Raw genomic sequence first — 51,343 nt, 5'->3', positions numbered from 1 at the left:
ACAACCCCACACCGTTCACCTGGACCAAGTCCGCCGACGAGATCCTCGAATCCCTCGCCCGATTCTGCCGACGGATCTCCGGCGCAGGACACTAGCCACAGACAAGTTGGCGGATCTGGCGGATGATCTCCTGCGACTCCTCGTTGCCGAGCGCGCGCAGCGCCTCGTCGCCCCGGTCGCTGGGCTGGAGTACCGCCTGGACGATGTCCGCGATCGGACTGCCCAGCAGGTACAGGCGCACCGGCTCCTCCTGGTACGACGGCAGCTGGCTGGGGATGTGCCCCATGCCGTGGGAGGCCAGCTCGCGACTGATCGCGTCCCGCACGTGCACGCCCAGGCGCCCGGCGCCCTTGATGCCCTTCAACTGCCACATCTGCGCCTGATGAAGGCCGTTGTCCTCGACAACGGCCTTCCGGAGCTCCTCGTAACTTTCCATTTTCAAGCCTCCTCAGGATCAACCACAGATCTTCTCTAGTCATTCGAGATAGATCATAGGGTCGATACTAGGGGCCGAAATCCTTACCACACAACGGACTTGACGGATCGGCAGCGACCGTGACGGCGGTGCGCGCGGGGCCGGGCCCGCACGCCGGGGGCTGCTGGTGTGTGCAGCACCGGCCACTGCTCCACCGGCAGGTCCGCGTTCGGGAACCTGGCCGGGTCCTCGCGCACGTCCTCGGCCAGCACGATCCGGTACGGACCCAGCCGCATCCGCAGCCGCGGCCGCTCCGGGACGAAGGTGCGCAGCGATGCTGCGGGAGGGGCGAGAAGGCGCCGCCGCCCTCGACCTCGCCCTGGCCGCCGACACCGCCTGGGCCCGGGCCCACGTCCGCCACGCGGCGGCCCCCGCATCCGAGCGCCCCGACGCGCGGTCGTCACCACCGCGGACCCCGCCCGCCGGGAAGGCGGGCCGGTGCGCGTCCCGGACCTCGGCTCCTGGGCGTTGCCGCCCCGGGGGAGTCGGACCTGGGAGTCGGACCTGGAGGAGGGGCCGGGCGATGTCGGCGGTGTCGGGTCCCTCCTGCGCGAGAAGTCGGAGGGGCCGACTTCTCGCGCAGGGTGTTCGGGGGTGGTGAGGAGGCGGCTGTCGTGGGATCAGTGCGCGAGGCCGCGCAGCAGCCGGACGTACGGGCCCCAGTGCGCCGGGCGCGCCACCGTGCCCGTGCAAGCCAGTTCGGCGCGGTCGAGGCTGTCCTCCAGGCAGGCGTCGTGGAGCGGCCGCCACAGGAGCGGCCAGGTGAGGCGGGCCGGGCCGCGGGCGTCCATGGCGAGGGTGTGGCGCAGCAGCGTGTGTTCCTCGTCGACGGTCAGGACGGCGTATTCGTGGAATCCGTGGAAGCCGCGTGGCCCGCTGAAGGTGAAGCGCACCCAGGTGGAGGGGACGTACGCGGCGACGGTGTAGCGGACCGGGCCGTGCCCGCCGACCGCCCCGGCCGCCAGGGGGCGGTCGAACTCCATCGGCGGCCACTCCCGGTACGGCCACAGCGTGTCGCCGCTGCTCGACAGGGCGTCGATCAGCGCCCCCACGTCGCTCGCCTTCGCGGCCAGCAGTCGCTCGTGCACGTTGTAGACGCCCATCAGTCCTCCCGGGACCTGTTCTAGAGGATGCTCTCTAATATTGTGGAGAGTACTCTCCAACCCATGGCCAGACCACCCCGCTTCGACACCGACCAGCTCCTCGACGCCGCCGTGCGGCAGGCTGCGGCATCGGGCCCGGCCGGGGTGACCATGTCCGCGGTCGCCAAAGACGTGGGAGCCCCGAGCGGTTCGGTGTACCACCGCTTCCCCGGACGGAGCGCGCTGCTCGCCGAGGTGTGGCTGCGGACGGTCGAGCGATTCCAGGAGGGCTACTTCACGGCCCTCGCATCGGACGCCGACGCGCGGAGGGCGGGACGCGCGGCGGCCCGCCACGTCGTCTCCTGGAGCCGCGCCCACCCGGCGGAAGCCGCTCTCCTCCTCTACGGCGCCGAGGACTTCGGGCGCGCCGACTGGTCCGAGGAGCACCTCCACCGTGCGGACCGCGGCAGCCGGCGCGTGCGCGCCGCCCTCGCCTCCCTCGCCGCGGCCCTGGGCGCCGAGGGCCCCCGGGCCACCGAATGCGTCGCCCTCGCCCTGATCGACCTGCCACTCTCGCTGGTCCGCCGCCACCTGAGGGCCGGCACGCCCCTGCCCGCCCACGCCGAGGACCTCGCCGAGGAGTGCACCACCGCACTGCTCAGCTCGCTTCCCGGAGGGACGGCTTCTCCATCGACGGCCCCGGCCACCGGCTGAAGAACCTCCTCGTGGTCATCGAACGGGACACCAACGTCGCCTGACGGCCGAGCACCTTCAGCCGCACCTGCCCGAGCACTTCACCGAGTACGCCGACACATGTCCTTGTGGACGCCGACCGGCTGGTCGACGCCGACCTTGAGTTCCTGCGATGGTCCCGGTGAGTTCGAGGACGCCGCCGCTGTCGGCCCGGAGGATCGCCGGCACACGCCCGTCCTCGCGGACGACCGCCCCCGCGACGGACGCAGAGTGCAGGGGCGTTGCGTCGGGCGACCCGGCATCGTCGCCAGGGGCTCCGTAGCGGGCGCGGTGGGCGGGCTGAACCGGGAGGGGGGTGAGATGGCCCAGCCGCCCCGGGGCGGGGCGGCTGGGCCGGGAGTTGCTGCTAGCGGGCGTCGAGTTCGCCGGTACGGACGGCGGCGACGAAGGACTGCCAGGCGGCGGAGGAGAAGAGGAGGGGGGGCCCGCTCGGATCCTTGGAGTCGCGGACCGGCATCATGCCGATAAATCCGTCGGCGACCTCCACGCATGTGCCCCCGCTACCGCTGTACGAGCTCTTCCTCCAGTAGGCGCCAGTCAGGTCGACATCCATTCAAAGTCCCTCCGTACCGAGCGGATCATGGCTACTGAGTCGGCCTGGCTCATGGCCTCGACCACGAGCCGATCGTAGTCGTCGGCCAGCGCAACAACCGCCTCAGCATCTCGATCGATGTAGCCGCGCTGCTCGGTCTCGCCGTAAGCGAGCATTTTGCGTCCTGGCATGGTAAGGAGGTGCACCAAGCGCGTGAATGGCCTGTCCTCGCCCAGCGAGTACGGGGCCACTTGGATGATGATGTTGGGCTGCTCGGCGAGCTGCTCGATGTGGAGCAACTGCTCGATCATGATGTCGCGGCCGCCAATGGGCCTCCTGAGGCAGCTCTCGTCCATCACCGCGTGCAGAAGCGGTGGCGAAGCGCGGTTGTGGACGTTCTGCCTGGCGAGCAGGAATTCGATTCGTTCCGCGGCTTGTTTCGGTGTGACGGTTCCTCGCCGAAGATTGCCCTGCTCCCAAGCTGTCGCGTATGGGCGGGTCTGCAGGAGCCCGGGAATCACGTTGATCTCGAAGAGCTTGATCTTCTCCGCGCCAGCCTCGTAGTTGGCGTACTCGGGGAAGCCGGGAACCAAGGCCGTGTGCTTGAGCTGCCAGTACATCAGCAGCAGAGTCCCGCCGGTCTGCAGGATCTCATCGGCCTTGGTAGCAAACATCTCACTCGGCGGTCGCTGCGCAAGTTCGACGAACGAGACGTAGGACGGGTGGACTCCGATCTTGCGCGCGAGCTGTTCCTGTTTTAGGCCCATCGCCCTGCGTGACCTGCGGAGTTGGACGCCAAAGGGGGCCCACGGAGATGACTGCGGGTCAATTTCCTTGATGTTCACCATGGCTGCTCCAACTCTCTGTGCCACTGGAGTCAAGTCGTCTGCCACTTCCGATGCTAGGCGACGCCGGGCCACCATGTGCACAGAACGTGAAAGACCGATTGCGGAAGGTTATTCCCATGGGCGATGTCCAAGTGCCCCGGCTCCACGGTTACGGGGTCCGCTGGGACCCGGAGGGCCGGTGTTACCGGGTCCGGAACGAGAGCGCGGGGGAGTGGCTGCGCCAGGACTCCGGTGAGCTCAAGGGGTTCGTCTCCTTCTCCGACGCCTACAGTGCCTGGCGCGCGTTCGAGGTCCACAAGCGGCCGGGGGAGTGACCATGTCCTCGATGCTCTCCCGCGCGACCGCCGAGCAGCGGCGTGAAGTCGCCTCGGTCGTGGAGGACTTCGTCGCCGTCCTTGCGCTGGGCGGGGTGAAGTTGCCGTCCGTCGAGGTGGATTGGGAGCACGGCCGCAGAACGGGCTGCTACCTGGTCAGCCTCGGCTGCGCCCGCCCGTCCGTCCTGCTGCGCATCGTCGACCTGCTGCGCAAGGGGCTGCGTTACGAGCGCCTCACGCATGACGGCTGAACTCCTCGTCCGCCTGCTGTGGTTGGCCGGCTTCTCCCTCGTGCTCTTCGCCGCTCTCAGGAAGTGACCCCCCGATGCGTGACCCCCGCCTGCTGGCCAAGCCGCCGGTGTGCCGGCTCGGCTGCCTCGTCCTCGTGCGCAACCGGCGCGGCGACGTCCTCCTGGTCGACCCGGACTACATGGACGGGCTGATCCTGCCCGGCGGCGCCGCCCGCCCCAACGAGCCCCCGCACCTCGCGGCCGCCCGCCATCTGCACGCTGAGACCGGGCTCACCCTCCGTCTCACCGACGTCCTCGCGGTCGACTTCACCCCGGCCGACCGCTACCTGGAGCGCCTCAACCTGGTCTTCGACGGCGGCGCCGTCCGCGACGACGCCCGCCTCACCGTCCCGCCGCAGCACAGGAGCGGCCTGCTCGGCGCCCGCTTCGTCCCCGTCCACCAACTCCCCGACGTCATGACGCCCTCCCAAGCCGACCGCGTCACCGAGGCGTTGGCCAACCGCGTGCTGCCCGTCCTCCTCCACGGCCAGCGAGCGACCTGAGGACCGCGACCTGTGCGACATCCCGCGAGTTCTCCTGAGCCCCGCTGAGTGACCGAGGCCGTGGCCAGGGACTTCTTCCTCCTTCGAGTGCTCTGCCGGAGTGTGACGTAACTTCAGGATTCCTGAAGCGTTCTCAGCCCGTGCGACCGATCTGCGGTCTGGTCGAAGGCGAGGAGGCGCGAGTCCCCTGGAGAATGATTCACCACGAACCCCAGGGAGTACCCCCTAACTATCAGGAAATCAGACCTGCAGGTTCCCACTTGCCTTCAGTTTCTCGAAGTCGGAGGTCTCCGAGGACGAGCAGGAATGGACCAGCGAGCCCAGCTACAGGCGGCGTGTGTGGCCCCCGTTGATCTGGTCGATCTGATCGAGAAGGGCTGCATTCAGCTGTGCCCGCGCAGCCTTGACACACTCCAGAGCCTCCAGGACCTCACTTCGCACCGGGCTCTCCCGATGCGAGGAACGTCGCAGGACGTCGGCACGGACTTCCCGGGTCGCCTCTCGCAAGCGGCCCAGAAGCTGGGAGAGGGCGATGAACGCGGATCCGTCCGCATCGTCTGGTCGCGATCCGTCTGGTGCCAGGACGAGTGGAATGCCGTGCGGTGGTGTGTCCTGCGATTCGAGCCAGAGACCGTTGTGAGCCAGCGCGTGTCCGGCTTCGGTGGCCTCCCGGCTGACGTGGGCCGTGATCTCGTCGAATCGGTTGACGTCCACAGGATGGTGTGCTTGCAAATCTTGGACGAACCGCTCCAGAGCATCGATCCACGCCCGACCCGTAGTTCGCATCTTCAGCAGACGGGCGATCTCTGTCTCACTTTGGCGATCCTGCTCCTCACTCGCCTTCTGTTCCGCTTGCCGCCGATGCAGACGCAGGGGGCCATAGACAGCCGCGAGGCCGGCAACTGAGGCTCCCCCTAGAGCTCCGAGCAGTCCGTACAGCGCGCTGTTGTCGGTCATATCCCCCCAACGTAGAACTGCCGGTAGCCATACCCGTACGGCTCATCCCCAACACTCACCCGATGCAGGCTTCGCACCCGCTTCTGTGTAACATCCAGCGACGTTCCGTGCACCCTGCTGAGCCTTCGTCCGCACCGCCAACCCCCAGCTGATCATCAGCCAGTGCCGGTCGCGTCAGCAGCGTCTGTATACCCGAGGCTCTCCGAGTGACCCAGCGTGTTCACCACGAACCCGCAGGTCCATCACCGAGAATGGTCCGATAGGCACTCGGGTTCCCGCTGCAGGACCTTCAGTTTCCACGAACCCGCGGGAGTCAAGGCCCCGTGCTTGCGTAGCTGTGGCGAAGTGACAAGCAGCTCAGCGCGTCGTCAGGGCCCTTCCGACCGCCAGAAGAAGCGGCGCGGCAGCCGCTGGCGGGGCTGGTGTCGCCGTTGCTCTCGTGCTGAGACCCGGCCGCTCGCGTCGGCCTGCCTGGTCCGCTCGGGCCGTCGCGGGCGGATGCATGAACCGGCTCCTCTGTCGATCACCCCTGGGCGGGACAGCTCTTTCAGCCGATCTGCTCCGAGCCGAGCTGTCCGCGCCCCGCCTCGTAAGAGGCGGCCGAAGGCGAAACATCGATTCTTCGCCTTATTGGATGGTCGGAAGCGAAGGATCCCGTTCTGACGGCCCATTTCGTCTCCCATGATGGCTGCCAACACCGGTCGACGAAGGGTGATTTCGGCATGGCTGATTGGGTGAAGGTCACGGGTGGTCTCTCTGCCATCTCGGCGGGGTCCAGGACCACGGTGTGGGGGGTGAACGCGGCAAGCGCCATCTTCCGCTACACCAACTACGACGGCAATCCGTGGATCAACATCCCGGGGGGCCTCAGCGACATCGGCGCGGGCGCCGACGGCACCACGTGGGGCGTCAACGGCGGCAACCAGATCTACCGGTACGTCGGAGACCAGGGGGCGCCGGACCCGTGGCTGGGAATCTCCGGCAGCCTGGTCCGCATCGACGCGGGGTCCAGGACGAACGTGTGGGGGGTGGACTCTGCCGGCGCCATCTTCCGGTACACCAACAACGACGCCAATCCGTGGATCAAGATCCCGGGGGCGCTGAGTGACATCGGCGCGGGCGCCGACGGCACCGTGTGGGGCGTCAACGGCGGCAACCAGGTCTTCCGGTACGTCGGAGACCAGGGGGCGCCGGACCCGTGGAAGAGCGTCGCCGGCAGCCTCAAGCGCATCGCGGTGGGCTCCCGGACGAATGTGTGGGGCGTCGATCCCTCCGGAAGCATCTACCGGTACACCAACAACGACGCCAGCGGCACCAACCCGTGGATCAAGATCCCCGGCACGGCCATCGACATCGCTGCCGGCGCCGACGGCACCGCGTGGCACATCAACAGCGCCGGCGAGATCTACCGGTACACCGGCGACCAGCCGAGCTGACCCCGCTCCGGCATGCCGTGCGGGCCCCTGGCCGGGACAGGCCAGGGGCCCGCACCCGCGTCCTGGTCGGGCCGCGCGCGCTGACCGCCAGGTCCCCGACGTCATGACGCCCTCCCAAGCCGCCGTGTCACCGAGTCGTTGGCCAACCGCGCGCTGCCCGTCCTCCTCCACGGCAGCGAGCGACCTGAGGGCCGCGACCAGGCTTCGCATCGGATTCAAGTGGTTTGCTCGCGCCCGGATTCGTTGAACCGTCCAGGTTGTTGAGGGAGTCTTTTGAAGGCTCCGGCGGCTCGGCGGTGCGGTGGGCGGACGTTCCGACCGGCGAAGCGTGCTGCCGGTCGGAACGTCGGCGGTCAGGGGCCGGTCGAGCCGTCTCCTGGACGCGGGTTCGGGTCAGCTCGGCCGGTCGTTGCCCCGGTACAGGTGGGCGCCGGCGACGACGACCTGCCGGTCGGGGTCGGGGTGGGCGTCGAGCTCGTCGGCGGCCCGGTAGCCGAGGACCACGCTGGTGCGGGTCGATCCGCCGCTGTTCGCGCCGACGGTGTGGAAGAGGGTCCCGTCGAAGAGCAGGACGCCGCCGGCCGGGACCGGCACCGGGACGGCCTGGTCCGCGATTTCGGAGAGTCCGGGGTGCTCGTCCATCCAGGTGCCGCCGCCGTCGGGCTGCGGGACGCCGACGTAGGGGGCGCGGTGGGAGCCGGGGACGATCCAAGTGCAGCCGGTCTCCACGGTGGCGTCCTCGAAGTACACGACAGCGGTGAGCAGGCCGCGGGTGGGCTGGAGGATGTCGCGGTGCAGCCGGACCTTGTGGGAGCCGGGCGCGTTGAGGGAGCCCTGGTTGTGCCGGTTGAGCACGTAGACCAGGTTGGGGCCGAGCAGCGCGGTCAGCGGCCCGGTCAGGGCGGGGTGGGCGACGAGCCGGTGCATCAGGGCCCGGTCGTGCTGGTAGAGCCGGTACACCTTGGCCTGACCGGCGGGCAGGCGGGCGGCGCGGGCCCGGACCAGCTCGGCCACCTCGCCGAGGAGGTCATCGGGCAGGCGGGCGTCGGGCAGGCGAAGGTATCCGAGGTCGCGGAAGTGGCGGGCCTGCTGCTCGGTCAGCGTGGACAGGGTGGTGGTGTGCAAGGTGGTTGATCCCCTTTCAGGCGGTGCGGCCGAAGGTGGCCAGGCGGTCGGGGGTGCCGAGGTCGGGGGCCGGGGTGCGGATGTCGTAGGCGCCGACCGGGTGGCCCTGGCTGATCGCCCAGGGCATGAACTGCCGGTACAGGTCGGCCTCGCCGGGGTGGGCCAGGCGTCGGGCGTATTCCTCGAACAGCGCCCGGAACGGGGTGGGGGTGAGGATGACGGCACCGGTGCTGGTGGCCTGCCGCAGGCCCTGGCGGTTGTCGGCGGGCAGGGTGGCGTCGATGCCTTCGAGGGCGTGGACGACGAAGGCGCCGTCGGGGTCGAGGAAGAGCCGGCCCGCGTTCTGTGCTCCCTGGCCGGGTGCGGTGGTGACGGTCCAGGTCACCGCGGCCGGACGGGAGCGGTGGGTGGCGACGGCGGAGGGCAGCAGGGTGAACGGAAAGAGGGTGTCGGCGGGCAGCACTACTGCCGCCGGGGCGTCGGCCAGGTGGTGCAGGGCCGCGTAGGCGGCGCCAGCGGTGCCGAGCGGGTGGTCCTCGCGGTGGACGGTCAGCTCCACCTGCCGCGCCGAGCAGGTGAGCGCGTAGGTCTCGACGGCTTCGGCGCCGGTGGCCGGGTCGGTGCTGGTGAGCACCGCGATGCGCCGCAACCCGATAGCCGTCAGCTGGGCGAGGGCGTGGCCGAGCATCGGGGTGCGGCCTGTCGGGGTGTCGATCGGCACCAGCACCTTCGGCGTGGCCTGCAGCTCGGGGTCGGCGGCGGCACGCAGCCGGCTTCCCTTGCCGCCGGCCAGGACCAGAGCGACGGTGTGGGCGGGTAGGGAGACGAGGGTGCTGGTGTAGTAGCGGGTGGTGGTGGTGGTGTTGGTCGTGCTCCGTTCGGTCACAGGGGTCCTCCCGGGGTGGGTGGGTGAGCTGGGGTGCCGGCCCACCCACCCACCCCGGGTTACAGGAGCCCGAGGCAGTCCAGGGCGAGGTAGGCGGCGGCGGTGTCGGTCATTCCGCCGCTGCGCAGCACGGTGGAGCGGAACTCGGGCAGGGGCAGGGTGACTGCGTCGATGAACTCGGTGCGCTCCGGGGTCGGTTCGGCGACCTTGACGCAGTCGGTGGCGTAGAAAGCGATGCGCAGGGCGGTGGAGTAGGCGTCGTGCCAGTACGGTCCGGCGGTGTGGACCTCGCCCTGGTAGCCGGTCTCTTCCAGTAGCTCCCGGGCGATGGCCTCGGCCGCCTCTTCTCCGGGTTCGATGAAGCCACCGGGCAGTTCGTACAGCACGCGGTCGGGGCCGGGCCGGTACTGGCGAGCGAGGATGACGTGCTGGTCGGGAGTGAGGGCGAGCACCGCGCCGGCCGGGCGCTCGCGCTTGAGGTAGAACTCCTCCTTCCGTCCGTCGGGCAGCTCGAAGTCGACGCGGTCCACGGACCGGCCGAACTTGCTGAAGACGGTGGTGCGTTCGATCTGGCGCCACGACGCGGTGGTGTCGGTCATGGCTGGACTGTACGGCTCTGGCCGGACTCGGGCCGCTCGTTGCGCCGCTGGTTCCTGGTGGCGGGTGGGGCATGTCCAGGAGACCACCTGATCGGGTGATGGTGGCAGGGCAGATCGGTAGGCAGTCCATCCAGCGCTCGGTACGCTGAATCCTCTCCCTGAAACTGGAGTTGGGGGGTGGGGCGCAGTGGTGAACGCGCTGTTCAGGAGTGCGCGGCTCGCTCTGGGCCTGACGCAGCGCCAGGTCGCCGAGCAGGTGCGAACCCTGGCCGAAGCGGCGACCGGGCGGGAATCGTCGTTTGACGCCGGCTACGTCTCACGCATAGAACGTGGCCTCATCACCTGGCCGCACGAGCACTACCGGCAGGCCCTGTGCCTGGTCCTGAAGGCGGGGACGGCGGCCGAGCTGGGCCTGGTCGCCAAGCAGGTCCACCACGATCATCCCGATGAGGTGAGTGACGCGAACCGCCGAGACGTCCTCGCCGTCGCGCTGGCAGCCCTGCTGCCGCCCGCCCGGCCGCTCTCCCGCCTGCGCAAGGGCGATGTCACCGCGATCGCCGAGCGCACCAGCGTGCTGGAGCACTGGGACCGCGCCTCCGGCGGGCGGGCCGTGCGCGACTTCGCGCTGCGCGAGCTGCACGCCGCCATCGACCTCACCACGGCGTCGACCGCCCCAGCCGTACGAGGCGCACTGCTCGGCGCGATCACCCGCCTGGCCAACCTGACCGCCTGGTCCAGTTTCGACGCCGGCCTGTACGACGAGGCCCGCCCGCTGTTCCAGCTCGGCCTATCCGCCGGCCGCGAGCACGGCGACACCGGCTTGCTGTGCCACCTGGCCACCAACGCTGCCCGCCAGGAGATCCACCTTCGCCGCCCCGCCCAGGCCCTGCTGCTGGCAGGGCAGGTGGACGGGCGCCTGCCCGCCGCGGCGCGGGCGATGCTCGCCGCTGTCACCGCCCAGGCCCACGCCCTGACCGGTGACGAGCGGCAGGCGGCCCGGCACCTGCTGGCCGCCGAGCGCACCTACGAGCGCGTCAGGGACCTTGCGGCGGGGCCGGCCTGGACACAGACCATCACCGCGGCCAAGGTCGGCAGCGACACCGGCTTCGCCCTCTACCTGCTGTCCACCGCCACCGGCCACCTGCATCCCCAGGTCGTCGACGACTTGCGCCGGGCCGCCGAGGGCGACACTGTCCAGGCCCGGGTGCGGGCGATGGCCACCGCGCGGTTGGCCACCGTGCTCTACCGGCAGGGCGAACGCACCGAAGCAGACCACCACGCCGCCCAGGCCGCCGCGCTCGCGGCCACCGTCGGCTCCGCCCGCCTGACCTCCGCCCTCACCGACATGCACCACGCCGGTGCGCCGGCCGCCCGCTGACGACCCGCCAAGCCGGCGGCCCACACACGCGAGCAGATGGCGCCGGCCGTGCGTCTGGCGATCCGCATCAACTGGGTGATCGCGGCCGTCGAGCAGGGGGGCGGGCCGGGCCACCTGGTCATCGAAGGCCAGGGTGTGGCCGGCTCCGTGACGCGCCCGGGGCAGCGAGGCGACCGTGACGCCGGGCTCGGGACGGGACACCCTCGGCGCGTCCGCCGCGATCACCGCTCGAAGGGTGCCCGGGTTCAGGGCCGCGGCCGCGCACCGATCGGCTGGCCTGCTTCGCCACGGTCTACTGCACCACGACCGTGCCCTGCATGAAGGGGTGGATCGAGCAGACGTAGGCGTATGTCCCGGGCGTGGTGAAGGTGTAGCTGTACGAAGCGCCTTGGTTCAGCGTCCCGGAGTTGAGCGGGCCGGAGCCGCTGCTGGTCACCGTGTGCGGCGCGGCGTCGTTGTTGGTCCAGGTGACAGTGGTGCCCTTGCTGACCGTCAGTGTGCTGGGCGAGAACGCCAAGTTCATCATGGTGACTTGCTGTGCTCCGGCGGCCGGGGCCTTGGGCGCGGCCGCCAGGACCGTCTGCGACACCGCGGACACGGCGGCGCCGTGCGCTTGTGCGGCCGCCGGGCTCCAGGCGCCGAGCACGCCGAGTCCCGCCGCGACGGCGGCAGCCACCAGGGGCTTCGCGATCCGACGGCGCACATGGTCGTTGCTCTCGGTATTCCTGCGTGATCTCTCGGTCATGACACTCACCCCAATGTGTGCCGGCTTTACGCAGGGCCTTTCTTCCAACGTATCCCCCGTGCCGCCGGAGGGGCATCTCGGCAGGTTGACTGCTCAGGACCGTCCGTGACGTGCACGTCAGCAGGCTCGCCGGTTCGTTCGTGGGACTCGCCGACCGCCGCAAGCCGTCGGGAAAACGGTCGGACCGCGCGACTGATCGGGCGCAAGCCGTTCCCGCCGGCACCTACGGGCGCACACTTGTACGTGAGGCGAGGCCCCTGCTCCGGCTGGTGCGAGGTGGACATGATGCCGTTCCGTCGGCCGAACATCGCCAGATCGTACGGCGATACCCTGCTCAGATGGTGTGCGGCCGCAGCGCTCGCCGTCGACGCCTACGTCCACGCCGACCTTGCCGAGGGCTATGACGCGGTGGTGAAGTCCGTGAGCCAGGGGGATCTGTTCAGGATCGAAGCCGCTCTTGCGGCTCTTGCGGCGCTCCTGCTCCTGGTTCGGCCCCATCGGCCGGCCCTCGCGTTCGCCTTCCTCGTGGCAGCCGGCGGTCTCGCCGCACTGCTGCTGTACCGCTACGTCGACGTCGGGTCGCTCGGACCGCTGCCCAACATGTACGAACCGGTCTGGTACACCGACAAGCAAACAGCCGCCGTCGCCGAAGCCGTCGCCGCCCTCGCCACCGGATGTCTCCTCCTCACACACAGGAGAGTCCGCGCCTGACCGCCCGGGACGCCCACGCGACGTCCCGGCGGGCGGGCGGTCGAGGATCGGGCGGTGGTGGCGCGAGCGACGCAGGCCTGCCCACCCGGCTCCGCGTGGCGCGGCGGGCAGGGGACAGCTGACCACCAGGACCCGGATCGCGGGGAGGACGAAAAGCGGAGGACGAAAAGCGGAGGACGAAAAGCGGAGGATGAAAAGGGGCGCGCGCGGAGGAGGCCTTGGCCGGCCGGCCCGGTGGGGGCCTCCTCCGCGCGCAGGGGGCCGCGGGTCAGGCGGCGCTCAGGCGCACCGCCCTGCGGTGCTCCGTCATGCCGCAGACCAGCTGGTCGCGGATGCGGGCCGGGACCTCGGGGGCGAAGCGGGCCAGGTAGTGGGCCAGATGGGCCTCGTCGTCGACGAGGAAGGGCAGGTCGAAGACCAGCAGCTTGCGCACCGCCAGCAGCGGCACCGGCGCGCGCAGCGGCCGGAAGGAGCGGTTCCACAGGCCCGGCTCCTCGCAGGCGGGGTGGAACTGGCCGATCATCAGGCCCTGTTCGACGAACTCGTCCTTGGCCTTGCGCTGCGCCTCGTCCAGCACGGTGGAGTCCGCCCGGTCGAGGCCGGGCAGCACCAGCAGCACGGTCAGCAGCTCCCGGTCCGACTCCTCCACCAGCCCCGCCAGCAGCCGCTCGTACCAGGCACGCAACTCGCCCACCAGCGCGGGCAGATCACCGTCCGCGCCGGGCTCGGCGACCGCGATGTGGAACAGGCCGCGGCGCAGCGAGGGCTGGGTGTAGGGGCAGACGGGGCCGCTGCGCCCCAGGTCGGGGTGGGCGGTGGTGAGGAAGCGCCGGCTCCAGGCGAGGACCTCGGCGGCCTCGGCGTGGTGGGCGGCCGCTCCGGCGTCGATCTGGTCGGCGGAGTAGACCCGCAGGGCGGCGTCGACGGTGTGCGCGCTCACCGGGCACCCCGCCACACGGGTGTCAGGATGGGGCCGCCGGCGGGCAGGGCGAGGGCGTCGCCGAAGCGGGTGAAGCCGGCGGCGGCGAGCAGGCGGGCGCCGCCCGGGGAACTGGTCTCGGCGTAGGCGGCCTGGCCGTCGGCGTCGACGGCGGCCAGGAAGGCCCGCAGGAGGGCGGTGCCGGTGCCGGCGCGGTGGGCGTCGGGGCGGGCGCCGATGAACGCCGCGTAGTAGTGCGGGCGGTGGCGCGGGTGGCGGCGGGCCTGCAGGCGGGTGATGGCGGCCAGGCGGCGGGCGCTGTCGGGGTGGGCGGCGGCGTCGACGGCCTCGTCCAGGGCGCGGGCGGCGCCGTCGTCGTGCAGGCCGGGGTCCTCCCACACGCCCGGGGGCAGGAACAGCAGCGCGGCGTCGGCGTCCTCGGTGGTCAGCACGCCCCGGTGGGCCAGGCACTGGTCGACGTGGACGCGGAAGAAGGCGGGCAGGACGGCGGCGCGGTAGGCGTCGTCGGGGAAGGCCCAGCGGGTGAGCGGGTCGTCCTGGAAGGCGGCGGCGAGGACCCGGGCGAGGGCGGGAGCCTCCCCGGGTCGGGCGGGGCGGACCGCGGGGGCCGCGAGGGCGGCGCCCGGCAGGGCGGTGGCGGTGGTCAACGGACACACTCCTCGGCAGACAAGGGGCACGGCGGCAGGGGCGGCAGCGGCGGAACCGGAACAGGGCGCGGGACACGGCGGGGCAGCGGTACGGCGGTACGGCGGTGCAGCGGTGCAGCGGTGCAGCGGTGCAGCGGTACGGCGGTGCAGCAGTACGGCAGTACGGGTGGTTCAGGGCCGGTCGGCGGCGAGCGTGGCCACCCGCGTGTGCAGGCGCGGCAGGTACTCCTCGGCCTCGGGCTTCATCAGGACGCTGCGCAGCACCCGGGCCCCGTCGGCGTCGGCGCCCGCGCCCGGGTGGCGGCGGGTGAAGTCGGCGGCGTCCACGCGCAGCAGGCTCAGGTAGACCGGGTCGTGCTCGTCGGCCATGCCCTGGCGCAGCACGCGCTCGCTGGCGGCGTCGGCGGCGGACATCGACAGCGGGCCCTCGGGGGTGGGGAAGTAGGTGACGATGTCCAGCTGCGGGCGCTGGTGCAGGGTCAGCTGCGGGCTGTCGTCGACGAGCCGGGACCAGGCCAGCGCCGCGCGCCGCCCGCCGGCCAGGACGGCGCCCAGGCCCTGCGCGGTGAGCGGCAGCAGCTGCAGGGTCAGCCACAGGGCGGCGGCCGAGGCGCCGGCGCGCGAGCACTCCAGGCTGATCTCGCCCAGGTGCAGTTCGGCGTCGGTGAAGTAGGTGTAGGGGGAGTCGTGGGCGAAGTGGCGGCCGATCGCGGGGTCGGCGAACAGCACCGCGCCGCAGCCGTAGGGCTGCAGGCCGTGCTTGTGCGGGTCGACGGTGACGGAGTCGCAGCCGGCGATGGCCCGCCACGGGGCCGGGTCCAGCTCCAGCGCGTCGGCCTGGGCGTCGTCGGCGGCCAGCAGCGCGAAGAACCCGCCGTAGGCGGCGTCCACGTGCACCCGCACCCCGTGGCGGCGGGCCAGCGCCAGCACCTCGTGCACCGGGTCGACGGCGCCGAGCCCGGTGGTGCCGGCGGTGACGACCACCGTGCCGACGCGCCCCGTGGCCAGCAGTTCCTCCAGCGCGCCCACGTCCATGCGCCCCGCCGTGTCGGCGGGCACCGCGTGGCCCTGCAGGCCCAGCACGTGGCACATCCGGCTGTGCGTGTAGTGGGCCTGCGCGCTGTAGGCCACGCCGCGCCCGGGGTGGCTCTGGCGGGCCACGTACAGCGCCTCCAGGTTGGCGATGGTGCCGCTGCTGGTGAGGTGGCCCACGTGCCGGGGCAGGCCGAACACGGCGGCCAGTGCGGCCACGCACTCGCGTTCCATGTCGTTGGTGGCCGGCCCGCCCTCGTAGGCGTGGTTGTTGGGGTTGAACCGCATCGCCGTCAGGTAGCCCACGACGGCGGCCGGGTGCGGGGGCTTGACCATCTGCCCGGCGTAACGGGGATGGAAGAACGGGTAGTTGTGCTCCAGGCGCTTGGCGAAGCGCTCGAACGCGACGGCGAAGTCCGCGTCGTCCACCTGGTGCGAGGGGTGCGGGCGAAAGGGCCCGAACCGCTCGCCCCACCGCTCGGCCACCTCGGCCGCCCTCGGCAGCCAGTACCGCAGGTCCACGCTGTGGCCCTTTCCCTTCGAGGGATCCTCCAGTGCTTCCCGAGCCACGGTGACCGGCGCCCGCAAGCGGGCCGCAACACCCGCAGCTCACCCCGCGGCCCGCCACGGACCCGCCCGGGCACCCCGCCCTACCGGCCGGTAGGCCTCAGCCGGACCCCAACCGGGCGCAAGGACCCGCTGCTGCAATCACCCCCGGAACCCGCCCCCGCACCACCCGCCGGGGCGCCCACCCACCGGGCCGGCAGCAGGAGGACGTGCGATGGTGACCAGACGCAGGATGATCGGCGCCGCCCTGGCGACCGGGGGAGGGGTCCTGCTCATGCGCACCACCCTGCGCCCGGCCGCCCCCGCCGCCGCCGCGGCCGAGGGGCACGACCACGGAAGCCCGGACCCCGCCGCCGCCGACCCCGGGCCCGACGCCGGGCCCGCGCTGGCCCCGAAGTTCACCACCGCCATGCCCGTCCCCCCGGTGCTCGCCCCGGTGTCCACCGACGGCGGCGCCGACACCTACGCCATCACCATGCTCCGCGCCTCCGCACGGATCCTGCCCGGCCACCGCACCGACGTCCTCACCTACAACGGGTCCTTCCCCGGCCCCGTCATCCGCGCCCGCTCCGGGCGCCCCGTCCGGGTGCGCCAGACCAACCTCCTGGACGACCCCGTCTCGGTCCACCTGCACGGCGCCCGCGTCCCCGCCGACAGCGACGGCGGCCCGATGAACCTGATCGCCGCCGGCCGCACCCGCACCTACACCTACCCCAACGACCAGGCCCACGCGAGCCTGTGGTTCCACGACCACGCCCACCACCTGGAGTCCGAGCACGTCTACCGCGGCCTGGCCGGCACCTACCTGATCACCGACGCCACCGAAGCCGCCCTGCCGCTGCCCGCCGGCCAGTACGACCTGCCCATCGCCCTGCGCGACGCCCGCTTCGACCAGGACGCCAACCTCGTCTACCGGATGGACGACCCCTTCAACCGCACCACCATCCTCGCCAACGGCCGCCCCTGGCCCAAGGTCGACGTCGCCGCCCGCAAGTACCGGCTGCGCCTGCTCAACTCCTCCAACCTGCGCTTCTTCTCCCTGCGCCTGGCCGACGGCGGCCCCCTCACCCAGATCGGCTCCGACGGCGGCCTGCTGGAACGCCCCCACGTCACCGACACCGTCGACCTGTCCCCCGGGGAACGCGCCGACGTCGTCGTCGACTTCTCCCGCTACCCGGTGGGCACCAGCGTCGCCCTGACCAACTCCATGCCCCCCGGCCCCGCCGAACACGTCGGCCAGGTCCTGCGCTTCGACGTCACCCGCCCCGCCCACGACCCCAGTTCGGTGCCCGCCCGGCTGCGCACCCTGCCCCCCGTGGCCGCGGCCGTGCGCGAGCGCACCGTGGTCCTGGAGTACCAGGAAAGCCCCGGCGCCGCCCCCCTGGGCCTGATCGACGGCAAGGTCTACGACCCGGCCCGGGTGGACGCCCAGGTGGCCTTCGGCACCTCGGAGATCTGGACGGTCGTCAACGCCAACAAGGACGTGCCGCACAACTTCCACCTGCACCTGGTGCAGTTCCGGGTCCTGGCGCGCAACGGCGCCGCCCCCTCCCCGGCGGAGTCCGGGCTCAAGGACACGGTGCGCCTGCTGCCGGGGGAGGGCGTGCGCCTGCAGGCCGTCTTCGACGCCTACCGCGGCCGCTACCCCTACCACTGCCACCTGCTGGACCACTCCGCGATGGGCATGATGGCGCAGATGGAGATCACCTGACCCCGCCCGCCACGCCTGACCCCGCCCGCCAGGCCTCGGGCCGCCCGAGGGTGCGGGTGGCCCGAGGGGGTGTCAGGCGGCGTGGATGCCCTGGCCCGGCGCCAGGATCCCCGCCGGGTCCCACCGCCGCTTGGCCCGCTCCACCCGCTCCCACAGGCCGCCGTAGTGACGCCGCCAGTCCGCGCCCGTCATCCCCGGCACCGCCCCGATCAGGTAGCGCTTGCCGCCCAGCTCCACCGCCCGCTCGTACAGGCGCCGGTTGCGCTCCAGCATCGCCGCCGTGTCCGCCCCCGGCCCCGGGAACGCCAGCAGGTCGAAGTGCCAGCCCACCGGCTCCTGGGGCAGCACCGCCAGCGGCGCCTTCACCCGCGCCCGCGCGTACGGGTAGAACAGCAGCAGCCCCGCCCCCAGGTCCGCCGCGGTCAGCACCTCCGTCGCCTCCCGCATGAACACCCCCACCGTCGAGGCCGGCAGGAACAGGCTCAGCCACGGCTTCGGCAGCCCCCAGAACCCGGCCGCCCGCAGGTACCCCGCGAACGCGTCCACCCGGAACGCGTACTCGCGCCAGTCCTGCTCCACCACCGACGTCTCACCCGCCACCGGGCGCAGCCCCGCCAGCAGCCGCTCCCGGTCCACCGTACGCCCGGCGTCCCCGAAGGCCACCAGCTCCGCCGTGTAGCGCCACCGCGAACCGTCCGCGCTGCGCACCACGTTGCCCACCTGGAGGTCGAAGCGGCCCTCGGCCATCACCTTCTCCTGGTCCGCGCGGTAGACGTCCAGATCGTCGTAGGCCAGCGTGAACACGGTGGCGCGCTCGCGCGCCGGCACCAGCGCGAGCGTGGCCCGCACGATGATCCCCACCTGCCCGCCGCCGGCCAGCACCGCCTCGAACAACTCCCGGTTGCGCTCCGGCGAGGCCGTCACCAGCTCGCCGGTACCGGTGACCACCTGGAGCTCCTGCACGGTGTCCGCCTGCAGGCCGTGGCGCTGCACCGCCCCGCCGATCCCGCCCACGCTCAGCGTCCCGCCCACCGACAGGTGCAGGTAGTCCGTCAGGCACGGCGGCGCCCAGCCCTGCGCCAGCGCCGCGTCCGTCAGCTGCGCCCAGGTGGCGCCGGCCTCGACCACGGCCCGTCCCGGCTCCACGGAGACGATCCGCGACAGGCCACGGGCGTCGATCGCGATCCCGCCGCGGGGGTTGGCCTGGCCGTAGCTGGAGTGCGACTCCAGCGCGTCCGCGCCGACCACCGTCTGGTCGCCGCTCTGCCCGTTGACGGCCACCGGGATGCGGAGGCGCTGGGCGAAGGCCACCACCTTCTGCACGTCGCGCACCGAGGCCGGGCGCAGCACCGCGCGGGGCGCGGCGGTGACGAGGTGTCCGAAGTCGGAGGAGAACCGCTCCAGGCCGGCGCCCTGCAGGGTCACCGTGCCGTCCAGGGCGGGCAGGTGCTCCACGTTCTCGCCCGGCTTGGCGGCCCAGGCGCGGGCGGTGGTGTTCCAGCCGACGACGGCGGCGCCGGCGCCGGCGATCAGTGCGCGGCGGGACAGGCCTGAACTGCTCATATCCGAAGTTCTCCGATCAGTCGTCAAATAGGGATTGTTGTACCGCAACCACCCCGCGACCACCTACTGCCCCGCACGTCCCTGCCGCTGCTCCAGTCTCGTCAGTTCGGCCACGGTGTATTCCCACATCCGCGCCTGGTGGGCCGGGGCGTCGGCGGGGATGTGCGCGGCGGCGGCCCGGGCCTCCTCCAGCAGCGCCCGCCGTGCCTGCGGCAGGTGGGCCACCTGCGGCGAGGCGGCGGCCGTCCGCAGCACGTAGGCGAGCTTGTAGGCGTACACGTGCGGGCTGACCGGGAACAGCGCCCGGTACACCCACAGCCCCTCCGGGGCGTCCAGGATCCTCTCGTTGTGGCTCAGCAGCCGCACCCGCGCCTTCAGTACCAGGTCCCCGTGCACCGTCACCCTCACGTCCCCCTTCGTCGCTCCACCCGCCTTCGGCCCCCAGGGCAGCACGACGCGCGCACCGGCTGCCCTGGGCAGGGGCCGGTGCGTGGCCGAAGGAGTGGATGGCGACGAGTCTGCGGTGTGCGCCCGCCCCCGGGCAAGGCGAAACCCGCGTGCCCTGCGTCCTACCGCAACCGGCCGCTGAGCTGGCAGGATTGGGTCTGGCACCCGCCGCAGGGCCCCGGCGCTGAGGCCCGTCCGGTGCGGGGCTAGCCTGGGCTCATGTTCGTACTGGAGCTGACGTACACCGCCCCGCTGGAGCGCATCGACGCCGTCCTGCCGCAGCACGTCGAGTGGCTGCGCGGGCACTACGAGGCCGGCACCTTCCTCGCCTCGGGCCGCAAGGTGCCGCGCGAGGGCGGGGTGATCATCGCGCTGGGCGAGGACCGTGCCGCGGTCGAGGAGTTGACCCGCACCGACCCGTTCGCCCGCGAGGGCCTGGTCACGTACACGGTGACCGAGTTCCTCGCCACCACCACCGCCCCCGCCCTGGACGCCTACCGCCAGCAGCTGCCCGCCTGAACGCCGGTCCCGCCCGAAGCCCGGCCGTCTGAAGCCCGTTCGCCCGACCCAGGCCGTCCGAACGCCGGCCTCGCCGTGCCCCGTTCCGCCCGCCGGTACGGGGCACGGTCGCGTTCTGGCTACGATCAGTGAGCACGGGGCAAGGACGCGTCTGGGAAGTTGGCGGGAGAAGACGGATGGCACACGCACGGGCCGGGCAGCCGGCGCAGCCGGATGATCTGGTGGATGTGGCGCGGCTGGTGACGGCGTACTACGCGCTGAAGCCGGACCCGCAGGAGGTCGGCCAGCGGGTGGCGTTCGGGACCTCGGGGCACCGGGGGTCCTCGCTGGACGCCGCGTTCAACGAGGACCACATCGCGGCGACCACGCAGGCGATCTGCGAGTACCGCTCCGGGCAGGGCATCGCCGGCCCGCTGTTCCTGGGCGCGGACACGCACGCGCTCTCGGAGCCGGCCAAGGTGACGGCGGTGGAGGTGCTGGCGGCCAACGGGGTGCAGGTGCTGCTGGACTCCGCGGACGGCTACACGCCCACGCCCGCGGTCTCGCACGCGATCCTGGCCCACAACCGGCGCAGCCCCCGGGCGCTGGCGGACGGCATCGTGGTGACGCCCTCGCACAACCCGCCGCGCGACGGCGGCTTCAAGTACAACCCGCCCAGCGGCGGCCCGGCCGGCTCGGAGGCGACCGGCTGGATCCAGGACCGCGCCAACGAGCTGATCCGCGAGGGCCTGCGCGGGGTCAAGCGGGTGCCGTACGCGCGGGCGCTGGCCGCGGCGACCACCGGCCGCCACGACTTCCTGGGCGCCTACGTCGAGGACCTGCCCGCGGTGCTGGACCTGGACGCGGTGCGCGCGGCGGGGCTGCGCATCGGCGCGGACCCGCTGGGCGGGGCGTCGGTGGCGTACTGGGCGCGGATCGCCGAGACGCACCGCCTGGACCTGACGGTCGTCAACCCGGTCACCGACCCCACCTGGCGGTTCATGACGCTGGACTGGGACGGAAAGATCCGCATGGACTGCTCCTCGCCGGCCGCGATGGCCTCGCTGATCGGGCGCCGCGAGGAGTACGCCATCGCCACCGGCAACGACGCGGACGCCGACCGGCACGGCATCGTCACCCCCGACGGCGGGCTGATGAACCCCAACCACTACCTGGCGGTGGCCGTCGACTACCTGTACCGCCACCGCGCGGACTGGCCCGTCGACGCCGCGGTCGGCAAGACGCTGGTGTCCTCCTCGATGCTGGACCGGGTCGCCGCCGACCTGAAGCGGGAGCTGGTGGAGGTGCCGGTGGGCTTCAAGTGGTTCGTCGACGGGCTGCTGGAGGGCTCGATCGCCTTCGGCGGCGAGGAGTCGGCCGGCGCCTCGTTCCTGCGCCGCGACGGCGGGGTGTGGACCACCGACAAGGACGGCATCCTGCTGGCGCTGCTGGCCTCGGAGATCACCGCCGTCACCGGCGCCACCCCCAGCGCGTACTACCGCGAGCTGACCGGGCGCCACGGCGCCCCCGCCTACGCCCGCGTGGACGCCCCCGCCGACCGCGAGCAGAAGGCGCTGCTGGCCCGGCTGTCCCCGGAGCGGGTCACCGCGCGCGAGCTGGCCGGCGAGGCGGTGACCGCGGTGCTGGCCAAGGCGCCCGGCAACGGGGCGGCGATCGGCGGCATCAAGGTGTGCACCGACAACGCCTGGTTCGCGGCCCGCCCCTCGGGCACCGAGGACGTGTACAAGATCTACGCCGAGTCCTTCCTCGGCGACGGGCACCTGGCCCGGGTGCAGGAGGAGGCCCGCGCCCTGGTGGGCGAGGTCCTCGGCGCCTGACCCGCGCTCACCGCCACGCCCCGGACCGGGACTCCCGGTCCGGGGCGTGCGGGTTTCCCCCCGTGTTCCCCTCCGGGTTTCCCCCGTGTTCCCCCGGCTGGACGGCCCCTGCCCGCCCCTCCCGCGTGGTCGCCGCCGCCACCGCCGTCGCCACCAGCGCCAGCACCGCCGCCGCGACCGGGAACCACCGCCCGCCCAGCACCGCGATCGCCGCACTGCCCGCCACACCCCCGGCCGCCGTCCCCAGGTACAGCGCACTGCTGTTCAGCGAGATCAGCAGCGGCGCGTTGCCCGGATCGATCGACGCCAGCCGGTGCGGCAGCGCCACCGACACCGCCCACCCCGCCAGCGGCACCACCGCCGCGTACGCCAGCGCCCCCGGCATGCTGCGTCCCAGCCACGGCAGCGCCGCGAACGCGCACGCCGCCACCGTCGAACCGGCCAGCAGCACCCGCCGCACCCCCACCCGGTCCACCAGGCGCCCGCCCAGCCAGCTGCCCGCCACCGACATCACCCCCGTCGTCAGCAGCACCAGGCTCAGCCGGTCGGCGTCGCCCCCGGTCGCACCCGAGACGGCGGTGGCCAGGTAGATGTAGACGCACTGGAAGGCCAGGAAGAACACCAGCGTGGTGGCCGCCGCCCCGAGCACCCGCCCCTGCCCCAGCGGCGCCAGCCGCGCCCGCAGCCCCGGCGCGGCGACGGGCTGCGGCAGGTCGCGCAGCAGCAACGCCAGCCCCACCAGCGCCGCCACGCCCAACGCCGTGACCAGCCACATCGTCATCCGCCAGTCGCTGCGCCCCACCCAGGTGCCCAGCGGCACGCCCAGCGCGGTGGCCACCGTCATCCCGCCCAGCACCGTGGCCAGCGCCCGTCCGCGCCGCTCGGGGGCGACCAGGGTGGTGGCCACCGCGTTGGCGGTCGGCGTGTACAGCGCGGCGCCGGCCGCCGCCAGCACCCGACTCGCCAGCAGCAGGCCGTAGTTCGGCGCGAGCGCGCTGAGCGCGTTGGCCGCGCTGAACACCACGAGCGCGCTCAGCAGCAGGCGCCGGCGCGGCCAGCGGGCGGTGAGCGCGGCCAGCACCGGGGCCAGCAGCGCGTAGCCGAGCGCGAAGACGGTGACCAGCTGGCCCGCGGCGGGCACCGACACCCCCAGGTCGGCGGAGACCGGGCCGAGGATGCCGGCGACGACCATCGAGTCGGTGCCCATGGCGAAGGTGCCGAGGGCGAGCAGGAGCAGGCGTACGGGCACGGGAAAGCCCCCCGATTGTTTGATGATAGGGCAACAGTTTGATGCTCGTCAAACACTAGGGATTGGTGGATGATTGTCAAACCAACCCCGGCCCGGCCGGCCCCCGTCCGGCCGGCCCCCACCCGACGAGGACCACGCGCCATGCCCGAAGACGAGCGGCTTCCCCAGCCCGCCACCGCCGACATCGACCTCGTCACGGTGCTGCACGCCCTCGGCGACCCGGTCCGTATGACGCTGCTGCTCAGCTACGCCGACGGCGCCGAACACTCCTGCGCCCCCCGCGACCTGGGCCTGGAACACCTCCACAAGTCGACCGTCTCCCACCACATGCGCGTCCTGCGCGAGGCCGGCGTCACCACCACCCGCGTCGCCGGGCGCAACCGCTTCGTCAGCCTGCGCCGCACCGACCTCGACGCCCGCTTCCCGGGCCTGCTCGACGCCCTCCTGGCCGCAGCGCCCGCCGCGTCCGCCTGAGCGCTCCACTCCGGGGCCTATGACCGAGGTCGTACCCGCCGCCCGCCGCTCCTCCGCCGGCCCGACGCGCCCTGCCCGCACCACCTCGAGATCACCCTCGACCGCTGAGCCCCGGGCGCGGGGCCCCGCCGCACGCGTGGGATGCTCACCCCGGCGGGAAACCGGATCGGGAAGGGGTGGCGGCGTGCCGATCAGGGGCGTGCTCTTCGACGTCGACGACACCCTGTTCGACTACTCGGGTTCGGAGGAGGCCGGCATCCTCGCCCACCTGCGGGACCAGGGGCTGCTCGACCGCTTCCCCGGGCCCGGGGCGGCCCTGGTGCTGTGGCGCGCGGTCATGGAGGCTCAGTACGCCCGCTTCCTGGCCGGCGAGCTCACCTTCACCGGCCAGCAGCACGAACGCGTCCGGCACTTCCTCGCCCACCTCGGCCAGGACACCGCCGGCCTGCCCGACCACGAGGCCGCCGCCTGGTTCGCCGGCTACGCGGCCCACCGCGACGCGGCCTGGGCGGCCTTCCCCGACGCCGGACCCGTCCTGGCGAGGCTCGCCCCCGGCTACCGCCTCGGGATCGTCTCCAACTCCAGCGCCGACCACCAGCGCCGCAAGCTCGGCGCCGTCGGCCTGCTGCCCTACTTCGGCGACACCCTGGTCTGCTCCGACCAGCACGGCGAGGCCAAGCCCGCGCCGGGCATCTTCCTCGCCGGGTGCGCCGGCCTCGGGCTCGCGCCGCGGGAGGTCGCCTACGTCGGCGACAAGTACGCCCTCGACGCCGTGGGGGCCCGCGACGCGGGACTGCGCGCGTACTGGCTCGACCGGGCCCGCAGTGGCGCACCGGTCGCGGACGGCGTCCGCGTCCTCCACGCCCTCGACGACCTGCCCGCCGCGCTTGACGGCTGAACCCACCGCCCGTCGCCTGCCGGGTCGGTGGGTCCCGGAGCGGGAAGTCGGCGGGGCCGACTTCCCGCTCCGCGCGCCGAGGTGTCCGTCAGTAGGGGATCGGGCGGTTCTCGCGGGCCCACAGCTGTTCGGCCTCGCTCTGGGGCGGGGGCGGGGAGATCCCGTCCATCATCCACAGGTCCCGGGGCGTCTCGTCGATGTGGAACTCGCAGTACAGGCCACGCCCGGTGGTGTGGGGCGCGAGGAGGGCGGCGAGGGCTTCCCGGGTGCGCTTGCGCAGGTCGGGGTCCTCGGTGTGCCGGGCGATGTGCTCGACCACGATCCGCACCGCATCGTGCGCGGGCTGGTCGCCGACGTGGAAGGAGTCGGCGGCGATCTCGTGGAAGAGCGTCACCACGTAGAACTTCGGCAGCCCGAAGCGGGTGTAGAACCCGGTGATGTCGGCGGCGAGGCGCTGCTTCTGGTCGGGGGTGTAGGTGCCGGGAGGGTGGTAGACGTGCCACAGGGGCATGGGTGTTCTCCTCGGGATCGGGCGTGGTGCCGGAAGGGGGCGCGGCTCAGCGGCCGATGGGCAGGGTGAGGCCCTCCACCGGGCCGGAGAGCGCGGACTTGAGCGCCCGGGTGACGTCGTCGACGAGCACTTCGCGCTCGCCGCGCTCGACGCCGTCCAGGACGATGCGGGCCACCTCGGCGGCCGGGAGCTTGTCGACGGGCAGGGCCGCCACCATGTCGGTGTCCGCGAAGCCCAGGTGCACGCCGACGACCTGGGTGCCCTGGGCGGCGAGCTCGACGCGCAGGGAGTTGGTGAGCGACCACAGGGCGGCCTTGGAGGCCCCGTAGGCGCCCGCGCCCGCACCCCAGGACAGCGCGGAGTGGATGTCCACCAGGGCCCCGCCGCCGCGGCCCGCCAGCACCGGCGCGAAGGCCTGGGCGATGCGCAGCGGGCCGAGCACGTTGGTGTCGAAGGTGGCCTGGACCTGGCGCAGGTCGGCGGTGAGCAGCGCCCCCGGATACAGGACGCCGGCGTTGTTGACGACGATGTCGACGTCCTGGACGTGCTCGGCCAGGGCGGCCACCGAGGCGTCGTCGGTGACGTCCAGGGCGAGGACCTCCACCCGCTCGTCCTCGCTGCGGTCGGGCGTGCGGGCGGTGGCGTAGACCTTCTTCGCGCCGCGCGCCAGCAACTCCTCGACGAATGCCCTGCCAAGGCCGCGCCGGCCTCCGGTGACCAGGGCGACGGAGCCTTCGATCGCGGTCATGTGCGTCTCCTCGCTCTCAAGGTGGCGGTGCCCGTGTCCGGCACCACCCTTTTAGATTACTATCATCATCTAAAAGGGGTGGGAAGGTGGGAGCACCACAAACAGGAGCGAAGGAAGGGAGCGCAGGCATGCCCCGCGTGTCACGAGCCGAGGCCGAGCGCCGCCGCCGCCAGGTGATCGACAGCACCGCCAGGCTGATCCGGGAGAAGGGCGCCGACCAGGTCAGCGTCCCCCAGGCGATGGCCACCGCAGGCCTGACGCACGGCGGCTTCTACCGGCACTTCGCCTCCAAGGACGACCTCGTCGCCCAGGCGCTCGGCGCGGCCTTCGCCGAACGCCGCGAGGCCATGGACCACCTCGCCGACGAACCCGCGGCCGAAGGTCGCACCCCCCGCGCCGAGTTCCTCGCCCGCTACCTCTCCACCCCCCACCGGGACAACCCCGGCCAGGGCTGCGCCGCCGCCGCGCTGGCCGCCGACGCCGCCCGGGCCGAGCCCGGCACCCCGCTGCGCACCGCCTTCACCGCCGGCCTGCGCGACCTCGTCGACGGCTTCCAGTACCTGCCCGACCCCGCCGAACGCGAGGCCGCGCTCGCCGACCTGTCGACCCTGGTCGGCGCCCTCCTGCTGGCCCGCGCCAGCGAGGACCGGGAGCTGTCCGGCGAACTCCTGGCCGCCGCCCGCCACCGGCTGTCCGCCCCAGCCCCCGCCCCCGCCCCCGCCGTCCGCGTAAGGGCCGCAGCCGGACCGGGGGAGGGGCCCGCAGGCCCGTGATCGCGCGCACCCCGCCGGGGTCCAGGTGGAGCTTGTACGCGGTGCTGCACTCGCTGATGAGCGTGCCCACCTTCGCGCCGCAGGGGCGCAGCTGATTCATGCCACTCCGGCCGTCGAGGCCGCAGCGCCCCCGGGAGCGCCCCCCAGCCGGGATGCGGCTGGAGTGACGGTGCGTCATCGGGGTGCAGGACCGCGGTGTTCCGGGGCCCCGCGGACACCAGGAACCCGTCGCCGTCCGGATCGCCGACGCAGGGACCCCCGGCGAAGACCGGCACGCAGGCGCCGGAGGGCACGAGCGGGGCGCCCCACGGCCCGGGTTCCAGGGCGAAGAAGCCGGGCGGCGCGACGGGATCCGTCGGCCTCGCGATAGCCCTGGTCCATCGGACGGGCGGGCACCTCGGGCAGCCTGGTCAGCGATCCGGCGATTGGATGATCGCAGGTCGCCCACACGAACACGGCCACGGTCACCCGGTGTTCGTAACACCCGGCGGGCGCCCCGCCAACCGGATCGGCCGCCGTGGTTTAGCCGTCGGCGCCGAACAGCGCGCGGTAGCCGGCCAGCCCGCTCACGCAGCCCGCACCGGTTTACGCCCCGCCGGTCCGGGCGGGCACCACGACCCCGCCCCACGCAGGGCCGGCCGCACCGGCCGACACCGACGACCCGGCCATCGGCACCGTCGGTGTCGTCCAGGCCGCCGCCGACGCCGCCGCCTACACAGGCGTCGCGGACGTGGCCGCCCACCGGGCCCGCCAGGCGAAGGCTCCCCCGGAAACCGTGTTCCGGGGGAGCCTTCGGCATACCGCCCGCGACGGCGCTTGCCGTGGTGTCGCGGCACGTGATCGGATGATGGCAGCATCGCGTGCCGGTGACGGACCGCGTCAGGCATGGAGGTGTGGAACCGAAGGGACCGCCCTCCGTGGCTTCCCCCGACGGCGACCGTGTGGTCGCCCTGAGCCTTCAGCTCTCCCAAGCACATCAGGAACTGCGCCGCCGGATCGGCGCGGTCAGGGCCGGAATCGGCCAACGCCGGCTGGACGACGACACGCTGCGCACCCACTGCCTGGCCTTCTGCGCCGAGCTGACGGCACACCACCAGGGCGAGGACGAGGGCGTGTTCGCCCACCTCGTGCGCGAACGCCCCGAGCTCGCCGGGACGGTCGCCAAGCTCGTCGAGGACCACGAGATGATCGCTGCCATCCTGGCCAGGGTCCGCGAACTCGCCGACCACGCCGCCGAATCGCCCGGCGAAGGCCTGGAGGCGGTCGGGCGCGAACTCGACGGACTCACGGCGATCATGGAATCCCACTTCGCCTACGAGGAACGGACGATCAGCAAGGCCCTCGACAGCGTCGTACCTGACAGCGGCTGGTCCGACCAGGTGTTCCGGTTCGGCTGACAACGTCCGTCGGCACGTCACCTGCTGCGGGCGGACGGCGCGAAGGTCGCCGTGGCGCAGTGGAACGGCGCCGACGGGACCGGGATGCCTCCGGGCACGGGGTCAGAACTTCCAGACCTGGTCGTCGAAGGCGGGGACGCAGTCCCACACCTTGGCGGGGGCGCCGTTTTCCTGCCAGGAGGGGAGGGCGAGGCAGCGGTTGTTGGAGGTGTTGCGGAGCTGGTAGCCCTTGGTGTCGACCCGCGGGCAGCAAGACGGCGGCGACACCGACATCACCCTGGAGAACGGGGGGTCGCTCACCAGCACCGACCACCACCCGTTCTGGTCCGAGGACCAGCGCACCTGGCTCGACGCCGCCGACCTGAAGACCGGTCAAGCACTCCGGGACCCCGCCGGCCGGCCGCAGCGGATCGAGGACATCCGGCACTGGAACACCCTCTGGTGGCGGGCGGCAGTCTGGCCTCTAGATCATCTGCCGGGGGTCTTCGCCGGTTCCGGCCCGTCCGCGCCGACGGGCCGGAACCGGCGAACGGTCACACTCCGATGAAGCTCACCGTCTCCGTCATGTCCGCCCGCCCGGTACGCAGCCGCGGCACGCCTTCCTTCTCGAATCCCACCGCGACACCGCAGAACAGTGCGAGCCTGTCATCGGCTCCGACTATGTGGCTGACGGTCTTTCGGTACATCGTCCACATCACCTGGGGGCAGCTGTGCAACCCTTCCGCCCTCAGCAATAGCATGACCGTCTGCAAGTACATTCCCGCGTCCCCCCACTGTCCGGGCCCCATCGTCCGGTCGAGGTAGCAGAACAGCGCGACCGGCGCCCCGAACGCCTCCGAGTTCAAGGCGGCGATCTTTGTGGGCCTGTCGGGGTCGTCGCGCTCGATTCCCAGCGCCTTGTACCGCTGGGCGGCCGCGGCGGAGAAGCGATCCAGATACGGCGAGGTCAGTTCGGCCGGGTACATCGGATACTCCCGCTCATCGCCCGGGTCTCCCGCCAGTGCCCGGGCCGTCGCGCGTTTCTTCAGTTCGGCCAAGGGCTCGCCGGTCACGACATACACATGCCACGGCTGGAGGTTCCCACTCGACGGAGCCCTCGTTGCCGCGGCCAGGACTCGTTCGAGTACCCCTTTGGGTACCGGCTCATCGCTGAACGCCCGCACGGCCCGGCGGCTGTCCACGGCTTCATACACATCCATGTCTTCTCGTCCTCTCGCTCAGCGACAACCACCTCTCTACCCCTTCAGCACGCACAAGGAGTTCCTGGTGGTGGGCGCAGTCTGCCGTGTGGATCGTCTGTCAGCGGGCGACTTCGAGGTTGGTCAGGACGAGCAGGACGAGCAGGGCGCGCAGGAGCTGGGTGGCGCGGACGGGGGCGGTGCGGAGTTTGGTGAGAATCCGCCAGTTCTTCAGGTGGGCGAAGCCGTGTTCGACTGGGGCGCGTCCGGCCGCGAGGATACGATTGGCCACCTTCTGGCCAAGGGTGAGCTTGCGGGCGCGGGTGGCCTTGAAGCCGGTGACGACCACGGGGTCGTCGGGGTCGTCGTCCAGGCCAAGGAAGCCGGGGTCTGCCAGCGCACCGAGCCCGGCGTCGCGCAGGTGGGCGAGGAGGTGGTCGCGGCGGGCGGCGGTGATGTCGTGGGTGCGGCCGGGGCGGGCGGCCGAGATCCAGACCAGTCGGCCCTTCTCGTCGGTCAGGGCGAGGAAGCGCAGGCCGGGGCGGTGGTGCTTGCCGGAGTAGTTCGGGCGGTTGTCTTTGCCGGTGCGGCGCTGGGTGGGGATGAGGGTGCCGTCGACCAGGACGACCTCGCCGCCCCGTTTGGCGATGTTCTTCAGAGCGCGGTCCAGCCGTGGGGCCTTCGCGGCCAGCAGGCCGATCAGCTCGTCGCGCCAGCGGCGCACGGTGGTGGCGGAGACGCCGTTGCCGCCGGCCATGTCGGCCAGGCGCTGGTCGTGCCGCAGAACGGCCAGGACGATCACCGCGATCCGGCCCGGCGGCAGGGCCCGCCAGCGTGAACCTATCGCCTTCAGATGGCGTCGCAGCAGGTCAGCGAGGTGGGTGACGGTGCTCGTGGACAGCGGCAGACGGCACTGGTAGACAAGGGGGACGGTGTCCCCGGTCGGCTCTTCGGTTTTGGTCACACAATCCCAACTACCGTCGACGGCAACCTGGTTACGCCAGAACCAGACCTACGGCCAGGCGGCCGCCGCGGGTCACGGACGGGTGGAGAACCGGCCGTCGGGGAACTTGCGCAGCCAGCCACGCTCGGCCAGCTTGGTCAGCTTCCCGCGCAGCGGCTCCAGCTTGCCCCGGATGCCGGTGTCCAGGCCGAGCACCTCGCCGACCTGCCGGACCATGACCGGGGCGCCCGCCTGCCGGACGACAGCGAGGATGCGCTGGTAGTCCGGCGGGAGCGCCGACTGGAACGGAGTCACGCCAGCCCCTCCCACCAGCCAACTTCAAGATGGCGCAGGCTCTCTGAAGGACTTCGCCGACAAGGTCGTCAAGGCGAAGTCCTACCATGACTTCCCCGCCGGGGCGAAGCGGACGGACACCGTCCTGGAGGCCCTCAAGCCGGAGAAAACGACCAAGATCTTCTTCAACCTGGACTACATCGGGAAGGAGAACGCGAAGAGGTGGGCCGAGCAGGCCATAGACGCCGCGAAGCCCGGCGACCACGCCACGGCCTGGGAGCCGGCACAGATCAAGAAGGCGCCACCGGAGGTGCAGAAACGCGTGCAATGGTACGAGAATGGCAAGGTCACTACGAGCCCCTTCGAATGAGGGACGACATGACGTTCCTGGCTGGCATCGACCAGTTGCCCCTGCGGATCGAGCGTCCGTTCCGGCCCTGGTCCTACTCGGTGTCCCATCGGACATTGGTGCTGCGCGGTGCGCCGCGGGAACCGGACGGTGGTCTGGAGATCGAGTTCATCAACGTCGCGGCGATGAAGATCCGGCGCGGGTACAGCGAACTGCGCATCACCCGGGCCAGTGAAGTCCCCGAGATCGAGGGGTTCCTCGACATCCCTGAGGAGAGCCGCGACTCATATCACGCCTTGCTTCTGTCCGACGGAGACCACCACGGCTTCGTGGTGTGCAGCATCATGAGCGTCTCGTCGCTGAACTGACGCTCCATCATCTGGAGCTCGAAGACCCGAGGCGCCCCGCCGGATCCGTCCGGCGGGGCGCCTCGGCACACACGCGGCTGCCGGGTCGGGGTTGGCTGCTACCGGGCGTCGAACTCGCCGGCGCGGATGGCGGTGACGAAGGCCTGCCAGGCTGGGGTGGGGAAGAGGAGGGCGGGCCCGGCGGGGTCCTTGGAGTCGCGGACGGGCTGCACATCGGTGAAGCCGTCGGCGACCTCGACGCAATCGCCGCCCTGGCCGCTGTAGCTGCTCTTGCGCCAGGAGGTGGGGTGGTTGCTCATCAACGCGGTTGCCTCCTGATCGGGCGGTGCCAACTGGCAGCCACCGTACGGTCGGCGTGAGAAGTCGGCGGGGTCGACTTCTCACGCGGGGTGCTTGGGGGCGGCGAGGCGGTGGCCGTCGTGGGAGCGGATGCGGACGGCGTAGACCTCGCTCATGTCGACGCCGACCTTGATCCCGGTCTCGTCGAAGATCTCGCGGCGCAGGCCGTCCTCGACGGTCTCGGTCAGCCCCAGCACCCCGCCCGGGGCTCCCCGGTCCCGTTGCCGGCCCGGCGGATCGCCAGCACGCGCCCGTCCGCGCGGACGACCGCCCCCGCGACGGACACGGAGTGCAGCGGTGTTGGGTTGGGCGACTCGGCATGGTTGCTCATGGGCAGCAGGAGGGCAGGGGTTTCGTCGTGGGCGGCGCCGCAGCCATCAGTGCGGGCCGGTGCGGATGTCGCGGCCCCGGGACCAGAGTTCCTCGATGTGCTCGGCGAAGCGGTCGAACATACCGTTCTCCTCGCTGCGCCGCAGGTGCATCAGTGGCGAGTCGTGGCCGACGGCGCGGGCGAGATGGGGTGTGACGAGGGCGTGCTCGTCGAATCGGAAGACAGAGAGGCCGACGTGGTTCGGGCCGTCGTCCGGAGCACTGAAGCGGGCCTCGACCCGCTCGGAGCCGGAGAGTTTGGCCAGGTTCTCCAAGGTGACCCTGATCCTGGTGGACACCGTGAGGGCGACGTCCTCGATCTGCTCGCGCTGGCGCGTCGTGTCGGAGTCCGGATCCCCGAGGAGAAAGCGGACCCGGCAGCCGCCCTCGGCCTTGCGCTGAAGGGTCTGCAACAGGGCGGGCTGCTCCAGCCAGACGAAGTAGTTGGTGTAGCCGGCGAGGAACACGTCGGACCGGGCCTCGGCGATCAGCTGCGCCCAGACCGACTGCGGGCAGGCCGATCGGTACGGGTAGACGGCGAACACCTCCCGGTCGTGCCCGGTCTTGACGTTCGCCCGGACGGTGTTGGGCCAGATCACTCGTTCATCAACCCCTGAGGTCGCGGCGGGTGGGTTGAATCAGGTAACCAGGTGAGGGGTTGAGAAGGCGCCGCCGCCCCGTGGCGGAGCGGCGGCGCACAGGGTGGTGAACAGGGGTGGCGGGGTCGCCTACTCGCGCCGGTCGGGGCGTGCGTGCGCGTAGTGTCGGGAATATGGCGAGCGATCATCTTGGGGATCGGGTCAAGCGGCTGCGGCGCTTGACCGATCTGACACAGGAGGGCCTGGCTGAGAAGTCGGGCGTGTCGCTGGATGTGGTCCGGAAACTTGAGCAGCAGCGGAAGCATTCGGCGCGGCTTCCGACACTTCACGCGCTGGCCAAGGGGCTTGGTATCGAGCTGACTGCGCTTCTGGGCGATCCGCCGGCGGTGCCGTCGACAGGTGACGCGGACCCGCCGGGCCTGGTCGCGGTGCGGCGGGCGATCATGCCGCCCTTGTTCACGCCGCTGCCGGTGGCGGACGGCGCGGAGAAGTTGTCCCTTCCGCTGCTGCGTGGCGAGATCGCAGAGGCCTGGACCCTGTATCACGCGGCCGACTTCGGCAGGGTCATGGAGACGCTGCCGACGATAATCGCGGATGCCCGCCTCGCGGCGGCCGTGGGACGCGGCGAGGACCGCCTGGCCGGTAACCACGCGCTCGGAAAAGCTCTCCAACTGGGCGGACATCTCGCGATCCGTCTCGGGAAGACAGATCTCGGCCTGTCCAGTCTCGAACGGGCAATAGCGGCAGCGGACTCGGCAGAAGACCCGCTGCTGGGAGCGATGATCTGCAACTCGGTGGCCTGGGCGTATCAGCGTCAGAACCGCCTCGGCGACGCGCAGACGCTGGCCATCCACGCAGCGGACGGAGTGGAGCACGAGCACTCGTTGAAGGCGGAGGGGCTCAAGGTATGGGGCGGACTGATCATGTCCGCAGCCACCAGCACGGCCCGAAGCGGCGACTATGACGGAGCATCCGAGATGATGCTGACCGCAGAACAAGCGACCAGACGCCTTTCGAAGCTCCCTCCCTCGGCCGACGGCCGGATGGTCAGCGTGTTCAACAGCTCCTCGGTGCGCATCGAGCGGGTTCGGCTCGCGGTCCAATTCGCCCGGCCGGAGGAAGCCTTGGGGCTCGCGAAGGGAATCCGGCTCAGCAACGACACCCCGGTGTCCTGGCGGACCTGGCTGCTCCTGGACGTGGCACGCGCGTACACGGACATGGGGGACGCAGCGGGAGCGGTGGCGACCTTGGAGAAGCTCCAGCGAGTAGCGCCGGGCTGGATGCGGCACCACACCCTCGCCGTGGCCATCGTCTCCGACCTCTGGGCAGGTCCGGCGTGCCCGCCCGGCCTGAAGAGGCTTGCCCGCTCCCTGGGGCTGGCTGACTAGATCCCAAAACTAGGACGTTCCGTCCCTGTTGATGTCGTGGCCGCCACGAGAATCTCTCCGTACGGATACGGAGAGGAGTCAAAAGGTGACTGTTGGTATCAAGCTCCACGGCTACGGGGTCCGCTGGGACCGGAGGGCCGGTGTTACCGGGTGCGGAACGAGACGACGGGGGAGTGGCTGCGCAGCGGTACCTCGGGTGAGCTGGCCTCCTTCAGCTCCTCTCCGCCGCCTTCAGTGCCTGGCGGGGGTTCGAGGTGCGGCGGCGGGTGGGGGCGTGATGGGATCCGTCCTCAACCGGGCCACCGCCGATCAGCGGCGGGATGCGGCCGACGTCGTCGACGACCTGACCACCGTCCTTGCCCTCGGCGGGGTGAAGTTGCCGTCGGTGGAGGTGGATTGGGAGCACGGGCGGATGACCGGGTGCTACCTGATCAGCCTGGGCTCGGCCCGCCCGTCCGAACTCCTCCGCGTCGTCGACCTGCTGCGCGAGGGTCTGCGTTACGAGCGCCTGACGTATGACGACTGATCTGGCCGCCCGCCTGCTCTGGTGGGCGTGTTTCGCCGCCGCTCTCCTCGCCGGGTTCAACTGGCGTGACAGCAACAGAAAGTAAGCCCCCCGATGCGGGACCCCCGCCTTCTCGGCAAGCCGCCGGTGTGCCGGCTCGGCTGCCTCGTCCTCGTCCGCAACCCGCGCGGCGACGTGCTGCTCGTCGACCCCGACTACATGGACGGCCTGATCCTGCCCGGTGGCGCCGCCCGGCCCAACGAGCCGCCCAACCTGGCCGCCGCCCGCCACCTGCGGGCCGAGACCGGCCTCAACCTCCGCCTGACCGACGTCCTGGCGGTCGACTTCACCCCCGCCGACCGCTACCTGGAGCGCCTCAACCTCGTCTTCGACGGCGGCACCATCACCGAACACGCCGCCGCCCGTCTCACCGTCCCGCCCCAGCACCGCAGTGGCCTGCTCGGCGCCCGCTTCGTCCCCGCCCACGACCTGCTCGACGTCATGGCCCCCGCCCAAGCGGCCCGGGCCGCCGAGGCCCTCGCCAACCGCGCCGTCCCGCTCCTCCTCCACGGCCAGCGCACCACCTGTGACGAGGACCGGCCCCCACCGCGTTAGACGCCGGGGCCTGTGACGAAAGTGCTGGTGCTGCCTGGCCGCAGATCGGTAGCGGACCGAGCGGTGCTTCGGGCGGGATCTCGTGCATGGTCTCGGTGTTGCCGAACGCGGCGATCGACTGTGCGGATGCCCATGAGCCGGCTCGGTTCTGGAGTGAGGGGCTCGGATGTCCGCTGCATCCGGAGGACAACCCGGGTGATCCGGAGACTGAGGTGATGCTCCCGGAGGGCCCGCTGCTGCACTCCAACCAGGTGCCGGAACCGAAGACGATCAAGAACCGGTTCCACCTGTGCCTGCGTCCGAAGACCACGCCGCTGGTCTGCTCCGACCAGCACGGCGAGGCCAAGCCCGCGCCGGGCGTCTTCCGCGCCGGCTGCGCGGCCCTGGACCTGGCCCCGCACGAGGTCGCCCACGTCGGCGACAAGTACACCCTGGACGCCGAAGGCGCCCGCGACGACTGAACCGTGCGCGGGGCCCCGGCCGGGTTCGGCCGCCCCGTGCCCCCCGCACTCGCACCCGCAGGCCGCGCCGAACTGCCCCAAAACGAGCGGGGGATGGGGCTAGGGTGAGGATATGGTTGCACACTACAAGGAAGAAGCGGCCACGGCTGACCAGGAATTCGTCAGCGCCCCCGCCCTGATCCTGCAGTCCCTCGCCGCCGACCCCGACCGGCACGCCCTCACCACCGCCGACGGCACCGAGATCACCGCCGGCGACTTCGCCGCCGCCACCTACCGCCTCGCCCACGAACTCCTCGCCCGCGGCGCGGCCCGCGGCACCACCGTCACCCTGCTCACCGGCAACACCGCCGAAGCCCTCAGCGCCCGCTACGCCGCAGGCCTGGCGGGCGCGCGGGTGGTCAGCCTGTACGACGGCATGAGCGCCCCGGTCCTGGCCGAGATCACCACGAGCGTCGACACCACCGTCCTGCTCGTCGACGCCGAACGCACCGCGGTGGCCGCCGAGTTGCTCCCGCTGGTCGACGTGCCCACCGTCCTCGCCCTGGGCCCGGGAGCGGCGGCGGCCGGCGAGGACGTGATCGCCGCCGCCCACCACCACCCCGCCCGGCCGCCCGCCGTCCGGGTCGGCCCGCACGACGACCTCGGCATCCGCCACACCGGCGGCACCACCGGCATCCCCAAGGGCATCCTCAGCCTGCACGGCCCCTACCAGCGCGTCTTCGACATCCCGTGGGGCGGCGGCGCGGACACCGGCGCGCCCCGCTTCCTCGCCGCCACCTCGCTCGCCCACCTCGCCGGGATCTACACCGATCTGACGCTGCGCCACGGCGGCACGGTGGTCTTCCAGCGCGCCTTCGACCCCGGCGCGGTGCTCGCCGCCGTCGAACGCGAACGCATCACCGACCTGTGGGTGCTGCCCCCGCTGCTCTACCAGCTGCTCGACCACCCGGCGATCGGCCGCACCGACCTGTCCAGCCTGCAGCGCATCTCCTACGGCGGCTGCGCCGCCTCGCCGACCCGGGTGCGCGAGGCGCTCAAGGTGTTCGGGCCGATCCTGGTGGGCGGCTACGGCATGTCGGAGGCGCAGAACATCGCCGTGCTCGCCCCGCACGAGCACGACCGCATCGGCCGCGGCGGCCGCGGCGGCCGCGGCGGCCAGGTCGCGGTCGGCCGCCCGCTGCCGGGCGTCGAGGTGGTGATCCGCTCCGGCGACGGCACCGAACTGCCGGCCGGCGAGCAGGGCGGGATCTTCGTGCGCTCGGCCACCCTGATGGCCGGGTACTGGAAGCGGCCCGACCTCACCGCCGAGGTCCTGCGCGACGGCTGGCTGGACACCGGCGACGTCGGCTACCTCGACGAGGACGGCTACCTCTACCTGGCCGACCGCCTCAAGGACACGATCATCGTGGTCGGCGGGCACGTCTACCCCTCCGAGGTGGAGGACCTGCTCCTCACCCACCCCGCGATCGCCCAGTGCGCGGTCTTCGGCGTGCGCGACGCCCAGGAGGCCGAGCACGTCCACGTCGCCGTCGTCCCGGCGCCGGGGCAGCGGCCGCAGCTGGCGGACCTGCGCGCGTTCGTCGCGGCGGGCAAGGGGCGCATCTACGCGCCGCAGGCCCTGCACCTCGTGGACGCGATCCCGCTGACGTCCGTCGGCAAGCCGGACAAGAAGCGGCTGCGCGAGCTGGCGGCGGGCTGAGGGCACCCCCGGGGCCCCTGATGGCGCGGGAAGTCGGCGGGTCCGACTTCCCGCGCGCGGCGTCCGGCGGGGCCGTTACGCGACAAGCGACAAGGTCGACTGCTCCGCGCCGGCGTCGTCCCCGCCCCGCGCCGGCCCTGCGTTCAGCGGCGGCCCAGGACCTCCGCGATGCGGACGAACCCGTCCTCGCCGTGGCCCAGTCCGATGGCGCGGCGGGCCATGCCCTCGGCCGCGCGCATCACGCCCGCGTCGATGCCGTGGCCCTCCGAGGTGTGGACGATGTGGGCCATGGACGACACCGCCGAGGTGAGCGGGTTGCCCTCGCCGGAGAAACTGCCGCCGTCCACTCCTTCCGCGAGCTGCTCGAAGAGCGGCGGCAGGATCGCGCCGATGCCCTTGGCGAACGGCGCCAGCTCCCGCGCGGTGACACCCTCCGCCCGCGCCACCGCCAGGGCGTGCGCGTAACCCGCCATCGCGGTCCAGAAGACGTCCAGCAGCGCGATGTCGTAGGCCGCCGCCCGCCCGATCTCCTCCCCGAGGTGGGTGTGGGTGCCGCCCAGCGCGTCCAGCACCGGCCGGTGCTCCCGGTAGAGCCCCTGCGGGCCGCTGTGGATGAACACCGCGGCCGGCGTCCCGATGGTCGTGGTCGGTGTCATGATCGCGCCGTCCAGGTACCCGATGCCGTGCCCGGCCGCCCAGGCCGCGGTGGACCGGGCCCGGGCCGGGGTGTCGGCGCTCAGGTTCACCACCGTGCGCCCCTTGAGCGCACCGGCGACCGCGTCCGGCCGCAGCACGGCGTCGGCCGCGTCGTAGTCCACCACGCAGAGCACGGTCAGAGCGCTCGCGGCGACCGCCTCCTGGGCCGACCGGGCGCCGATCGCGCCCCGCTCGACCAGTTCGCGCTCCCTGCCCGGCGTCCGGTTCCAGACCGTGGTCCGCAGACCGGAATCCAGGAACGCCCCGGCCAGGGCCCGACCCATCGGACCCAGACCGAGCACGGTGACGGCAGACTGTCCGTCGTGAGGGGACATGAAGCAACTCCCTTGAAATATCGGCATACAGTGACGAACGGGACGAGGATGACGCGCAGCCGTGCCCAGGAAACGAATGTCTGCGGAGTGACCGCCGCGATCGCCGTGATCGACGGCAAGTGGAAGACCGTTCTCCTGTGGCTGCTGGAGTCCGGTCCGCACCGCCCCGGCGAGCTGCGCCGGCGGCTGCCGGGCCTCAGCGAGAAGGTGCTGACCCAGGCGCTGCGCGAGATGGAGGCCGACGGGCTGGTGCACCGGGAGGTGCACGACGGGCTGCCGCTGAAGACGGTGTACTCCCTGACCGCGTTCGGCCGCGAGCTTTCGCAGGCGTTGGCCCCCGTCTCCGACTGGGGCCATCGCCGTCTGGAGAAGCTCGCCGAGGCCCGATCGGCCTCCTGATACCTCGACACCCCCGTCTCGCGTGGACCCGGCGGCCCCGCGACCGCCCACCACCAGGTTCGCCTCGCCCCCGCGCGCCGACAAGTACCCACTAAAAAGTGGCCACTGCCCGGTTCGACGTGAGCTGCTCGGCAACCGTGGTTCCGGGCCGCGGACCAGGCCGGTCGACCGCTACCGGCTCCGGTCTGTGGGACATCACCGCGGCTCGGGGAAACGGTGACGGGGTGCTCTGCGAGGACGTTCTCGCCCGGTGGCGCCCTGGCGCCCTGGTGCCGGTGTGCTCGGTCAGGACCGGAGCCGTCCGCAGTGCCCACCCACGGGCTGTTGCGCCGGCGGTGAACACCGGCCCGACCGGGCCCGACGATCACTACCGTCCAGTCCCTTGACGACGGTCACCACACGCACGGTCGAGTACCCGGCCGACGGCCTGACGATGATCGGGCACCTCGCCCTCCCGGCCGGTGCCGACCGCCGACCCGCGGTCCTGATCGGGCCCGAGGGGCCGGGCCTGAACGACTTCCAGCGCCGCCGGGCCGACGCCCTCGCCGAACTCGGCTACGTGGCACTGGCCTTCGACCTCCACGGCGGGCGCTGGTTCACCGACCCCGAGGAGATGCTGGCCCGCGTGATGCCGCTGCTCGCCGACCCCGACCGGATGCGGGGCATCGGCCACGCGGCACTCGACGTACTGCGCGCCGAACCGCGGACCGACCCCGACCGGATCGCCGCCATCGGCTACGGCACCGGGGGCGCCATCGCGCTGGAACTCGGGCGCGACGTCGTCGACCTGCTCGCCGAATGCCTGCCCGTGACGCCGTGATCCGCCCGGCAGCCGCGATTCCCCGAACTCCGCGGCGCAGCAGGTCAGCCGACGGCATCGAGGACCGGCGCCCAGACGGCACCGGTGAGTGCGGCCACCGCCTGCTGCTCGGAGAGCGGGGGAGTGGCGCGGGTGGGCTTCGGTGTGTCGGCGCCGCTGCCGCCGCCGGTGCTGTTCCACTGCACCAGCTGAAGCTGCGCGCCGGTCGACTTCAGGGTCACCGTCACCGTCCAGCGGCGGGCGGTGTCGGCACCGGCCGGGTGCTTGGCCGCGTTCTGCTCCGACATCACCACGGCCCCGCCGGGAAGCGCGGCACTGCTCGGCAGCTCGCTCACCGTGCAGGTGTCACCTGCGGCACGCGCGGACTTCTTCTGGTCGCAGCTCAGCCCGTCGCCGTCCCTGAGCGGCAGCTTGAGCCGCAGGGCCGAGACGCCGACCAAGGCGGGGCCGTGCCCGTCGTCGACGAGCACCGCACCGTTGGCGACGAGCCCGGCGGACGGATCCGAGGGGTTGTTGCTCTGCCCGCTCGCCTGGCTGAACCGGGCCCCGGGGAACATCATCTCCACGGCCTCGATCATCTGGGTGTCGGTGACCGCGGAACGCGGCATCGCCAGCGCCGCCGGCTCGATGTCGGATCCCGCGGAGCGGGTCCCGGCGAGCACGCCGGGGAGCACCAGGCCGGCCGCCACGATCACGGCGCAGGCGCCCCCGACCCCGGCGACGACGCCGGCGTTGCGCCGACGCCGACGGCTGCGCCCGCGCTCGACGGCCCCGCTCAGGAGCGTGGTGAGATCGGGTTCGAGGGAGTCGGTCGTGCGGTCCAGGGCATGGGCGAGGTCTGCTTCGAACGGCATGCCGGTGTCACCTTTTCTGTCGCTGATGGGAGGGTTGTGGCGGATTCGGCCTGCGGGCCCGCCGCTCAGTGCGGGACCAGGTCGGACAGGCTGTCGCCGAGCAACGCCCGCACCCTGCCGAGTGCACGGGTGCCCTGGGAGCGGACCGCACTGCTGCTCAGCCTGAGCATCCGGGCGGTCTCCTCGATGCTGCGGTCCTCCCAGTAGCGCAGCAGGAGCACCGCCCGGTCGCGGGGCGGGAGTTGGCCGAGCGCGTCCAGCAGGGTGAGCCGCAGCGCGGTGTCCGGGCCGGACGCCGCACCGTCGGGCAGGTTCGCGATGGGGCGCTCGCCGGTGCTCCGCCGACGCCGCAGACTGAGGAAGGTGCGGACCAGAACCGTCTGGGCGTAGGCCCCCGGGTTGTCCGCACCGGCCACCCGGTTCCAGTGCACGTACACCCGGCTGAGGGTTTCCTGGACCAGGTCCTCGGCAAGATGCGAGTCGCCGGCCGCGAGGACGTACGCCGAGCGGTACAGCGCCTTCGCCCTCGCGGCCACGAACTCCAGGTACTCATCCTCCTGTGCTGACTTCACTCGGTTCCCGCCTGTTCCCTTGTGCTGTGATCCCCGTGCATACCCCTCATGACTACGTGAGGCGTCGGGATGTCGCGCGGACGGGACGCCTTCTCCTTCACCGGGCGGTGCGGAGGCGGCGGCGGGCGGCGGGGGCGGGGTGTCAGCCGAGGAAGTCGACGCGGTCGATCAGGCCGTCCCGTACCCGGTAGGCCACCAGCACCCGGACCGGGTCGGCGGCCAAGCCGTGGGCGACCTCGTGGTCGACCACCCGGTCGCCCACGGTGAGCCGGCCGGCGATCTCGGCCCGGCACCGGCCTGCGGCGAACATGGGGCCGTACACGGCACGCAGGGCCTCCCGGCCGTGCAGGCTGCTGCCGTCGCGTCTGGTGATGGACACGTCCTCGGCGTAGGTGGCCACGAAGGCGTCGAGGTCATGATTGTTGTACGCGGCCAGTTGCCGATCGACCACAAGCGCTGGTTCACTCATGACTGCCGATCATGGCGGGCGCGGACCAGGGAGTCCAGCGCGAACCGGCGTTCGATGCCGACACGGCCGACCTGCACCGACGGCCCGGCACCGGGGCTTCTCCTGCGGATCCCGCCTACGGCCGGGGCCGATGCACGCGGCTGCTCTTCCCGTCGCCGCCGGAGCCGCCGGAGCTGTCGGAGCCGCCGAAACCGCCGGAGCCGTCGGAGGCCCGCGAACCGGGGAAGAGCCGGCCGAGGTGGTAGTGCAGGACCGCGGCCGCGTCCTGCGCCGTCCGCTGGCCGAGCAGGACGCTCAGGCCGAGGCCGGCGGAGGCCGCCAGCAGGACGACGGCCTCCTGACGGGCGTCCATGCGCGGATCGGTGTCCCCGGCCTGCCGGGCGGCGGTCAGCAGGCCGACCAGGAAGTCCTCCATCTCGTTGGGCGCCGAGAGGAACGACTGGCCGGCGAGTGCGGGGTCGGTGACGGAGAGCACCGCGTACTCGGTGTAGACGAGGTGGAAGGTCCGGCTCTCCTCGTCGGTCGGCACGGCTTCGAGCAGGACCGCCTCGATGATGTCGCGCGGAGCCGTCGAGGACCCGGCCGTCCTCACGCGGTCGCGGATCCGCTCGCCCATGCGGACGGCCAGGCGGGCCATGGCGGCGAGCAGCAACTGCTCCTTGGTGTCGAAGTAGTACTGCACGAGCCGTACCGAGACGCCCGCCTCGACCGCGACGGACCGCATGGTGACGGCGTGCAGCCCGCTGTCAGCGGCCGAGCGGAGCAGCGCGTCGATGATGTGGGCCCGCCGCTCCTCGTGATCCACCAGCTTCGGCATCGGGTTCCCTTCAAACGTTTTTATGGTACAAACATACCATCAAGTGCTGCTGTTTCGTGCATCTCGTGCACCGGGAGGGAACATGACCAGGACAGGCATCGGACACTTCGTCAGCGAGGAAGCCCGCGCGAAGTTCCTTGCGGCCTACGACCAGGCGATGGAGCTGTGGCCGAGTCCCCGCCGGGAACTCGACGTCGAAACCACCTACGGCACCGTCCACGTCCACCACTACGGACCCCAGAGCGGCGAACCGATCGTGCTGTTGCACGGCCACGCCGGACATCCCTCCAACTGGTACCCGCAGATCGCCGCCCTGGGCCGGCGCCACCCGGTCTACGCGATCGACACCCTCGACGACCCCGGCCGCAGCGTCCAACGCGCCGTCGCAGCCGGCTCCACGGAGAACGCGGCCTGGCTCAGCGAGGTCTTCGCCGGCCTCGGACTGGAACGGATCCACCTGGTCGGCCTGTCCTACGGCGGCTGGCTGACCCTCAACCAGGCCGTCCACGCACCCGAGCGCCTCGCGTCGATCGCGCCGCTGGACCCCGGCGGGATCGAGAAGGTCCCCGCACGGTTCTACGCCCACATGATCGGCGGCCTGTTCGCCATGCTCGCCCCGCGGCGTCTGCGCCCCGCGCTGGGACGGCTGCTCGCCAACCCCGCCCTCAGCTCACCACCCGAGATGATCGCCCCCCTGATGCTGGGCATGCGGACCTACAAGCCGAACACCCGCCCCGCGGCCAGGCCGTTCACCGACGAGGAACTGAGCTCCATCCGGCTGCCCGCCCTCGTCCTGGTGGGCAGCCGCAGCGCCCTGCTCCGGCCGCACCAGGTGCTGAAGAGGGTCACCGCGCTGATCCCGGGAGTCCGGGCCGAGATCGTGCAAGGAGCCGGCCACGGACTCAACCTGGAACGCCCCGACCTGGTCAATGAGCACCTGCTGCAGTTCATTGCCGACCCGGCTGCCGGCCCGGTCGCCGACCCGGCCGGCAGCCCGCGGCCTCGTCCGTCGCGCCCCCGCTGAGGTGGACGCTGCCCGGGGGCGCCGACCCCGGGCCCGGGCAGGCCCCCCGGTGCCTGCCCGGGGCCGGGGGCTACTGGGCGGGGATCGGGCCGAGGTAGGTGCCGCCGGAGGCGTCGATGGTCTGGCCGGTCACCCAGCGGCCCTGCGGGCCCGCGAGGAAACCCACCACGTCCGCGACGTCCTCCGGTTCGCCGATCCGTCCGAGTGCGGTGATCGATTCGATTTCGGTCAACGCCTCGGGGGCGGTGGAGAATCCGGCGGTCATGTCGGTGCGGATGACGCCGGGGTTGACGGTGTTCACGGTGATCCCGCGTCGGCCGAGCTCGTTGGCGAGCGGTGCGCCGAGGGCCGTCAGTGCCGCCTTGGTGACGGTGTAGCCGATCTGGATGGGGGTGGCGATCCGGGTGGCGGCCGAGGCGATGTTGACGATCCGCCCGCCGTCCCGCAGCAGTGGCAGGGCCCGTTGGATCACGAAGAGCGGCGTGCGCACGTTGACGGTGAGCAGCCGTTCGAACTCCTCCTCGGTGAGCTGTCCGATCGAGCCGATCGCGTGGATGCCCGCGTTGTTGACCAGGATGTCCAGACCGTCGGCGCCGTGGTCTCCGCCGTGGTCCGCGCCGTGCTCCGCGCCGTGCTCCGCGAGTGCGGCGGTGAGGCCTTCGAACAGCCGGTCCACCGCGCCGCTCTCGCCGAACCCGGACTGCACGGTGAAGGCCCGGCCGCCGGCCTTGGCGATCAGTGCCACGGTCTCCTCGGCGGCGGCCTGGTTGCTGCCGTAGTGGACCGCGACCAGCGCCCCGTCGGCGGCGAGCCGCAGGGCGACCGCGCGCCCGATCCCGCGCGAGCCGCCCGTCACCAGTGCGGTCCTGCCGTCCAGTTGTCCCACGATCGCCTCTTCCCTCGTGCCGCCCCGGCCGGAAGTCCGGGGCCGGTCTCCGGTTGTCACGGCCCGACGCCGGACATCCTCCATCCCTGCCCAGGGCCGGGCCGCCGATACCGCCCGGGTCTCGGGACTACCCGTCCAGGCGGCCCTGGTCCGGGTCGGTGCACCCCGTCGTCCGGCGCCGCAACCGTGCACGTCACGCCGGCGAGGTGATCGGTGGGCCGAAGTGCCGGGCGAAGAACCGGACCGCGCTGTCGGCCTCGAACCTGGGCAGCTCCTTGTGCTTGCCCGAGTTCACGTGCAGCGATTTCTCCTTCGAGGCGAAGGCGTCGAACAGCGCGAGGCCGGCCTCGCGCGAGATGTGCTCGTCGTCCCACTGCAGGTCGAACTCGATCGGGATGGTGATCTGCTTCGCCTTCTCGGCTAGGACATCGGGCCAGTGCTGGCCGAAGACCGCGGCCGTGATCCTGGGTTCGACTGCCACGAACGGTACGCCGATCGCGGTGCCCATGTTGATGCCCCAGAAGCCGACCAGCCCGTCGGTGCCGATCTCCGGGAGTTCCTGGAGAGCATCGAGGGTCGCCTGGTACTCGGGCACGGCGAGCTCCGCCAGGTGGTCGTTGTAGCGCACGACGATCGGGCCTTCCGGCTCGCCCGCCGCCCTCGCCCGGAACAGCTCGGCGATTTCCGCCTCGTCGTGCGCCGTGCGCGGCCGGTCGCCGTGACCGGGCGCGTCGATGACGGCGACGTGGAAGCCGCAGCCAGCCACGAGGAGGCGGGCTCGGCCGGCCATCGCCGGGTGCTTCTTGTGGTTGCCGCCGCCATGGGCCATCAGGATCAGGGGTGCGCGATCGGCCGCGTTGGAGGCTGGCGACCAGAGGACGCCGGGGACGCCGCCCACGATGAAGTCGCGTTCGAGCATGCCGTTCGACGACGACTCGGCGGTGAACTGCAGAGAGTGCATGGGTGTTGCCTTTCGGGAGTGCCTTGTTGGCGAGGCGCTCCCGGCGACGCCTACGTCAATCGCCGGCCGTGACGGGAAGGGGGAGCACCCACGTCGATACAGCGTTCATGGGTCTCACCTCCTCAGGCGGCGTCACGGTCGACCGAAAGCTACCAGCCCGGTGATCATCCCGCCAACCTTTTTCCTGCCACGTCATCACGACTCCAGGCACGCCCTGGCCACCACGGTAGGTGAGGAGCGGGAAGTCGACGAGACCGACTTTCCGTGCTGGAACGGCACGGCCCCGCCGCCCCGGGTGGGGCGGCGGGGCCGGGAGTTGCTGTCAGCGCGCGTCGAACTCGCCGGTGCGGACAGCCGAGACGAAGGATCGCCGGGCGGCGGAGGGGAAGAGGAGAGCCCGACCGCTGGGGTTCTTGGAGTCGCGGACGCCCTCGCCGACGGGCCCCAGCGCTACCGCGACCTGCGGCGGCGCCTGGCCGGCGTCGGCGAGAAGATGCTCACCCAGACCCTGCGCGCCCTGGAGCGCGACGGCCTGCTCACCCGCTCCGTCACCCCCACCGTCCCGGCCCGTGTCGACTACGCCCTCACCCCGCTGGGCCGCGACCTGCTCCCGCTGGTGCAGGCGATCAAGGCGTGGGCTGAGTCGCACCTGCCCGAGGTTCTCGCCGCGCGCGCCGACTACGATGATGGGCTGGTGAATTGACGGATCGTCAGGGATGTGGGGAGGTGAAGGCGGTGATGTCCGCCAGCGGCGGCCGGTAGCCGTCGGTGGTGTCCACGCACAGGCGCGGCGCGGGCAGGGACAGCGGGGTGAAGTCGTCCAGCAGGTTGCCCGCTCCGGGCGGGGCCGCGAGCAGGTCCCGGTCGGCGTGGGCGCTTCGGCGGCCGTCCGCTGCCAGGCGGGTCCGGAGTCGTTCGCGGGCCACCGCCGGGTCCACCTGGCAGTGCACGATGCGCAGTTCGGTGTGCGCGGCGAGCGGCGCGAGGCCGGGGCGCCACAGCCGGTCCTGGAACGCGGCCTCGGCGATCACGCTCACCCCTGCGCGCACCAGCACTCCCAGGACGTCGAAGAACGCCGCGCGCACCACCTCGTTCGGGTTCCCGGCGCGGGTGCCCGCGTGGACCAGGCCCTCCTTCAGCTCGTCCCGGCACACCGCCGGGCAGCCGACCGCCCGCGCCAGCGCGTGCGCCAGCGTCGTCTTCCCGCTGCCCGGCCCGCCGCTCACCACGATCAGCACCGCTCGTCCCCTTCCCGGCGCGGCCGGTGCGTGCCGGCCCTCGTCCCCATTCTCGGCGGGGAGGGGGCGGGGCTGGGCGTGTCGGTGGCGGGTGCGGCCGTTGTGGGGCCGGTGCGGGCCCCAGGCCCGGGCGTCAGGCGAGGGTGTGGTGGAGGCGGTCGGCGAGGGTGGGGTAGGGGCGGCAGTCCAGGACGGGCAGGTGGTGGGTGCGGGCCTGGTCGGCGAGCCAGGTCGAGTAGCGGGCGCTGACGGTGGCGCGGCGCTCCTGCGGGCCGCAATCCGGTTCCCGCCGGCCGTAGTTGGCGCTGATCCGGGCCGGGTCGCCCTCGTGCAGGAACACCGCGCGCACGCGGCGGCCCCGTCCGGCGGCCTCGGCGGCGATGCGGGCGGCGGCGGCCGGGGTGAGGTAGTCGCCTTCGACGATCGCGGGCACGTCGACGGTGAGGCGGTTGCGGACGACGCCGAGCAGAGCCGGTTCCAGGGCGCGGGCGGTGGCGATCTGCAGCTCCAGGACGCGGTCGGCGGGCAGCGCGTCGGGGTCGGGCAGGGCGTCGAAGTGGTGCAGGCCGGGGTGGCCCTCGGCGGTGGTGGCGGCGTGGAGGGCGGCGACGACGTCGTCGAACTCGACCACGAACGCGCCGCTGCACCGGGCGAGATGGGCGGCGGCGCGGCTCTTGCCGATGCCGGAGGCCCCGCCGAGCAGCAGGACGTCCCAGGCGGGCGCGCCGCCGTCCCCGCAGCCGCCTGCGTTGCTGCCACTGTCCCCGCAGCCGCCTGCGTTGCTGCCCCCGTCGTCGCTGTCGTTGCTGTGCATCCGGGCACGGTACCCGCCGGTCCGGGCGGGGCGGTAAGCGGTTTCGGGTGCGGGCGGGCTCTGAGGGGTGAGGGAGGTGTGCGGCTCCCCGGCCTGGCCCCCGGCGCCCGACAGCCGGCCCGGCCCGGTCCCGTCCGTCACCCGCGCCCGCTTGCCGCTGGCGTGGCGCGGGTGACGGGAAGCGGGGACACGGTCCTGGGGGCAGGCGGGTCAGTCGGCGTCCCGCAGCGGGCGGCGCACCGCCCAGGGCAGGACGAACCACAGCCCGGCGAAGATCAGCGCGACCACGCAGGTGATCGCCACGGCCGTGCCGCCCCCGAGGACGACGTCCAGCACCAGCAGGACGGCGCCGGTGAGCGCGCAGGCGAGCAGCAGCAGGCCCAGTTGGGCGACGTGGGCGGAGACCTTGACGATCCGCGCCTTGCCGGGGTGGTGGAACAGTCCGCGGTGCAGTGCCACCGGGGTGGCGAGCACGGCCGAGGAGATGACGGCCAGCAGCAGGGTGGTGACGTAGATGTCCTGCTGGCCGTCGGTGAGTTCGGCGAAGCGCGGGGTGAAGGCGACCCCGAGCAGGAACGCGAACACGATCTGCACGCCGGTCTGCAGCACCCGCAGCTCCTGCAGCAGCTCCACCAGCCGCCGGTCGGCCCGGGCTCCCGGGCTCTCCGGCCCGAACGCCGCCGGGGCGGCGGGCTGCGGATGCGGCTGCGACTGCGGCTCGGGTTCGGGCCGGGGTTCGGGCTGGGACGGCTGCGGGGTGCTGGTCATGTGTCACATTCTGCGCGCCCGCCGTGCGGTCAGCCGTCCGCGGCGCCCGGCCGGGTGCCGTCCAGGCGGTGCTGCCAGGTGGTGAGGAGGGACTGCAGGGCGGCGGACTCCTCGGGGGAGAGCAGGGCGAGCAGGCGGTGCTCGTTGCGCACGTGCGCGGTGAACGCCTCGTCGATCAGCCGCAGGCCGGCGTCGGTGAGGGCGACGACGCGCCCGCGCCGGTCGTCCTCGGCGTGGCGGCGGGTGACCAGCCCGGCGCGTTCGAGGCGGTCGATCCGCTTGGTCATCGCGCCGGTGGTGACCATGGTGTGGGCGGCGAGTTCGCCGGGCGCCCGCTCGTAGGGGGTGCCGGCGCGGCGCAGCGCGGCCAGGACGTCGAACTCGCCCTCGCTGAGGCCGTAGCGGGCGTAGACCAGGGTGAGTTCGCCGGTCAGGCGGGCGGCGAGGCGGTGCAGGCGCCCGATGACGGCCAGCGGGGAGACGTCGAGGTCGGGGCGTTCGCGCCGCCACGCGGCCTGGATCAGCGCCACGTGGTCGGCGTCCGGGCCCGGCTGGGTGCCCACGCCCGGATGGGCGCCCGAGCCTGCCGGGGTCCCCGTGCCCACCTGGGCGTGCTGGTGCTGGTGGTGCTCCATGGCGGCCATCCTACCGCCACTATCTTCCCGGGAAGATATATTGCCTTCCATGGAAGCCAATCTGCGGTGGGTCCTGCTGACCGCGGTCGCACCGCTCGCCTGGGGCGCCAACTACTACGTCACCCACGCCTACCTGCCCGCCGACCGCCCCCTGTGGGGCGCGGCCCTGCGTGCCCTGCCGGCCGGACTGCTCCTGCTGGCCCTGGCCCGCCGCCGCCCGCACGGACCCTGGTGGTGGCGCAGCGCCCTGCTCGGACTGCTCAACACCGCGGTGTTCTTCGTCCTGCTCTACCTCGCCTCCCACCTGCTGCCCACCAGCACCGCCGCCACCGTCATGGCCGCCTCCCCACTGGCGATGCTGCTCACCGCCTGGGCACTGGCCGGGCAGCACCCGCAGCGCGCCCACCTGGCCGGCGCGGTGGTGGGCCTGGGCGGGGTGGCGCTGACACTGCTCGGCGCCGGCGGCGCGGTGGACGGGGCGGGGCTGGCGGCCTCGGTGGCGGCCATGCTGGTCTCCTCCGTCGGGTACGTGCTGGCCGCCCGCTGGCGCGACGGCGCGGACCCGCTGGCCGCCACGTCCTGGCAACTGACCGCCGGCGGCCTGATGCTGCTGCCGGTCGCCGTCGTCGTGGAGGGCGCGCCCCCGGCGATGGACGCCCGCACGCTGCCGGCCTTCGGCTACGTCACGCTGGTGGCCACCGCGCTCGCCTTCGCCCTCTGGTTCGCGGGCCTGCGCCACCTGCCGGCCGGCACGGTCGGCCTGCTCGGCCTGCTCAACCCGCTCGCCGGCGTCCTGCTGGGCGTCGCGCTCGCGGGGGAGGGGCTCGGCGCGCGCCGGCTGTGCGGACTGGCCCTGGTCCTGGCCGGCGTCCTGCTGGGCCGCCCCCGCACCCGGCCGCCCGCACCCGCCGCCGAACCGACGGGCCGCGGCCGGAGCCCGGCGGTGCCGTCGGGGCGGCGGCCGACGAGTTAGCCGGCCCGGCCCGGGCGCGCCGCTCGGCCTCCGCGCCCGCCCGACCACCGGGCGGACCCTGGCGGCCGGTTCACCACGAGAGCGTCCGACTCCACGGCCCGGAGAACTCCATGGCCCGGAGAACGTCGCGGCCCGCAGAAGAGCGCCGCCGTACCGTGCCGAGCGGCCGGCCGTCGCGTGACGGCCCCCGCCAGGGGCGGGCGCGGCACCGAAAACCCGGTGCCGCGCCCGCCCCGGCTTCCCTACACTCGCCACGCAGACGCGCGCCGCCGCCCCGAGGGCCCCGGCGCGCTCCCGTGACGACAAGGTGAGAGGGAGGGACCGGCCGTGCCGAAGCGCAGCGCCGCCGCCGTCTCTCCCACGTCGCGGTACGAGGTGATCCTGGTGTCCCCGGCCCTCCGGTGCCCGCTGCGCGGCCGGCACCGGGAGACCGCCGCGACCGTCTGACCGCAAGGCCCTGCCACAACGGCCTTCCGTGACACCACATCTGACGATCCGTCGGCACCATCGCGCGCCCACCCCCCTTGACCCACGGGTCACTCCGAAAGGCACCGGGCCATGCGCACCATCAGCACCATCGCCGCCACCAACACCACCACCGCCACCATCGCCGCCGTCCGCAACCTCGGCATCCTCGCCCACGTCGACGCCGGCAAGACCACCGTCACCGAGCGGATCCTCTACCTGACCGGCACCACCCACAAACGCGGCGAGGTCCACGACGGCACCACCGTCACCGACTTCGACCCGCAGGAACGCGACCGCGGCATCACCATCTTCGCCGCCGCCGTCAGCTGCGCCTGGGACGGACACCGGATCAACCTCATCGACACCCCCGGCCACGTCGACTTCGCCGACGAGGTCGAACGCTCACTGCGCGTCCTGGACGGCGCCGTGGCGGTGTTCGACGCAGTGGCCGGCGTCGAACCGCAGAGCGAGTCGGTCTGGCGCCAGGCCGAACGGCACGGCGTGCCCAGGATCGCGTTCGTCAACAAACTCGACCGCGCCGGCGCCGACCTGGACACCGCACTCGCCTCCATCCGCGAGCGCCTGCACCCGCTCCCGCTGGCCGTCCAACTGCCGATCGGCGCCGAGGACGCCTTCACCGGCGTCGTCGACCTGCTCCACCTGCGCGCGCTCACCTGGCCGGACGGCCAGGCGGACATGCGGCAGGGCCCGGTGCCCGCGCACCTCGCCGACGAGGCGACAGCCCGGCGCCGCGCCCTGGAGGAGAACGTCGCCGAACTGCACCCCGGCGCCCTGGAGGAGTTCTGCTCCCGCGGAACGCTCAGCGCCGCCACCCTGGCCGCCGCCCTGCGCGACCTCACCCGCACCGGCGAGGCCGTCGTGGTGCTGTGCGGCTCCGCCTACCGCAACCGCGGCATCGAACCGCTCCTGGACGCCGTCGCCGCCTACCTGCCCTCCCCGCTGGACGTCCCACCCGTACGCGGCGCCCGCACCACCACCGACACCACCGAGGAACAGCGCGCCCCCGACCCCCACCAGCCCTTCACCGCCCTGGCGTTCAAGGTCAACGCCGCCCCCACCGGCCGCCTCACCTACCTGCGCATCTACGCCGGCACCCTGCACCGGGGGGACACCGTGCTGGACACCACCACCGGACGCACCGAACGCGTCGCCCGCATCCTGCGCGTGATGGCCGACCGCCACACCGAGACCGACCACGCCCTGGCCGGGGACATCGTCGCCGTGATCGGCCCCAAGGCCGCCCGCGTCGGCGCCACCCTGTGCACACCCGCCCGCCCGATCCTCCTGGAGGCCCCCGTGAGCGCCGAACCGGTGGTCACCGTCGCCGTCGAGGCCCGCCACACCGCCGACACCGACAAACTCGCCACCGCCCTGGCCCGCCTGACCGAGGAGGACCCCTCGCTGCGCCTGCGCACCGACCCCGAGACCGGCCAGCGCACCCTCTCCGGCCTGGGCGAACTGCACCTGGAGGTCGCGGTGGAGAAGATCCGCCGCGACAACGGGATCGACGCCGTGGCCGGCCGCCCACAGGTCGCCCTGCGCGAGCGCCTGGTCGAGGG

At 72.5% G+C, this 51,343-nt stretch carries 58 protein-coding genes and 5 pseudogenes (1 of these 63 only partly in view); 27 read left to right on the top strand and 36 right to left on the bottom strand.

Going from position 1 to position 51,343, the window contains the following annotated elements:
* Positions 1-91: 91 nt before the first annotated feature.
* Together ACIOJE_RS13805 and ACIOJE_RS13800 are read right to left on the bottom strand one after the other, a co-directional pair.
* Entirely contained in the window at positions 92-436 is a 345-nt protein-coding gene (locus ACIOJE_RS13805) for a hypothetical protein (RefSeq protein WP_400776026.1), read from the bottom strand.
* A 659-nt stretch (positions 437-1,095) separates the two neighbouring features.
* Entirely contained in the window at positions 1,096-1,578 is a 483-nt protein-coding gene (locus tag ACIOJE_RS13800) for an SRPBCC family protein (RefSeq protein ID WP_400776023.1), read from the bottom strand.
* A gap of 63 nt (positions 1,579-1,641) precedes the next feature.
* Between ACIOJE_RS13800 and ACIOJE_RS13795 the strand changes: the two genes are divergently transcribed.
* Complete coding sequence (locus ACIOJE_RS13795; RefSeq protein WP_400776020.1) at positions 1,642-2,271, top strand: TetR/AcrR family transcriptional regulator; 630 nt, start codon at positions 1,642-1,644, stop codon at positions 2,269-2,271.
* 385 nt (positions 2,272-2,656) lie between these two features.
* Here ACIOJE_RS13795 and ACIOJE_RS13790 read toward each other — a convergent pair whose 3' ends face one another.
* Both ACIOJE_RS13790 and ACIOJE_RS13785 read right to left on the bottom strand, forming a co-directional pair.
* Complete coding sequence (locus tag ACIOJE_RS13790; protein WP_400776018.1) at positions 2,657-2,863, bottom strand: DUF397 domain-containing protein; 207 nt, start codon at positions 2,861-2,863, stop codon at positions 2,657-2,659.
* Complete coding sequence (locus ACIOJE_RS13785; protein ID WP_400776016.1) at positions 2,848-3,690, bottom strand: helix-turn-helix transcriptional regulator; 843 nt, start codon at positions 3,688-3,690, stop codon at positions 2,848-2,850. Before ACIOJE_RS13785 ends, ACIOJE_RS13790 begins: the two co-directional genes overlap by 16 nt.
* 116 nt (positions 3,691-3,806) lie before the next feature.
* Here ACIOJE_RS13785 and ACIOJE_RS13780 point away from each other — a divergent pair, with 116 nt between their 5' ends.
* From ACIOJE_RS13780 to ACIOJE_RS13770, 3 genes are all read left to right on the top strand, one after another.
* Positions 3,807-4,004, top strand: coding sequence for a hypothetical protein (locus tag ACIOJE_RS13780; RefSeq protein WP_280677739.1), 198 nt, complete (start codon positions 3,807-3,809; stop codon positions 4,002-4,004).
* Positions 4,005-4,006: 2 nt separating this feature from the next.
* Positions 4,007-4,255, top strand: a complete 249-nt coding sequence (locus ACIOJE_RS13775) for a hypothetical protein (protein WP_400776014.1) — start codon at positions 4,007-4,009, stop codon at positions 4,253-4,255.
* Between the two features lie 74 nt (positions 4,256-4,329).
* Positions 4,330-4,797, top strand: a complete 468-nt coding sequence (locus ACIOJE_RS13770; protein WP_400776012.1) for an NUDIX domain-containing protein — start codon at positions 4,330-4,332, stop codon at positions 4,795-4,797.
* 324 nt (positions 4,798-5,121) lie between these two features.
* Here ACIOJE_RS13770 and ACIOJE_RS13765 read toward each other — a convergent pair whose 3' ends face one another.
* Positions 5,122-5,754: a hypothetical protein gene (locus ACIOJE_RS13765; protein WP_280677734.1), complete on the bottom strand. Its 633-nt coding sequence runs from the start codon at positions 5,752-5,754 to the stop codon at positions 5,122-5,124.
* Positions 5,755-6,548: 794 nt separating this feature from the next.
* Between ACIOJE_RS13765 and ACIOJE_RS13760 the strand changes: the two genes are divergently transcribed.
* Entirely contained in the window at positions 6,549-7,190 is a 642-nt protein-coding gene (locus ACIOJE_RS13760; protein ID WP_280677732.1) for a tectonin domain-containing protein, read from the top strand.
* 393 nt (positions 7,191-7,583) lie between these two features.
* Here ACIOJE_RS13760 and ACIOJE_RS13755 read toward each other — a convergent pair whose 3' ends face one another.
* Genes ACIOJE_RS13755 through ACIOJE_RS13745 form a run of 3 tightly spaced genes read right to left on the bottom strand, consistent with a single transcriptional unit; the run spans position 7,584 to position 9,800 of the window.
* A complete protein-coding gene (locus ACIOJE_RS13755) occupies positions 7,584-8,315 on the bottom strand; it encodes a phytanoyl-CoA dioxygenase family protein (RefSeq protein WP_400776010.1) in 732 nt (243 codons plus the stop codon).
* Positions 8,316-8,331: 16 nt separating this feature from the next.
* The gene (locus ACIOJE_RS13750; RefSeq protein WP_400776009.1) at positions 8,332-9,201 is read right to left on the bottom strand and encodes an NDP-sugar synthase; all 870 of its coding nucleotides are present in this window, start codon (positions 9,199-9,201) and stop codon (positions 8,332-8,334) included.
* Between the two features lie 59 nt (positions 9,202-9,260).
* Complete coding sequence (locus tag ACIOJE_RS13745) at positions 9,261-9,800, bottom strand: NUDIX hydrolase (RefSeq protein WP_400776007.1); 540 nt, start codon at positions 9,798-9,800, stop codon at positions 9,261-9,263.
* Positions 9,801-9,990: 190 nt separating this feature from the next.
* On the opposite strand from ACIOJE_RS13745, the gene ACIOJE_RS13740 reads away from it, so the two are divergent.
* Positions 9,991-11,178, top strand: coding sequence for a hypothetical protein (locus ACIOJE_RS13740; protein WP_400776005.1), 1,188 nt, complete (start codon positions 9,991-9,993; stop codon positions 11,176-11,178).
* Positions 11,179-11,470: 292 nt separating this feature from the next.
* On the opposite strand, the gene ACIOJE_RS13735 is transcribed toward ACIOJE_RS13740, so the two are convergent.
* Entirely contained in the window at positions 11,471-11,923 is a 453-nt protein-coding gene (locus ACIOJE_RS13735) for a plastocyanin/azurin family copper-binding protein (RefSeq protein WP_400776002.1), read from the bottom strand.
* Positions 11,924-12,205: 282 nt separating this feature from the next.
* Between ACIOJE_RS13735 and ACIOJE_RS13730 the strand changes: the two genes are divergently transcribed.
* On the top strand, positions 12,206-12,634 hold the full coding sequence (locus tag ACIOJE_RS13730) for a hypothetical protein (protein WP_400776046.1): 429 nt from the start codon (positions 12,206-12,208) through the stop codon (positions 12,632-12,634).
* Between the two features lie 268 nt (positions 12,635-12,902).
* On the opposite strand, the gene ACIOJE_RS13725 is transcribed toward ACIOJE_RS13730, so the two are convergent.
* The 3 genes from ACIOJE_RS13725 to ACIOJE_RS13715 all read right to left on the bottom strand — a co-directional run bounded on the left by ACIOJE_RS13725 (position 12,903) and on the right by ACIOJE_RS13715 (position 15,775).
* Positions 12,903-13,574, bottom strand: a complete 672-nt coding sequence (locus tag ACIOJE_RS13725; protein ID WP_400776000.1) for a DUF6875 domain-containing protein — start codon at positions 13,572-13,574, stop codon at positions 12,903-12,905.
* Positions 13,571-14,221 (bottom strand): hypothetical protein, encoded by a 651-nt coding sequence (locus ACIOJE_RS13720; protein WP_280677716.1) that lies wholly within the window; start codon positions 14,219-14,221, stop codon positions 13,571-13,573. The genes ACIOJE_RS13725 and ACIOJE_RS13720 overlap by 4 nt, the downstream gene beginning before the upstream one ends.
* A 171-nt stretch (positions 14,222-14,392) precedes the next feature.
* Positions 14,393-15,775 (bottom strand): pyridoxal phosphate-dependent decarboxylase family protein, encoded by a 1,383-nt coding sequence (locus ACIOJE_RS13715; RefSeq protein WP_400775996.1) that lies wholly within the window; start codon positions 15,773-15,775, stop codon positions 14,393-14,395.
* A 259-nt stretch (positions 15,776-16,034) separates the two neighbouring features.
* Here ACIOJE_RS13715 and ACIOJE_RS13710 point away from each other — a divergent pair, with 259 nt between their 5' ends.
* Positions 16,035-17,531 (top strand): multicopper oxidase family protein, encoded by a 1,497-nt coding sequence (locus tag ACIOJE_RS13710; protein ID WP_400775994.1) that lies wholly within the window; start codon positions 16,035-16,037, stop codon positions 17,529-17,531.
* 72 nt (positions 17,532-17,603) lie between these two features.
* Here ACIOJE_RS13710 and ACIOJE_RS13705 read toward each other — a convergent pair whose 3' ends face one another.
* Positions 17,604-19,094 carry an FAD-binding protein gene (locus tag ACIOJE_RS13705; protein WP_400775992.1) on the bottom strand — a complete coding sequence of 497 codons (1,491 nt, stop codon included), beginning with the start codon at positions 19,092-19,094 and terminating at the stop codon, positions 17,604-17,606.
* A 63-nt stretch (positions 19,095-19,157) separates the two neighbouring features.
* Positions 19,158-19,496, bottom strand: coding sequence for a hypothetical protein (locus tag ACIOJE_RS13700; protein WP_400775989.1), 339 nt, complete (start codon positions 19,494-19,496; stop codon positions 19,158-19,160).
* A gap of 264 nt (positions 19,497-19,760) precedes the next feature.
* Here ACIOJE_RS13700 and ACIOJE_RS13695 point away from each other — a divergent pair, with 264 nt between their 5' ends.
* Complete coding sequence (locus ACIOJE_RS13695) at positions 19,761-20,060, top strand: YciI family protein (protein WP_280677708.1); 300 nt, start codon at positions 19,761-19,763, stop codon at positions 20,058-20,060.
* 176 nt (positions 20,061-20,236) lie between these two features.
* Positions 20,237-21,877, top strand: a complete 1,641-nt coding sequence (pgm, locus tag ACIOJE_RS13690; RefSeq protein ID WP_280677706.1) for a phosphoglucomutase (alpha-D-glucose-1,6-bisphosphate-dependent) — start codon at positions 20,237-20,239, stop codon at positions 21,875-21,877.
* Positions 21,878-21,884: 7 nt separating this feature from the next.
* Here pgm and ACIOJE_RS13685 read toward each other — a convergent pair whose 3' ends face one another.
* Positions 21,885-23,126 (bottom strand): MFS transporter, encoded by a 1,242-nt coding sequence (locus ACIOJE_RS13685; RefSeq protein ID WP_400775985.1) that lies wholly within the window; start codon positions 23,124-23,126, stop codon positions 21,885-21,887.
* A gap of 141 nt (positions 23,127-23,267) precedes the next feature.
* Between ACIOJE_RS13685 and ACIOJE_RS13680 the strand changes: the two genes are divergently transcribed.
* Together ACIOJE_RS13680 and ACIOJE_RS13675 are read left to right on the top strand one after the other, a co-directional pair.
* The gene (locus ACIOJE_RS13680) at positions 23,268-23,600 is read left to right on the top strand and encodes a helix-turn-helix transcriptional regulator (protein ID WP_280677701.1); all 333 of its coding nucleotides are present in this window, start codon (positions 23,268-23,270) and stop codon (positions 23,598-23,600) included.
* A gap of 184 nt (positions 23,601-23,784) precedes the next feature.
* Positions 23,785-24,498, top strand: a complete 714-nt coding sequence (locus ACIOJE_RS13675; protein ID WP_400775982.1) for an HAD family hydrolase — start codon at positions 23,785-23,787, stop codon at positions 24,496-24,498.
* A gap of 88 nt (positions 24,499-24,586) precedes the next feature.
* Here ACIOJE_RS13675 and ACIOJE_RS13670 read toward each other — a convergent pair whose 3' ends face one another.
* Both ACIOJE_RS13670 and ACIOJE_RS13665 read right to left on the bottom strand, forming a co-directional pair.
* Entirely contained in the window at positions 24,587-25,009 is a 423-nt protein-coding gene (locus ACIOJE_RS13670) for a tautomerase family protein (RefSeq protein WP_280677697.1), read from the bottom strand.
* Between the two features lie 46 nt (positions 25,010-25,055).
* On the bottom strand, positions 25,056-25,757 hold the full coding sequence (locus ACIOJE_RS13665; RefSeq protein ID WP_400775979.1) for an SDR family oxidoreductase: 702 nt from the start codon (positions 25,755-25,757) through the stop codon (positions 25,056-25,058).
* A 128-nt stretch (positions 25,758-25,885) separates the two neighbouring features.
* On the opposite strand from ACIOJE_RS13665, the gene ACIOJE_RS13660 reads away from it, so the two are divergent.
* Both ACIOJE_RS13660 and ACIOJE_RS13655 read left to right on the top strand, forming a co-directional pair.
* A complete protein-coding gene (locus ACIOJE_RS13660) occupies positions 25,886-26,530 on the top strand; it encodes a TetR/AcrR family transcriptional regulator (protein ID WP_400775977.1) in 645 nt (214 codons plus the stop codon).
* Between the two features lie 917 nt (positions 26,531-27,447).
* Positions 27,448-27,927 carry a hemerythrin domain-containing protein gene (locus ACIOJE_RS13655; protein ID WP_400775974.1) on the top strand — a complete coding sequence of 160 codons (480 nt, stop codon included), beginning with the start codon at positions 27,448-27,450 and terminating at the stop codon, positions 27,925-27,927.
* A gap of 102 nt (positions 27,928-28,029) precedes the next feature.
* Here the strand turns inward: ACIOJE_RS13655 and ACIOJE_RS13650 are convergent, their stop codons facing one another.
* From ACIOJE_RS13650 to ACIOJE_RS13635, 4 genes are all read right to left on the bottom strand, one after another.
* The gene (locus tag ACIOJE_RS13650; protein WP_400775971.1) at positions 28,030-28,227 is read right to left on the bottom strand and encodes an RICIN domain-containing protein; all 198 of its coding nucleotides are present in this window, start codon (positions 28,225-28,227) and stop codon (positions 28,030-28,032) included.
* 233 nt (positions 28,228-28,460) lie between these two features.
* Positions 28,461-29,126: a nitroreductase gene (locus tag ACIOJE_RS13645; protein ID WP_280677688.1), complete on the bottom strand. Its 666-nt coding sequence runs from the start codon at positions 29,124-29,126 to the stop codon at positions 28,461-28,463.
* Positions 29,127-29,226: 100 nt separating this feature from the next.
* Positions 29,227-30,069, bottom strand: coding sequence for a transposase family protein (locus tag ACIOJE_RS13640; RefSeq protein ID WP_400775968.1), 843 nt, complete (start codon positions 30,067-30,069; stop codon positions 29,227-29,229).
* 72 nt (positions 30,070-30,141) lie between these two features.
* Entirely contained in the window at positions 30,142-30,363 is a 222-nt protein-coding gene (locus ACIOJE_RS13635; RefSeq protein WP_400775965.1) for a hypothetical protein, read from the bottom strand.
* A 357-nt stretch (positions 30,364-30,720) separates the two neighbouring features.
* On the opposite strand from ACIOJE_RS13635, the gene ACIOJE_RS13630 reads away from it, so the two are divergent.
* Positions 30,721-31,059, top strand: coding sequence for a hypothetical protein (locus ACIOJE_RS13630; protein ID WP_400775962.1), 339 nt, complete (start codon positions 30,721-30,723; stop codon positions 31,057-31,059).
* Between the two features lie 98 nt (positions 31,060-31,157).
* Here the strand turns inward: ACIOJE_RS13630 and ACIOJE_RS13625 are convergent, their stop codons facing one another.
* From ACIOJE_RS13625 to ACIOJE_RS13615, 3 genes and pseudogenes are all read right to left on the bottom strand, one after another.
* Complete coding sequence (locus ACIOJE_RS13625) at positions 31,158-31,358, bottom strand: DUF397 domain-containing protein (RefSeq protein WP_400775959.1); 201 nt, start codon at positions 31,356-31,358, stop codon at positions 31,158-31,160.
* A 156-nt stretch (positions 31,359-31,514) separates the two neighbouring features.
* Positions 31,515-31,729 (bottom strand): annotated as a pseudogene (locus ACIOJE_RS13620) (NUDIX domain-containing protein); the annotation flags it as partial.
* Between the two features lie 46 nt (positions 31,730-31,775).
* Positions 31,776-32,366, bottom strand: a complete 591-nt coding sequence (locus tag ACIOJE_RS13615) for a DUF5919 domain-containing protein (protein ID WP_400775957.1) — start codon at positions 32,364-32,366, stop codon at positions 31,776-31,778.
* A gap of 173 nt (positions 32,367-32,539) precedes the next feature.
* Here ACIOJE_RS13615 and ACIOJE_RS13610 point away from each other — a divergent pair, with 173 nt between their 5' ends.
* From ACIOJE_RS13610 to ACIOJE_RS13585, 6 genes and pseudogenes are all read left to right on the top strand, one after another.
* Entirely contained in the window at positions 32,540-33,754 is a 1,215-nt protein-coding gene (locus ACIOJE_RS13610) for a helix-turn-helix domain-containing protein (protein ID WP_400775954.1), read from the top strand.
* Positions 33,755-34,028: 274 nt separating this feature from the next.
* A complete protein-coding gene (locus tag ACIOJE_RS13605; RefSeq protein WP_400775951.1) occupies positions 34,029-34,280 on the top strand; it encodes a hypothetical protein in 252 nt (83 codons plus the stop codon).
* Between the two features lie 93 nt (positions 34,281-34,373).
* Positions 34,374-34,874 carry an NUDIX domain-containing protein gene (locus ACIOJE_RS13600; RefSeq protein WP_400775948.1) on the top strand — a complete coding sequence of 167 codons (501 nt, stop codon included), beginning with the start codon at positions 34,374-34,376 and terminating at the stop codon, positions 34,872-34,874.
* 86 nt (positions 34,875-34,960) lie between these two features.
* A pseudogene (locus ACIOJE_RS13595) lies at positions 34,961-35,185 on the top strand (VOC family protein); the annotation flags it as partial.
* Complete coding sequence (locus ACIOJE_RS13590; RefSeq protein ID WP_400776043.1) at positions 35,162-35,335, top strand: HAD-IA family hydrolase; 174 nt, start codon at positions 35,162-35,164, stop codon at positions 35,333-35,335. The pseudogene ACIOJE_RS13595 and the gene ACIOJE_RS13590, both read left to right, overlap by 24 nt.
* A gap of 112 nt (positions 35,336-35,447) precedes the next feature.
* Positions 35,448-37,034 (top strand): AMP-binding protein, encoded by a 1,587-nt coding sequence (locus tag ACIOJE_RS13585; protein WP_400775945.1) that lies wholly within the window; start codon positions 35,448-35,450, stop codon positions 37,032-37,034.
* Positions 37,035-37,177: 143 nt separating this feature from the next.
* Here ACIOJE_RS13585 and ACIOJE_RS13580 read toward each other — a convergent pair whose 3' ends face one another.
* A complete protein-coding gene (locus tag ACIOJE_RS13580) occupies positions 37,178-38,065 on the bottom strand; it encodes an NAD(P)-dependent oxidoreductase (RefSeq protein WP_400775943.1) in 888 nt (295 codons plus the stop codon).
* A gap of 48 nt (positions 38,066-38,113) precedes the next feature.
* On the opposite strand from ACIOJE_RS13580, the gene ACIOJE_RS13575 reads away from it, so the two are divergent.
* Positions 38,114-38,464 (top strand): helix-turn-helix domain-containing protein, encoded by a 351-nt coding sequence (locus ACIOJE_RS13575; protein WP_280677667.1) that lies wholly within the window; start codon positions 38,114-38,116, stop codon positions 38,462-38,464.
* A 382-nt stretch (positions 38,465-38,846) separates the two neighbouring features.
* Positions 38,847-39,260 (top strand): annotated as a pseudogene (locus ACIOJE_RS13570) (dienelactone hydrolase family protein); the annotation flags it as partial.
* A gap of 68 nt (positions 39,261-39,328) precedes the next feature.
* Here ACIOJE_RS13570 and ACIOJE_RS13565 read toward each other — a convergent pair.
* The 4 genes from ACIOJE_RS13565 to ACIOJE_RS13550 all read right to left on the bottom strand — a co-directional run bounded on the left by ACIOJE_RS13565 (position 39,329) and on the right by ACIOJE_RS13550 (position 41,996).
* Positions 39,329-40,138 (bottom strand): hypothetical protein, encoded by an 810-nt coding sequence (locus tag ACIOJE_RS13565; protein WP_400775938.1) that lies wholly within the window; start codon positions 40,136-40,138, stop codon positions 39,329-39,331.
* Between the two features lie 65 nt (positions 40,139-40,203).
* Positions 40,204-40,710, bottom strand: coding sequence for a SigE family RNA polymerase sigma factor (locus tag ACIOJE_RS13560; protein ID WP_400775936.1), 507 nt, complete (start codon positions 40,708-40,710; stop codon positions 40,204-40,206).
* Between the two features lie 142 nt (positions 40,711-40,852).
* The gene (locus ACIOJE_RS13555; RefSeq protein WP_400775934.1) at positions 40,853-41,179 is read right to left on the bottom strand and encodes a nuclear transport factor 2 family protein; all 327 of its coding nucleotides are present in this window, start codon (positions 41,177-41,179) and stop codon (positions 40,853-40,855) included.
* Between the two features lie 115 nt (positions 41,180-41,294).
* Entirely contained in the window at positions 41,295-41,996 is a 702-nt protein-coding gene (locus ACIOJE_RS13550) for a TetR/AcrR family transcriptional regulator (RefSeq protein WP_400775932.1), read from the bottom strand.
* 82 nt (positions 41,997-42,078) lie between these two features.
* On the opposite strand from ACIOJE_RS13550, the gene ACIOJE_RS13545 reads away from it, so the two are divergent.
* Positions 42,079-43,020, top strand: a complete 942-nt coding sequence (locus ACIOJE_RS13545; protein ID WP_400775930.1) for an alpha/beta fold hydrolase — start codon at positions 42,079-42,081, stop codon at positions 43,018-43,020.
* 70 nt (positions 43,021-43,090) lie between these two features.
* On the opposite strand, the gene ACIOJE_RS13540 is transcribed toward ACIOJE_RS13545, so the two are convergent.
* The 3 genes from ACIOJE_RS13540 to ACIOJE_RS13530 all read right to left on the bottom strand — a co-directional run bounded on the left by ACIOJE_RS13540 (position 43,091) and on the right by ACIOJE_RS13530 (position 45,315).
* Positions 43,091-43,906: an SDR family oxidoreductase gene (locus tag ACIOJE_RS13540; RefSeq protein ID WP_400775927.1), complete on the bottom strand. Its 816-nt coding sequence runs from the start codon at positions 43,904-43,906 to the stop codon at positions 43,091-43,093.
* A 193-nt stretch (positions 43,907-44,099) separates the two neighbouring features.
* A complete protein-coding gene (locus ACIOJE_RS13535; protein WP_280677654.1) occupies positions 44,100-44,867 on the bottom strand; it encodes an alpha/beta hydrolase in 768 nt (255 codons plus the stop codon).
* Between the two features lie 322 nt (positions 44,868-45,189).
* Entirely contained in the window at positions 45,190-45,315 is a 126-nt protein-coding gene (locus ACIOJE_RS13530) for a DUF397 domain-containing protein (protein ID WP_280677839.1), read from the bottom strand.
* Here ACIOJE_RS13530 and ACIOJE_RS13525 point away from each other — a divergent pair.
* Positions 45,286-45,570 (top strand): annotated as a pseudogene (locus tag ACIOJE_RS13525) (winged helix-turn-helix transcriptional regulator); the annotation flags it as partial. The gene ACIOJE_RS13530 and the pseudogene ACIOJE_RS13525 overlap by 30 nt on opposite strands.
* A gap of 7 nt (positions 45,571-45,577) precedes the next feature.
* Here the strand turns inward: ACIOJE_RS13525 and ACIOJE_RS13520 are convergent.
* From ACIOJE_RS13520 to ACIOJE_RS13505, 4 genes and pseudogenes are all read right to left on the bottom strand, one after another.
* Positions 45,578-46,111, bottom strand: a pseudogene (locus ACIOJE_RS13520) (AAA family ATPase); the annotation flags it as partial.
* 127 nt (positions 46,112-46,238) lie between these two features.
* Entirely contained in the window at positions 46,239-46,919 is a 681-nt protein-coding gene (locus tag ACIOJE_RS13515) for an AAA family ATPase (protein WP_400775923.1), read from the bottom strand.
* A 210-nt stretch (positions 46,920-47,129) separates the two neighbouring features.
* Positions 47,130-47,687 (bottom strand): DUF6328 family protein, encoded by a 558-nt coding sequence (locus ACIOJE_RS13510; protein ID WP_280677649.1) that lies wholly within the window; start codon positions 47,685-47,687, stop codon positions 47,130-47,132.
* Between the two features lie 29 nt (positions 47,688-47,716).
* The gene (locus tag ACIOJE_RS13505; protein ID WP_280677647.1) at positions 47,717-48,322 is read right to left on the bottom strand and encodes a MarR family transcriptional regulator; all 606 of its coding nucleotides are present in this window, start codon (positions 48,320-48,322) and stop codon (positions 47,717-47,719) included.
* Between the two features lie 49 nt (positions 48,323-48,371).
* Here ACIOJE_RS13505 and ACIOJE_RS13500 point away from each other — a divergent pair, with 49 nt between their 5' ends.
* Together ACIOJE_RS13500 and fusA are read left to right on the top strand one after the other, a co-directional pair.
* A complete protein-coding gene (locus tag ACIOJE_RS13500) occupies positions 48,372-49,295 on the top strand; it encodes a DMT family transporter (RefSeq protein ID WP_400775919.1) in 924 nt (307 codons plus the stop codon).
* A gap of 558 nt (positions 49,296-49,853) precedes the next feature.
* Positions 49,854-51,343, top strand: the 5' portion of a protein-coding gene (gene fusA / locus ACIOJE_RS13495; RefSeq protein WP_400775916.1) for an elongation factor G. It continues 631 nt past the right edge of the window; 1,490 of the gene's 2,121 nt are visible here — the first part of the coding sequence; its start codon is at positions 49,854-49,856; the stop codon falls past the right edge of the window.

Source organism: Kitasatospora sp. NPDC087861 (assembly GCF_044742585.1).
Taxonomy (GTDB): domain Bacteria; phylum Actinomycetota; class Actinomycetes; order Streptomycetales; family Streptomycetaceae; genus Kitasatospora.
This window is presented reverse-complemented; position numbering and strand designations above follow the sequence as displayed.

Coding starts and splice junctions, on each gene's coding strand:
- ACIOJE_RS13790 (WP_400776018.1), bottom strand. CDS start 2,863: ATGGATGTCGACCTGACTGGCGCCTACTGGAGGAAGAGCTCGTACAGC.
- ACIOJE_RS13610 (WP_400775954.1), top strand. CDS start 32,540: ATGGCGAGCGATCATCTTGGGGATCGGGTCAAGCGGCTGCGGCGCTTG.
- ACIOJE_RS13535 (WP_280677654.1), bottom strand. CDS start 44,867: ATGCACTCTCTGCAGTTCACCGCCGAGTCGTCGTCGAACGGCATGCTC.
- ACIOJE_RS13510 (WP_280677649.1), bottom strand. CDS start 47,687: ATGACCAGCACCCCGCAGCCGTCCCAGCCCGAACCCCGGCCCGAACCC.
- ACIOJE_RS13585 (WP_400775945.1), top strand. CDS start 35,448: ATGGTTGCACACTACAAGGAAGAAGCGGCCACGGCTGACCAGGAATTC.
- ACIOJE_RS13795 (WP_400776020.1), top strand. CDS start 1,642: ATGGCCAGACCACCCCGCTTCGACACCGACCAGCTCCTCGACGCCGCC.
- ACIOJE_RS13695 (WP_280677708.1), top strand. CDS start 19,761: ATGTTCGTACTGGAGCTGACGTACACCGCCCCGCTGGAGCGCATCGAC.
- ACIOJE_RS13775 (WP_400776014.1), top strand. CDS start 4,007: ATGTCCTCGATGCTCTCCCGCGCGACCGCCGAGCAGCGGCGTGAAGTC.
- ACIOJE_RS13575 (WP_280677667.1), top strand. CDS start 38,114: ATGACGCGCAGCCGTGCCCAGGAAACGAATGTCTGCGGAGTGACCGCC.
- ACIOJE_RS13660 (WP_400775977.1), top strand. CDS start 25,886: ATGCCCCGCGTGTCACGAGCCGAGGCCGAGCGCCGCCGCCGCCAGGTG.
- ACIOJE_RS13625 (WP_400775959.1), bottom strand. CDS start 31,358: ATGAGCAACCACCCCACCTCCTGGCGCAAGAGCAGCTACAGCGGCCAG.
- ACIOJE_RS13505 (WP_280677647.1), bottom strand. CDS start 48,322: ATGGAGCACCACCAGCACCAGCACGCCCAGGTGGGCACGGGGACCCCG.
- ACIOJE_RS13550 (WP_400775932.1), bottom strand. CDS start 41,996: ATGCCGAAGCTGGTGGATCACGAGGAGCGGCGGGCCCACATCATCGAC.
- ACIOJE_RS13645 (WP_280677688.1), bottom strand. CDS start 29,126: ATGGATGTGTATGAAGCCGTGGACAGCCGCCGGGCCGTGCGGGCGTTC.
- pgm (WP_280677706.1), top strand. CDS start 20,237: ATGGCACACGCACGGGCCGGGCAGCCGGCGCAGCCGGATGATCTGGTG.
- ACIOJE_RS13555 (WP_400775934.1), bottom strand. CDS start 41,179: ATGAGTGAACCAGCGCTTGTGGTCGATCGGCAACTGGCCGCGTACAAC.
- ACIOJE_RS13600 (WP_400775948.1), top strand. CDS start 34,374: ATGCGGGACCCCCGCCTTCTCGGCAAGCCGCCGGTGTGCCGGCTCGGC.
- ACIOJE_RS13630 (WP_400775962.1), top strand. CDS start 30,721: ATGACGTTCCTGGCTGGCATCGACCAGTTGCCCCTGCGGATCGAGCGT.
- ACIOJE_RS13770 (WP_400776012.1), top strand. CDS start 4,330: ATGCGTGACCCCCGCCTGCTGGCCAAGCCGCCGGTGTGCCGGCTCGGC.
- ACIOJE_RS13515 (WP_400775923.1), bottom strand. CDS start 46,919: ATGCACAGCAACGACAGCGACGACGGGGGCAGCAACGCAGGCGGCTGC.
- ACIOJE_RS13735 (WP_400776002.1), bottom strand. CDS start 11,923: ATGACCGAGAGATCACGCAGGAATACCGAGAGCAACGACCATGTGCGC.
- ACIOJE_RS13545 (WP_400775930.1), top strand. CDS start 42,079: ATGACCAGGACAGGCATCGGACACTTCGTCAGCGAGGAAGCCCGCGCG.
- ACIOJE_RS13765 (WP_280677734.1), bottom strand. CDS start 5,754: ATGACCGACAACAGCGCGCTGTACGGACTGCTCGGAGCTCTAGGGGGA.
- ACIOJE_RS13670 (WP_280677697.1), bottom strand. CDS start 25,009: ATGCCCCTGTGGCACGTCTACCACCCTCCCGGCACCTACACCCCCGAC.
- ACIOJE_RS13500 (WP_400775919.1), top strand. CDS start 48,372: ATGGAAGCCAATCTGCGGTGGGTCCTGCTGACCGCGGTCGCACCGCTC.
- ACIOJE_RS13805 (WP_400776026.1), bottom strand. CDS start 436: ATGGAAAGTTACGAGGAGCTCCGGAAGGCCGTTGTCGAGGACAACGGC.
- ACIOJE_RS13580 (WP_400775943.1), bottom strand. CDS start 38,065: ATGTCCCCTCACGACGGACAGTCTGCCGTCACCGTGCTCGGTCTGGGT.
- ACIOJE_RS13710 (WP_400775994.1), top strand. CDS start 16,035: ATGGTGACCAGACGCAGGATGATCGGCGCCGCCCTGGCGACCGGGGGA.
- ACIOJE_RS13680 (WP_280677701.1), top strand. CDS start 23,268: ATGCCCGAAGACGAGCGGCTTCCCCAGCCCGCCACCGCCGACATCGAC.
- ACIOJE_RS13785 (WP_400776016.1), bottom strand. CDS start 3,690: ATGGTGAACATCAAGGAAATTGACCCGCAGTCATCTCCGTGGGCCCCC.
- ACIOJE_RS13665 (WP_400775979.1), bottom strand. CDS start 25,757: ATGACCGCGATCGAAGGCTCCGTCGCCCTGGTCACCGGAGGCCGGCGC.
- ACIOJE_RS13800 (WP_400776023.1), bottom strand. CDS start 1,578: ATGGGCGTCTACAACGTGCACGAGCGACTGCTGGCCGCGAAGGCGAGC.
- ACIOJE_RS13745 (WP_400776007.1), bottom strand. CDS start 9,800: ATGACCGACACCACCGCGTCGTGGCGCCAGATCGAACGCACCACCGTC.
- ACIOJE_RS13565 (WP_400775938.1), bottom strand. CDS start 40,138: ATGCCGTTCGAAGCAGACCTCGCCCATGCCCTGGACCGCACGACCGAC.
- ACIOJE_RS13780 (WP_280677739.1), top strand. CDS start 3,807: ATGGGCGATGTCCAAGTGCCCCGGCTCCACGGTTACGGGGTCCGCTGG.
- ACIOJE_RS13705 (WP_400775992.1), bottom strand. CDS start 19,094: ATGAGCAGTTCAGGCCTGTCCCGCCGCGCACTGATCGCCGGCGCCGGC.
- ACIOJE_RS13730 (WP_400776046.1), top strand. CDS start 12,206: ATGATGCCGTTCCGTCGGCCGAACATCGCCAGATCGTACGGCGATACC.